The 57,671-nt window shown below is 48.8% G+C and carries 57 protein-coding genes and 5 tRNA genes (2 of these 62 cut by a window edge); 14 read left to right on the top strand and 48 right to left on the bottom strand.

Annotation, left to right across the window (positions count from 1 at the left end; translation table 11 throughout):
* Together ACO0LD_RS16340 and ACO0LD_RS16335 are read left to right on the top strand one after the other, a co-directional pair.
* Positions 1-1,154 carry the 3' portion of an OPT family oligopeptide transporter gene (locus ACO0LD_RS16340; protein WP_423008623.1) on the top strand. Its footprint begins 1,099 nt before the window's first position, so 1,154 of the gene's 2,253 nt are visible here — the last part of the coding sequence; its start codon lies off the left edge, out of view; the stop codon is at positions 1,152-1,154.
* Between the two features lie 132 nt (positions 1,155-1,286).
* On the top strand, positions 1,287-1,556 hold the full coding sequence (locus ACO0LD_RS16335; protein WP_423008621.1) for a hypothetical protein: 270 nt from the start codon (positions 1,287-1,289) through the stop codon (positions 1,554-1,556).
* Positions 1,557-1,659: 103 nt separating this feature from the next.
* Here the strand turns inward: ACO0LD_RS16335 and flgL are convergent, their stop codons facing one another.
* From flgL to flgB, 11 genes are all read right to left on the bottom strand, one after another.
* Positions 1,660-2,886 carry a flagellar hook-associated protein FlgL gene (flgL, locus tag ACO0LD_RS16330; protein WP_423008619.1) on the bottom strand — a complete coding sequence of 409 codons (1,227 nt, stop codon included), beginning with the start codon at positions 2,884-2,886 and terminating at the stop codon, positions 1,660-1,662.
* Positions 2,887-2,894: 8 nt separating this feature from the next.
* Positions 2,895-5,153, bottom strand: a complete 2,259-nt coding sequence (flgK, locus tag ACO0LD_RS16325) for a flagellar hook-associated protein FlgK (RefSeq protein ID WP_423008617.1) — start codon at positions 5,151-5,153, stop codon at positions 2,895-2,897.
* A gap of 115 nt (positions 5,154-5,268) precedes the next feature.
* Positions 5,269-6,204, bottom strand: a complete 936-nt coding sequence (gene flgJ, locus ACO0LD_RS16320; RefSeq protein ID WP_423008615.1) for a flagellar assembly peptidoglycan hydrolase FlgJ — start codon at positions 6,202-6,204, stop codon at positions 5,269-5,271.
* Between the two features lie 9 nt (positions 6,205-6,213).
* Positions 6,214-7,302, bottom strand: a complete 1,089-nt coding sequence (locus ACO0LD_RS16315) for a flagellar basal body P-ring protein FlgI (protein ID WP_423008845.1) — start codon at positions 7,300-7,302, stop codon at positions 6,214-6,216.
* Between the two features lie 72 nt (positions 7,303-7,374).
* Positions 7,375-8,040 (bottom strand): flagellar basal body L-ring protein FlgH, encoded by a 666-nt coding sequence (locus tag ACO0LD_RS16310; protein ID WP_423008613.1) that lies wholly within the window; start codon positions 8,038-8,040, stop codon positions 7,375-7,377.
* 52 nt (positions 8,041-8,092) lie between these two features.
* Positions 8,093-8,875: a flagellar basal-body rod protein FlgG gene (flgG, locus tag ACO0LD_RS16305; RefSeq protein WP_422952096.1), complete on the bottom strand. Its 783-nt coding sequence runs from the start codon at positions 8,873-8,875 to the stop codon at positions 8,093-8,095.
* 86 nt (positions 8,876-8,961) lie between these two features.
* Positions 8,962-9,702 (bottom strand): flagellar basal-body rod protein FlgF, encoded by a 741-nt coding sequence (gene flgF, locus ACO0LD_RS16300; RefSeq protein WP_423008611.1) that lies wholly within the window; start codon positions 9,700-9,702, stop codon positions 8,962-8,964.
* 63 nt (positions 9,703-9,765) lie between these two features.
* Positions 9,766-11,100 carry a flagellar hook protein FlgE gene (flgE, locus tag ACO0LD_RS16295; protein WP_423008609.1) on the bottom strand — a complete coding sequence of 445 codons (1,335 nt, stop codon included), beginning with the start codon at positions 11,098-11,100 and terminating at the stop codon, positions 9,766-9,768.
* A gap of 74 nt (positions 11,101-11,174) precedes the next feature.
* The gene (locus ACO0LD_RS16290; RefSeq protein WP_423008607.1) at positions 11,175-11,849 is read right to left on the bottom strand and encodes a flagellar hook assembly protein FlgD; all 675 of its coding nucleotides are present in this window, start codon (positions 11,847-11,849) and stop codon (positions 11,175-11,177) included.
* Positions 11,850-11,871: 22 nt separating this feature from the next.
* Positions 11,872-12,276 (bottom strand): flagellar basal body rod protein FlgC, encoded by a 405-nt coding sequence (flgC, locus tag ACO0LD_RS16285; RefSeq protein WP_162040922.1) that lies wholly within the window; start codon positions 12,274-12,276, stop codon positions 11,872-11,874.
* A gap of 15 nt (positions 12,277-12,291) precedes the next feature.
* The gene (flgB, locus tag ACO0LD_RS16280; RefSeq protein WP_423008605.1) at positions 12,292-12,696 is read right to left on the bottom strand and encodes a flagellar basal body rod protein FlgB; all 405 of its coding nucleotides are present in this window, start codon (positions 12,694-12,696) and stop codon (positions 12,292-12,294) included.
* Between the two features lie 182 nt (positions 12,697-12,878).
* Here flgB and flgA point away from each other — a divergent pair, with 182 nt between their 5' ends.
* The 3 genes from flgA to ACO0LD_RS16265 all read left to right on the top strand — a co-directional run bounded on the left by flgA (position 12,879) and on the right by ACO0LD_RS16265 (position 14,528).
* Positions 12,879-13,601: a flagellar basal body P-ring formation chaperone FlgA gene (flgA, locus tag ACO0LD_RS16275; RefSeq protein WP_423008603.1), complete on the top strand. Its 723-nt coding sequence runs from the start codon at positions 12,879-12,881 to the stop codon at positions 13,599-13,601.
* A 128-nt stretch (positions 13,602-13,729) separates the two neighbouring features.
* Positions 13,730-14,035, top strand: a complete 306-nt coding sequence (gene flgM / locus ACO0LD_RS16270; RefSeq protein ID WP_423008601.1) for a flagellar biosynthesis anti-sigma factor FlgM — start codon at positions 13,730-13,732, stop codon at positions 14,033-14,035.
* Position 14,036: 1 nt separating this feature from the next.
* Positions 14,037-14,528 carry a flagella synthesis protein FlgN gene (locus tag ACO0LD_RS16265; protein WP_423008599.1) on the top strand — a complete coding sequence of 164 codons (492 nt, stop codon included), beginning with the start codon at positions 14,037-14,039 and terminating at the stop codon, positions 14,526-14,528.
* A gap of 93 nt (positions 14,529-14,621) precedes the next feature.
* Here ACO0LD_RS16265 and motD read toward each other — a convergent pair whose 3' ends face one another.
* From motD to ACO0LD_RS16220, 9 genes are all read right to left on the bottom strand, one after another.
* Positions 14,622-15,467, bottom strand: coding sequence for a flagellar motor protein MotD (gene motD, locus ACO0LD_RS16260; RefSeq protein WP_423008597.1), 846 nt, complete (start codon positions 15,465-15,467; stop codon positions 14,622-14,624).
* A 42-nt stretch (positions 15,468-15,509) separates the two neighbouring features.
* The gene (locus ACO0LD_RS16255; protein WP_423008595.1) at positions 15,510-16,250 is read right to left on the bottom strand and encodes a flagellar motor protein; all 741 of its coding nucleotides are present in this window, start codon (positions 16,248-16,250) and stop codon (positions 15,510-15,512) included.
* Positions 16,232-16,963 (bottom strand): RNA polymerase sigma factor FliA, encoded by a 732-nt coding sequence (locus tag ACO0LD_RS16250; protein ID WP_423008593.1) that lies wholly within the window; start codon positions 16,961-16,963, stop codon positions 16,232-16,234. Before ACO0LD_RS16250 ends, ACO0LD_RS16255 begins: the two co-directional genes overlap by 19 nt.
* Before the next feature lie 7 nt (positions 16,964-16,970).
* Positions 16,971-17,801, bottom strand: a complete 831-nt coding sequence (locus ACO0LD_RS16245; RefSeq protein ID WP_423008591.1) for a MinD/ParA family ATP-binding protein — start codon at positions 17,799-17,801, stop codon at positions 16,971-16,973.
* Complete coding sequence (flhF, locus tag ACO0LD_RS16240; RefSeq protein WP_423008589.1) at positions 17,794-19,122, bottom strand: flagellar biosynthesis protein FlhF; 1,329 nt, start codon at positions 19,120-19,122, stop codon at positions 17,794-17,796. The genes ACO0LD_RS16245 and flhF overlap by 8 nt, the downstream gene beginning before the upstream one ends.
* Positions 19,119-21,206: a flagellar biosynthesis protein FlhA gene (gene flhA, locus ACO0LD_RS16235; RefSeq protein WP_423008587.1), complete on the bottom strand. Its 2,088-nt coding sequence runs from the start codon at positions 21,204-21,206 to the stop codon at positions 19,119-19,121. Before flhA ends, flhF begins: the two co-directional genes overlap by 4 nt.
* Positions 21,203-22,390: a flagellar biosynthesis protein FlhB gene (flhB, locus tag ACO0LD_RS16230; RefSeq protein WP_423008585.1), complete on the bottom strand. Its 1,188-nt coding sequence runs from the start codon at positions 22,388-22,390 to the stop codon at positions 21,203-21,205. Before flhB ends, flhA begins: the two co-directional genes overlap by 4 nt.
* Before the next feature lie 239 nt (positions 22,391-22,629).
* A complete protein-coding gene (locus ACO0LD_RS16225; protein ID WP_423008583.1) occupies positions 22,630-23,880 on the bottom strand; it encodes an MFS transporter in 1,251 nt (416 codons plus the stop codon).
* An 88-nt stretch (positions 23,881-23,968) separates the two neighbouring features.
* Positions 23,969-25,171: an FAD-dependent oxidoreductase gene (locus tag ACO0LD_RS16220; RefSeq protein WP_423008581.1), complete on the bottom strand. Its 1,203-nt coding sequence runs from the start codon at positions 25,169-25,171 to the stop codon at positions 23,969-23,971.
* A gap of 297 nt (positions 25,172-25,468) precedes the next feature.
* Between ACO0LD_RS16220 and ACO0LD_RS16215 the strand changes: the two genes are divergently transcribed.
* Positions 25,469-26,029: a TetR/AcrR family transcriptional regulator gene (locus tag ACO0LD_RS16215; RefSeq protein WP_423008579.1), complete on the top strand. Its 561-nt coding sequence runs from the start codon at positions 25,469-25,471 to the stop codon at positions 26,027-26,029.
* Positions 26,030-26,071: 42 nt separating this feature from the next.
* On the opposite strand, the gene ACO0LD_RS16210 is transcribed toward ACO0LD_RS16215, so the two are convergent.
* A complete protein-coding gene (locus ACO0LD_RS16210) occupies positions 26,072-26,680 on the bottom strand; it encodes a TetR/AcrR family transcriptional regulator (protein ID WP_423008577.1) in 609 nt (202 codons plus the stop codon).
* 317 nt (positions 26,681-26,997) lie between these two features.
* Here ACO0LD_RS16210 and ACO0LD_RS16205 point away from each other — a divergent pair, with 317 nt between their 5' ends.
* Complete coding sequence (locus ACO0LD_RS16205; RefSeq protein WP_423008575.1) at positions 26,998-27,804, top strand: substrate-binding periplasmic protein; 807 nt, start codon at positions 26,998-27,000, stop codon at positions 27,802-27,804.
* 90 nt (positions 27,805-27,894) lie between these two features.
* Here the strand turns inward: ACO0LD_RS16205 and ACO0LD_RS16200 are convergent, their stop codons facing one another.
* From ACO0LD_RS16200 to ACO0LD_RS16190, 3 genes are read right to left on the bottom strand one after another with little or no spacing between them, the layout of a single operon-like run.
* Positions 27,895-28,755, bottom strand: a complete 861-nt coding sequence (locus tag ACO0LD_RS16200; protein WP_423008573.1) for a M48 family metallopeptidase — start codon at positions 28,753-28,755, stop codon at positions 27,895-27,897.
* A 1-nt stretch (position 28,756) separates the two neighbouring features.
* On the bottom strand, positions 28,757-29,257 hold the full coding sequence (locus tag ACO0LD_RS16195; protein WP_423008571.1) for an SH3 domain-containing protein: 501 nt from the start codon (positions 29,255-29,257) through the stop codon (positions 28,757-28,759).
* Positions 29,254-31,137: a CHASE2 domain-containing protein gene (locus tag ACO0LD_RS16190; RefSeq protein WP_423008569.1), complete on the bottom strand. Its 1,884-nt coding sequence runs from the start codon at positions 31,135-31,137 to the stop codon at positions 29,254-29,256. Before ACO0LD_RS16190 ends, ACO0LD_RS16195 begins: the two co-directional genes overlap by 4 nt.
* 312 nt (positions 31,138-31,449) lie before the next feature.
* Between ACO0LD_RS16190 and ACO0LD_RS16185 the strand changes: the two genes are divergently transcribed.
* Entirely contained in the window at positions 31,450-32,175 is a 726-nt protein-coding gene (locus ACO0LD_RS16185) for a hypothetical protein (RefSeq protein WP_423008567.1), read from the top strand.
* A 53-nt stretch (positions 32,176-32,228) separates the two neighbouring features.
* Complete coding sequence (locus ACO0LD_RS16180; RefSeq protein ID WP_423008565.1) at positions 32,229-33,353, top strand: acyltransferase family protein; 1,125 nt, start codon at positions 32,229-32,231, stop codon at positions 33,351-33,353.
* Positions 33,354-33,377: 24 nt separating this feature from the next.
* Here the strand turns inward: ACO0LD_RS16180 and ACO0LD_RS16175 are convergent, their stop codons facing one another.
* The gene (locus tag ACO0LD_RS16175) at positions 33,378-34,397 is read right to left on the bottom strand and encodes an amidohydrolase family protein (RefSeq protein ID WP_423008563.1); all 1,020 of its coding nucleotides are present in this window, start codon (positions 34,395-34,397) and stop codon (positions 33,378-33,380) included.
* A 452-nt stretch (positions 34,398-34,849) separates the two neighbouring features.
* On the opposite strand from ACO0LD_RS16175, the gene ACO0LD_RS16170 reads away from it, so the two are divergent.
* Positions 34,850-35,224, top strand: a complete 375-nt coding sequence (locus ACO0LD_RS16170) for a RidA family protein (protein WP_423008561.1) — start codon at positions 34,850-34,852, stop codon at positions 35,222-35,224.
* A gap of 73 nt (positions 35,225-35,297) precedes the next feature.
* Here the strand turns inward: ACO0LD_RS16170 and ACO0LD_RS16165 are convergent, their stop codons facing one another.
* The 4 genes from ACO0LD_RS16165 to ACO0LD_RS16150 all read right to left on the bottom strand — a co-directional run bounded on the left by ACO0LD_RS16165 (position 35,298) and on the right by ACO0LD_RS16150 (position 38,407).
* On the bottom strand, positions 35,298-35,795 hold the full coding sequence (locus tag ACO0LD_RS16165) for a hypothetical protein (RefSeq protein ID WP_423008559.1): 498 nt from the start codon (positions 35,793-35,795) through the stop codon (positions 35,298-35,300).
* A 797-nt stretch (positions 35,796-36,592) separates the two neighbouring features.
* Positions 36,593-36,958, bottom strand: a complete 366-nt coding sequence (locus ACO0LD_RS16160) for an agenet domain-containing protein (RefSeq protein ID WP_423008557.1) — start codon at positions 36,956-36,958, stop codon at positions 36,593-36,595.
* A 262-nt stretch (positions 36,959-37,220) separates the two neighbouring features.
* Positions 37,221-37,454, bottom strand: coding sequence for a hypothetical protein (locus ACO0LD_RS16155; RefSeq protein WP_423008555.1), 234 nt, complete (start codon positions 37,452-37,454; stop codon positions 37,221-37,223).
* Positions 37,455-37,699: 245 nt separating this feature from the next.
* Positions 37,700-38,407: a DUF2628 domain-containing protein gene (locus ACO0LD_RS16150; protein WP_423008553.1), complete on the bottom strand. Its 708-nt coding sequence runs from the start codon at positions 38,405-38,407 to the stop codon at positions 37,700-37,702.
* A 198-nt stretch (positions 38,408-38,605) separates the two neighbouring features.
* Between ACO0LD_RS16150 and ACO0LD_RS16145 the strand changes: the two genes are divergently transcribed.
* The 4 genes from ACO0LD_RS16145 (at position 38,606) to ACO0LD_RS16130 (ending at position 41,411) form a co-directional block, all read left to right on the top strand.
* Complete coding sequence (locus ACO0LD_RS16145) at positions 38,606-38,758, top strand: hypothetical protein (protein WP_423008551.1); 153 nt, start codon at positions 38,606-38,608, stop codon at positions 38,756-38,758.
* A 372-nt stretch (positions 38,759-39,130) separates the two neighbouring features.
* Positions 39,131-39,334: a hypothetical protein gene (locus tag ACO0LD_RS16140; protein ID WP_423008549.1), complete on the top strand. Its 204-nt coding sequence runs from the start codon at positions 39,131-39,133 to the stop codon at positions 39,332-39,334.
* Positions 39,335-39,518: 184 nt separating this feature from the next.
* On the top strand, positions 39,519-40,499 hold the full coding sequence (locus ACO0LD_RS16135; protein WP_423008548.1) for a hypothetical protein: 981 nt from the start codon (positions 39,519-39,521) through the stop codon (positions 40,497-40,499).
* A 66-nt stretch (positions 40,500-40,565) separates the two neighbouring features.
* Positions 40,566-41,411, top strand: a complete 846-nt coding sequence (locus tag ACO0LD_RS16130; protein ID WP_423008546.1) for a hypothetical protein — start codon at positions 40,566-40,568, stop codon at positions 41,409-41,411.
* A 240-nt stretch (positions 41,412-41,651) separates the two neighbouring features.
* On the opposite strand, the gene ACO0LD_RS16125 is transcribed toward ACO0LD_RS16130, so the two are convergent.
* From ACO0LD_RS16125 to leuB, 19 genes are all read right to left on the bottom strand, one after another.
* Positions 41,652-41,744, bottom strand: a tRNA-Leu gene (locus ACO0LD_RS16125).
* A gap of 75 nt (positions 41,745-41,819) precedes the next feature.
* A tRNA-Cys gene (locus tag ACO0LD_RS16120) sits at positions 41,820-41,893 on the bottom strand.
* 109 nt (positions 41,894-42,002) lie between these two features.
* Positions 42,003-42,078, bottom strand: a tRNA-Gly gene (locus ACO0LD_RS16115).
* A gap of 36 nt (positions 42,079-42,114) precedes the next feature.
* A tRNA-Gly gene (locus ACO0LD_RS16110) sits at positions 42,115-42,190 on the bottom strand.
* A gap of 51 nt (positions 42,191-42,241) precedes the next feature.
* A tRNA-Gly gene (locus tag ACO0LD_RS16105) sits at positions 42,242-42,317 on the bottom strand.
* 80 nt (positions 42,318-42,397) lie between these two features.
* Positions 42,398-42,982 (bottom strand): CDP-diacylglycerol--glycerol-3-phosphate 3-phosphatidyltransferase, encoded by a 585-nt coding sequence (pgsA, locus tag ACO0LD_RS16100; protein ID WP_423008544.1) that lies wholly within the window; start codon positions 42,980-42,982, stop codon positions 42,398-42,400.
* 76 nt (positions 42,983-43,058) lie between these two features.
* Positions 43,059-44,939: an excinuclease ABC subunit UvrC gene (gene uvrC, locus ACO0LD_RS16095; RefSeq protein ID WP_423008542.1), complete on the bottom strand. Its 1,881-nt coding sequence runs from the start codon at positions 44,937-44,939 to the stop codon at positions 43,059-43,061.
* A 40-nt stretch (positions 44,940-44,979) separates the two neighbouring features.
* Positions 44,980-45,387, bottom strand: a complete 408-nt coding sequence (acpS, locus tag ACO0LD_RS16090; protein ID WP_423008540.1) for a holo-ACP synthase — start codon at positions 45,385-45,387, stop codon at positions 44,980-44,982.
* Position 45,388: 1 nt separating this feature from the next.
* On the bottom strand, positions 45,389-46,159 hold the full coding sequence (gene pdxJ / locus ACO0LD_RS16085; RefSeq protein WP_423008538.1) for a pyridoxine 5'-phosphate synthase: 771 nt from the start codon (positions 46,157-46,159) through the stop codon (positions 45,389-45,391).
* Positions 46,156-47,025, bottom strand: a complete 870-nt coding sequence (gene recO, locus ACO0LD_RS16080) for a DNA repair protein RecO (RefSeq protein WP_423008536.1) — start codon at positions 47,023-47,025, stop codon at positions 46,156-46,158. The genes pdxJ and recO overlap by 4 nt, the downstream gene beginning before the upstream one ends.
* 8 nt (positions 47,026-47,033) lie before the next feature.
* The gene (era, locus tag ACO0LD_RS16075; RefSeq protein ID WP_305258493.1) at positions 47,034-47,936 is read right to left on the bottom strand and encodes a GTPase Era; all 903 of its coding nucleotides are present in this window, start codon (positions 47,934-47,936) and stop codon (positions 47,034-47,036) included.
* Positions 47,937-47,943: 7 nt separating this feature from the next.
* Positions 47,944-48,864 (bottom strand): ribonuclease III, encoded by a 921-nt coding sequence (rnc, locus tag ACO0LD_RS16070; RefSeq protein ID WP_423008533.1) that lies wholly within the window; start codon positions 48,862-48,864, stop codon positions 47,944-47,946.
* A 9-nt stretch (positions 48,865-48,873) separates the two neighbouring features.
* Positions 48,874-49,278: a DUF4845 domain-containing protein gene (locus ACO0LD_RS16065; RefSeq protein ID WP_423008531.1), complete on the bottom strand. Its 405-nt coding sequence runs from the start codon at positions 49,276-49,278 to the stop codon at positions 48,874-48,876.
* Positions 49,279-49,305: 27 nt separating this feature from the next.
* Complete coding sequence (gene lepB / locus ACO0LD_RS16060) at positions 49,306-50,211, bottom strand: signal peptidase I (protein ID WP_423008529.1); 906 nt, start codon at positions 50,209-50,211, stop codon at positions 49,306-49,308.
* On the bottom strand, positions 50,208-52,001 hold the full coding sequence (gene lepA / locus ACO0LD_RS16055; protein ID WP_423008527.1) for a translation elongation factor 4: 1,794 nt from the start codon (positions 51,999-52,001) through the stop codon (positions 50,208-50,210). Before lepA ends, lepB begins: the two co-directional genes overlap by 4 nt.
* Positions 52,002-52,171: 170 nt before the next feature.
* Positions 52,172-52,987, bottom strand: a complete 816-nt coding sequence (gene truA, locus ACO0LD_RS16050) for a tRNA pseudouridine(38-40) synthase TruA (protein WP_423008843.1) — start codon at positions 52,985-52,987, stop codon at positions 52,172-52,174.
* Positions 52,988-53,059: 72 nt separating this feature from the next.
* Positions 53,060-55,927, bottom strand: a complete 2,868-nt coding sequence (locus ACO0LD_RS16045) for a FimV/HubP family polar landmark protein (protein ID WP_423008525.1) — start codon at positions 55,925-55,927, stop codon at positions 53,060-53,062.
* A gap of 372 nt (positions 55,928-56,299) precedes the next feature.
* Positions 56,300-57,430 carry an aspartate-semialdehyde dehydrogenase gene (asd, locus tag ACO0LD_RS16040; protein ID WP_423008523.1) on the bottom strand — a complete coding sequence of 377 codons (1,131 nt, stop codon included), beginning with the start codon at positions 57,428-57,430 and terminating at the stop codon, positions 56,300-56,302.
* 47 nt (positions 57,431-57,477) lie between these two features.
* Positions 57,478-57,671, bottom strand: partial view of a 3-isopropylmalate dehydrogenase gene (gene leuB / locus ACO0LD_RS16035; protein WP_423008521.1) — the 3' end only. The gene runs 877 nt beyond the window's last position; the window shows 194 of its 1,071 coding nt (coding positions 878-1,071); its start codon lies beyond the right edge, outside the window; it ends in the stop codon at positions 57,478-57,480.

Here is a 57,671-nt window from a genome sequence, read left to right as displayed (position 1 = left end):
TTGCGACGCCGCTGCACATGAACTTCCTGGGCGCCTTGTTAATCCTGGTATTCGGCTTCCTGTTTGCTACTGTCTCTTCCCGTTTGACTGGTGAGATTGGCTCTTCTTCCAACCCTATCTCTGGCATGACGGTAGCAACCCTGCTGTTCACTTGCCTGATCTTCCTGATCATGGGCTGGACTGGTGGTCAATACTATGTCACTGCCCTGTCTGTTGGTGCGATTGTCTGTATCGCTTCCAGCAACGCTGGTACTACGTCACAGGATTTGAAAACCGGTTACATCGTCGGTTCTACCCCACGTTTGCAGCAATATGCAATCCTGGCAGGTGCCCTGTCATCGGCCCTGATCCTTGGGCCTATTCTGTTGAAGCTGAATGACTCTGGCACTGTGTATGTACCAGCAGCGCAGGTTGCACCTGCTCTGCAGACAGATGCATCAAAACTGACCGACACTGCGCAACTGCAAGGCCCGCAAGCTGATACAGACAAAGGCACATACAAGGTCTGGCACAAGAATGACAATGTCGGCGGCCCTGCTGGTAAATACTTTGTCGACAATGCCGGCAAGGCAGTCTATCTGGTTGACCCGGGTATCAATGGTGCTTACAACAAACGCCCTGACGGTACTGAAGTCAAGAAATACGATGCGCCTAAAGCCGTGCTGATGTCTTACATCATCAAGGGTATCCTGGACCGACAACTGCCCTGGACCCTGGTCTTGTTTGGCGTGATGATTGCGCTGGTACTGGAAATGGCAGGCATACCATCGCTGGCCTTTGCGGTTGGCGTGTATTTGCCATTGTCATCCTCTGCCCCGCTGTTTGTCGGCGGCATGATACGCTGGGCGGTAGATCGCCGTAACAACAAGCTGGAGCATAATAAGCATCTCACTGAAGAAGAGAAACAGGCAGCGGGCGACCGCAGTTCTGGTGTCTTGCTGTCATCTGGCTATATCGCAGGTGGCGCGCTGGCTGGCATTGTGATTGCATTCACCGCTGGCATCCTGACTGATTTCGACAAGAAAATCGGTGACTGGGCCACGGCAAATAACCCGTTCTTTGAAGGTGTCAATGCCAATGCCTTGTCCATGATCCCATACGCGTTGATTATCATTGCGCTGTATTGGGTAGCGCGGGAAAAGAAAACTTCCTGAATGTAAAATTTGGAATCTGAAGTTTGAAATCTAAAGGCTTGATTGCTCAAACAATCAAGCCTTTTTATTTTGCCTGCTGCAGAATGACAGAGACCAAGTACAATATCCCCAATAATTAATTTGGAAATAATCATGTCTGCACCTCAAGCCGCTGTCGATTGCAAGAACCAACCTGTCGTCGTGGGCGATATCGTCCGTGTGGTCAATCTCGACAAAAGATTTATCAAGAGCTTTCCCGAAGATGAACGTATCCTCATCGAATCGATGATAGGTCAGTTTTTTAAAGTCATCGCCATGGATGAAGAAGGCGCGCCCTGTGTCGTGCGCGAATGGCATGACGAGCATGGCATCATGCAAACTCATGTGATTGCACTGGATGCAGAAGATATGGAAAAGATTTAAAGAATATGACGCATAAACAAAAAAGCAGCCGAGGCTGCTTTTTTGTTTTGCTTTTTGTTTTTTAACTTGGACTATCCAATATCATCCAATCGATCATCAGCGATCAACGAATATAGTCAAACAATGACAGCCCCGACGTTTTGACAAATGACTGCTGTGCTGCTTGCAAAGTAGTCTGCTGCTGATTGAGTTCAGTAATGGCCTTGGCATAATCAAGATCCAGCAAGGCAGACAAATCCTGCTTGAAGGCGACGCCCTTGGCATCACCTTCGCTGTCCAGATCATCGATTTCTTTCAGGCTGGTACCCAGTTGCGCACGTACTGTCAGCACATTATTCAATGACTTGTCGAGATTATTATTGCCTTGCGTGAGCGCGGCATTCAAATCTTTTTTGGCTGCAACCGTATTTGCTGGTGTATTCAGGGCGTTGATGATGTCGGTGACAGTCTCAAAAATATTCTGATTACCAGGCTGCACTGAGAATTTATCGCCAGGACCAGGCGCAACTACCGGTGGTCCACCGGCGTTGGTGACATTCAAATCTATGCCATCAAAGGTAACCGTTCCGCCGCTGACATACGGGGTCAATGGCACCACCACGTTACCCGTGGTTTTATTTGTGACAGTAAATGAAGTACCCAGATTATCAAACGCAACTTCGTAGTTATTACCCGTCAGATTTGCCGAGGTAGGTACATTGATCGACGCATTGGCCACCGCCAGCCCAACATTGGAAGGGTTGGACTGCACATTGAACTGACCGGCCGAGGTGCGGATATTTTGAAAAATATCCGTGCCGGGTCCGCTGATTGGTATCTGCCTGGAAGTATCTGCCTGGATAAATCTTTGACCCTGATCACCATTATAAGCAGCGCCACCAGCAATTTTTGTATAAGGCGCTGTGGTCGTATTGAAACCGGAAAACAGATAATTACCCGTGCCGTCCGTAGAATTTGCCAAACCAAACAACTGGTCAAGATTGCCCTGGAGTTGCTGGGCAATAAATCCACGCTCGGTATCTGTATAAGAACCATTACCTGCCTGAACAATAAGCGTCTTGATATTGTGCAGCGTATCGGTGACATTACCCAAAGAACTTTCAGCTGTGCTGAGATTGTTTTTGGCAGCCTGGCGGTTAGTGGCAAACTGCGTATTGATAGAATCTGACTGCGAAATAACCAGTGCACGCGCAGACGCGATGGGATCATCTGCCGGAGTCAATATACGGCGGCCAGCAGCAATCTGTTGCTGGGTCTTGTTCAAGCCGACCTGCAGGTCACTAATGCTGGCGCCGCCGGATTGATAAATAGTGCTGGTACTGATACGCATGATTACCTCTATCTGCCCAACGCCAATAAGGAGTCAAACAATGTACTTGCAATTTGCATCAGCTTGCCTGCTGCCTGATAGGCTTGCTGATAACGTAATAAATTTGCTGCTTCTTCATCCAGGTTCACACCGGATTCAGATTGTTGGGCCGTGATATTCTGGGCCAATAATTTTGTTTCAGAGGCATTGGTAATTTCCAGCTCATGGGCCTTGTTGCCCACCAGGCTGACGAACTGGGCATAGCCACCCTGAAAAGTCGTAGTACTACCAGCCACAGTATTTTTAGTTTGTAAATTACTCAGGATAACTGCATTGCGGTTATCGCCAGAGCCATTGGTGTTCGGAGCTACATTAAACACATCGCCATTGGCAGGATTACCCGAAACAGAAAAACTGATACCGTTATAACTAATGGTAGATCCCGAAGTATAGGGAACTGCCGTGCCTGCCGGATAGATGGTCGATACACTGCCATTGGTCACGGTGACATTGGCAGTAGCGGGAAAACCGGTGATTGTATTACCTGCAGCGTTGTATGTCAGCGTACTTGCCGCTACCGGCAAAGCCGCTGCCAGGGTAAAGGTGTCACCATTGGCGGGTGGTGTGACCCCATCCTTGATTGCAAAGCTGATACCGCTAAAACTGATGGTGGCACCACTGGTATATGGCACGGTCGCTGGAGGCGGATAAGTTGTCGTGACTGCGCCAACTTTGACTGACACGGTCGCACCCGCCGGAAAACCGGAAATCGTGTTCGCTGGTGAAGCAAATGTCAGGTTGACTGGAGCAGCCAGGGTAGAACCAAGAAAAGAATCATCAGCAGTCGCAGGCCCTATGGTGGCAGTAGCCGAGTTACTGCCAGATGACACCTGCGAATTGGCAACACCAACGCTGATCTTGCCACTACCTGTATTGGTTGTGGGAAAAGAAGTCGTTAAAGGAGCCGCTGCTGCCAGTTTGGCAGGATCTTGTATAGCCACTGCAAAAGTGGAACCACCAGCCGCTGTTGGTCTGATCAAATATTCGTCGCCGGCAGCTGGCACAGCCGCCGCAGGTGGTGGTGCCAGCTGAAAGTTAATACCATCAAATTTTAAAGGCAGGGTTGCAGAAGACTGCGTTGCGCCATCAGACAAACGGGTAATCTTATAATTACCACCTATAAACTGCAGACGATAATCACTAGTGGTTAAGGCCGTCGTATCGGTAATAGTGGCGTTAATGCTGGCCGTCGAAGTATTCAGTGCACTTGGGGTAGTCACAGGCCCGGCGACACTAAAGAAATTACCGCCAACCTGCCCATTCAAATCCAGGCCAAGTTTTTGCTGGTCATTAAATTGCGTGGCAAGACCTATCGCTATCCTGCCTATGCTGTTTTGCGCAACATCCAGAGTGCTGGCACGAAAATCGAACAAACCGCCCAGCTTGCCACCCGCAAAACTGTTTTCAGGCAATAAGACTGGCACACCGTTGGCCAGGTAAGACACTTCTGTACGGGTAGGATCAGTCAGCGACTGGCTCACTGCCAGTTGATTGACATTGCTACCGAGTACAAGTGGCTGACCATTACCAATGAAGACATTGTATTTTGCGCCTTGCGGCACCACGCTGACCTTGGTCAGCTTGCTCAATTCAGTAACGATTTGATCTCTCTGATCAAGCAAATCATTCGGGCCACTACTGCTGCTGGAAGTACCTTGTGCCTTTTCAATAGTGTCATTCAAGTTCGCCAATTGCGTTGCATAGCTATTGATCGCATTAACCGTAGTGCCAATTTGACCATTGACGTCAGCAGAAATCTGGTCGAGACGTGTCTGCAAGCCATTCAAGCGCCCGGCCAATGATTGCGCAGATGACAATGCCGCCTGGCGCGCTGCGGCACCTGCGGTACCGTTGGGGCTGGCGGCCAGATTTTGAAAAGCCTTGAAAAAATCCTGCAATGCAGGTGTTACACCTGCGGTCGGATCAGCAACCAGATTATTGATCTGGCTGATTTGAGTGAAATACACGTCAGCCTGGTTTTTGGCAGACTGGGAAGCATTCACCTGGCCACCGAGGAAAGAATTGTATTGGCGCTGTATCTGGGTAACAGACACGCCTTGCCCTATGAAAGACCCACCAAGATTTTGCGGCTCATTCGCAGCTTGCAGAATAGTTTGACGGTTATAACCGGGTGTTGATGCATTGGCAATATTATGACCGGTCGTCGTAATGCCCAACTGCGCCGCATTCAGTGCAGACAATCCAATGCCAAATATATTTGAACCCATAATTGAACCTGCTTTTTTGCTAAGTTATACACCCAGTGCTTTCAATCATGTTTTCGGTGCGATTCCGTAAAACTTTAATCTGATTGCACTTTCACTGGGGAAACTTATATTGAAATTATGTTGAAAGGGAGTTTTTGATGATCTTTGTTAGCTTATTGGCATACTCAGGATCAGTGGCATAACCAGCTTTTTGCAAACCCTGGGCAAAGCTTGATGCATCTTTGGAATTTGCAATCACGTTTTCATAACGTGGGTTTTTAGTAATTAATGATGCATAGTCCTTAAACGCATCCGCGTATGTATCATACGCCCTGAATTTCTCTACCTTGCGCTGAGCCACGCCATTTACATATTCTGTTGTAACAGCGTCAACTGTCTTGCCTTTCCAGCCTTTTGTTGCCTTCATGCCAAAGATATTGTGGCTGCTGGAGCCATCAGCAGTTTTGATCTCGCGGCGACCCCAGCCGCTTTCCAGTGCGGCCTGACCCAACATGAATTTGGCAGGAATACCCGTTTCCTGGCTGGCCTGCTCTGCATGTACGGCCAGTTTCTCCTGGAATTCACGTACATGGTTAGGTCCAGTATAGGCAGTTTTTGGCGCGTTCGCTGGCATTTGCTCAAACTTGAGGTTATCCAGGTAAGTGTTAATACCGCGCACGCTGGCAGAACTCCCCATATTGCCGAAGTTACCAGTGGAGCTTGCATTCGCAGACTTACTGCTGGTATCGCCCTCCAGCGCCTGGTTCATAGCGTTATTGGACAATTGCCTGACCAATACGTCTGCCAGACCCACACCCTTTTTTGCCATGGTTTGCGACAATTGCTGATCCAGCATGGAGGTGTACATGCGGCTTTGTTCACTATCAAAGGGGCCATCCTGTCCACCTGCCTGACGCATGGATTTCAGCATCATGTTCATGAACAATGCTTCGAATTGCTGGGCGGCACCCTTGATCGCTTCAGGCGAGTTATTCCTGGCCGACTGCTTAAGCTCATCAAGCCCTTTGCTGTCGAAAGCCGTTTTATCGGTGAAATCGGTGCGACCTATCATCACGATTCCTTAGATAATTTCCAGGTCTGCACGCAGGGCACCAGATGCCTTGATCGCCTGTAATATGGCCAGCAAGTCTTGTGGTGTAGCACCAATGGCATTCAAAGCCTTCACCACATCAGACAGGGAAACACCCGCCTTGAGTATTAACAGTTGCCCGGCATCTTTGCTGATCGTGACAGTTGAATTTGCAGTCGGCGCAGTTTGTCCAGCGGCCAGGGCATTTGGCTGGCTAACGGTATTATCTGTATTGATGACAACGGACAAATTACCATGTGCCACTGCACAGGTTTCCAGTGTCACTGCCTGGTTCATGACGATGGAACCAGTCCTGGCATTCAAAATCACTTTGGCGGCCATTTGCGCTGGCGTTACATCAATGTTTTCCAGATTACCCAGGAAAGATACACGCTGATCGGCAATGGCCGGTGCTTTTACCTGTATCACACGACCATCCATGGCTGCAGCCGTATCCGGGCCAAAGCGGCGATTGATTGCGTCAACAACTCTGCTGGCGGTAGAAAAATCAGAGCTGTTCAATTCCAGCTGTATGGTCGCACCCTGCGCCACGGAATTGGGCACAGACCTCTCTACCGTCGCACCGGAAGAGATTTTACCTACGCTTAAATGATTGATTTGCGCCTTGCTGCCATTTGCAGAAGCACCAACACCACCAACCAGCACATTACCCTGTGCCATGGCGTAAATCTGGTTATCAGCACCTTTTAGAGGAGTCATCAACAAGGTGCCCCCACGCAGGCTCTTGGCATTGCCCATCGATGACACTGTGATGTCCAGTGTTTGCCCTGGCTGCGCAAAGGGTGGCAAGGACGTGGTCACCATGACTGCGGCCACATTCTTTAATTGCAGGCTGGTACCCACAGGTATGGTGACACCCAGTTGCTGCATCATACTGATAATACTTTGTACGGTAAACGGGGTTTGTGTGGTTTGGTCACCACTGCCATCCAGGCCAACGACCAGGCCATAGCCGAGCAACTGATTTTGCCGTACGCCCTGTATGCCTGCCAGATCCTTGATACGCTCTGCACGACTTTCCGTTGTGATCATGGCAGCCATCACGGCCATGGCAAGCATGGCGGCCTTGATCATTCTGGATGTGGGAAGTGCGTTCATAAAACTATCCTGACAATTCGCTATAAACATTCACTACAAAGGAAGGAAGCTAAGGAAAAACCGCGCAAACATGGAACTCATTTCTGTCACATCAAGCTTCGACGTGGAACGATATTCAAAACGCGCATCTGCCACCTGGGTGGAAGCCACGACATTACCTGCTGCAATCGTGGTGGGGTTGATCACGCCGGAAAAACGCACGAACTCTGCCCCTTTATCAAAGGCCAGCTGCTTCTCGCCACTGACCAGCAGGTTCCCGTTAGGCATGACATCGATCACTGTCACGGCGATCGTGCCGGTAAAATTATTACTGGCAGTTTGCGCACCTTTTTCATCGTATTTGGTAGAAGACGAAGTGGCCAAACCAGCCTGCGCTGTTGTCGTCGCAGGAATACCAAACACAGTAGGCGCGGCAAAAGAAGCTGCACCTGACTTGCTGTTGGATGCAGCTGCAGCCTTGCCTGCCGAAGTTTTCTCGACGATAGAAATCGTCAAGGTGTCACCAACCATACGTGCCCTGGCATCTTCATACAAAGGGCGATAAGTAGCTTGCTGGAAAATCGCACCATTCGCCTGCTTTTGTGGCTTGGCCGATTGCGCAGGAATAGAGGTAGGCTGATGCACGATAGGCGGCGGCGTCATTGCGCAAGCCGTGAGTGCCAGCAACGGAAACAGTAAGAAAAATTTTGTGTATTTCATGATGTACTCACCAACCAGGATTCAACAATATGAATGCAGACTCTTATCATCTCTACAGTTGCGACAGACGCTGCAACATCTGATCTGATGTAGTGATTGCCTTGCTATTGATTTCATAAGCGCGCTGGGTCTGTATCATATTGACCAGTTCCTCTGCCACATTGACGTTGGACGTTTCAACAAAGCTTTGCATCAGCAAACCAGCGCCATTGGTGCCAGGTGTGTTCGTACCAGGGTTGCCGGACGCTGCTGTTTCCACATACAGGTTTTCACCCATCGCCATCAAACCGGCGGGGTTGATAAAAGTGGCCAGTTGCAGTGAACCGACTTGCACAGGCGCGATTGAACCTGGCTGTGTCACCGACACCGTACCGTCGCGTCCCACTGTAATGGATTGCGCATTGGCCGGAATGGTGATTGCAGGCTGGATCACAAAACCGCTGGAAGTGACCAACTGTCCCTGATTATCTGTCTGGAAGGAACCATCGCGGGTATAGGCAGTAGAACCATCAGGCAGCAAGACCTGGAAGAAACCCTGGCCTTGTATTGCCACATCCTTGCTATTGCCGGTCTGTTGCAAGTTACCTTGAGTAAAAATCTTTTCTGTGGCGACTGGACGTACACCAGTACCGAGTTGCAAGCCTGAAGGCAATTGCGTTTGTTGTGAACTTTGCGCACCGGGTTGGCGTATATTCTGATACAGCAAATCTTCAAACACTGCGCGTGAACGTTTGAAACCATTGGTGCTGACGTTGGCCAGGTTATTGGACACTACGTCCATTTGCGTTTGCTGCGCATCCAGGCCAGTCTTGGCTATCCATAATGAACGTATCATTGCTTTCCCCTTGTACCTTGGTTTACTTTGCCTCGCTTTATATGTACGGCAAAGCCTTCTACAAGGCTATTGTGCTACAGAAGCACTCAACTCAAAGTCAGGATCTGACTGGCTTTAGTGGCGTTATTCTCGGCATTCTGCAAAAGCTTCATTTGCATTTCAAAACTGCGCGCCAGATTAATCATGTTGACCATGGATTCGACGACATTCACATTGCTGTTTTCCAGCATGCCGCCAGCCACACCCACCAGAGGATCGGCATCGACGGCAACACCATCCTTGGTTTTGAATAAACCGTCATCTCCACGTACCATATTTTCTTCAGGAGGATTGACCAGTTTTAACCTGCCTATGACTTGCACCGCGTTTGGTTTGGTACCTGTGGGGATAGTCGATACCGTGCCGTCCTTGGCGATGGCAATTGACACTTCCGGCGGTATGGTAATAGGACCGCCATCACCCACCAGAGTCAAACCACTCTGTGTCTGCAAGATACCGTTTTCGCTGACTTTCAAACTGCCATGTCTGGTAAAAGCCTCGGAACCGTCGGCCTTTTCCACCACCAGCCAGCCCTTGCCCTGCATTGCTACATCCAGCTCACGGCCTGTGTTTTGCATGGCACCGGTAGAAAAATCCGTACCCACGGTAGCATCCACCACGAAAGCACGGGTAGGCAAACCATCGCTCTTGACTGGCACGGCACGGAAAGAATCGAGCTGCGCCCGAAAACCCGTGGTCGTGGCATTCGCCAGATTATGCGAGACAGTAGCCTGCTGCTCAAGGATATGCTTGGCACCGGTCATCGCGGTATATACCAGTCTATCCATGAGCTGCTCCAGTTTGTCCGAGATTTAAAACATGCATATCAATTCAGGTAATGGCTGCCGCTATTACCGCAGGTTGACCAGTGTTTGCAAGACCTGATCCTGGGTCTTGATGGTTTGTGCATTAGCCTGGTAGACGCGTTGGGCTGTGATCATGTTCACCAGTTCACCCGTCAAATCGGTATTTGAATCCTCGGTCGCAGACGAAGTCAAAGTACCCAATGCACCAGAATTTGGTGGCCCGACCAGCGCATTGCCAGAAGTTGCAGTTTCTATCCACTGATTATCACCAGTCGATTGCAAACCATTCGGATTGGTAAAATTAGCCAGCACCACTTGCGCCAGAACAGCTGTTTTACCATTGGTATAGCTGCCGACGATGGTGCCATCTTTTGCTGTATTAAATTTGGCCAGTTTGCCGGATGCATAACCATCCTGGGTATTTTTACTGACGCTGAAATCTGAACCAAATTGCGTAGTACCAGTGAAATCGTATTTGATATCAAGCGCCGTATTAATCGGTGTCACAGCACCAGTACTAACTGGCACTGTCAAAGTAGTCGCACGCGGATCTGTAGCAGAAAACTGTGGCGTTACCGAACTCAATTTACCAAGATTATCAAAACCAAGACGGGTAATGGAATTGGCTGTAGCACCGGCACCAGCGATCAGAACACCATCAACAGTGGCAAAGACATCCCACTCTATCGTCACTGGCAAGGTCGGTGGCGTTAAAATATTGTCGCGCTTCACAAAGAATGACTGGACGACATGCGAATTACCCAAGCTGTCAAACACAGCAATTGAAGTTGAGCTGTTATAGGTAGTTGGATCGGTCGCACTAAATGCGATAGGTGTAATCACTGGCGGGATGGTCGCCGGTAACTGCGTACCCGGCACCAGCTTGCGCGAATCCAGATTCATGACAGCATTGATCAGCGTTGACTGTGCTGGCGCAATATCTGAGGTATTGATATTGATAGGTGCTGCCGCACCCGTAGACAATACACCTGCAGCATTGGCCACATAGCCAGTCAATTGCGCACCTTGCGCATTGACGATATTGCCCAGCTTATCGAGCTGGAACTGGCCATTGCGTGTGTAGGTGATGGCACCATTGGTCGACATGCGGAAGAAGCCACCACCGTTAATTGCGATATCGAGTGGATTATTCGTCGTCGAGATATTACCCTGCGTGAATTGCTGCACGACGCCCGATACTTTAGTACCAATACCCACAGTACCTGCAGAAGAGCCATTAAGTGAATTGGCATAGACGTCGGCAAATTGCGTTTGTCCTTGCTTGAAACCCACGGTGCTGGCATTGGCAATATTATTACCAATCACATCCAGGGATTTGGAAGCAGCGTTAAGTCCACTCAGTCCTTGTTGAAAACCCATGATATTTCTCCCTTACTTAGGCTAGTTCGTTGTTACGCATTACTACAGGATTTGATACAGGATTACTCCAAGGATCAATAAATTTGTCTTACATCATTCATGCTGATATCACCAATATTCGGCAGGCTGAGCTTCAAGCCCTGAGAGCTAGAGGTAATGCTCGATACCACGCCAAATGCCAGGCTGGTCGCATCCAGTTTTTTGTCTGCCGCATTGGCGACAAATTCGAATTTATAGGCACCATTGACGGCTGTCGTACCGGCGTCGGTTTTACCATCCCAGGTCAGGGTATTCACGCCTTGCGGCAAGGCACCCAGCGTCATTTTTCTGACGACCACGTCCGAGCTGTCACGGATCACCACTTCGACATTGCTGGCGGCCTGCGGTAATTCAACGCCGTAGATACCCTTGCCATCTGTGACTATCATGGAATTACCAGGCGCAATCACACCGTGGCCTATCATGCTGGCGGCCTGCAGGTTCTGCCCACTCTGGAAACTGGCGCTCAGGGCAGTGACCGAAGCATTAAGCTTATCAATACCCGACACCGTCGACAATTGCGCCAACTGACTGGTCACCTGGGCATTGTCCATGGGGTTCAGCGGGTCCTGGTTCTTGAGCTGGGTTACCAGCAAAGTCATGAAGGTGTTTTTTGCATCTTCTGTCGAATTTGCTGAAGCTTTCGCCCCGTTCATCGTCGCCAGCAATGTTGGATCGACGGTGCTGCTTTGTACGCCAGTGGTAGCCATGATCTATTCCTTACAGAAAATCTTATTGCCCTAAAGTCAAGGTTTTCAGCAGCATGGTTTTTGCCGCATTCATGACTTCTACATTGTTTTGATATGAACGTGATGCTGAAATCATATTCACCATTTCTTCCACCACATTCACATTTGGCATGGCGACATAGCCTTTTTCATCCGCCATCGGGTGTTTCGGGTCATACATCAGTTTAGGCGGATTAGTATCTTCTACAACCTCATTTACCTTGACGGCAGTAGACGCAGTACCAGCAACCGGCACCGCGCTGAACACCACCTGCTTGGCTTTGTAAGGCGTACCGTCTGAACTGGTGACACTGTCTGCATTGGCCAGATTGCTGGTCACCACGTTCAGGCGCTGTGACTGCGCACTCATGGCTGATCCTGCAACATTGAAGACATTAAAGAGTGACATGATGATTATCCTTGATTATCCCTGTATTGCTGCCAACATATTCTTGATCTGCATATTGATGATGGTCAGGCTGGCTTCATAACGCAGGGCATTGTCGGTAAATTGATTGCGTTCCACATCCATATCCACGGTATTGCCATCCACACTACCCTGCACTGTCGGCCGGTATTGTGCGGCCATGCCTGCCACGCTACCCGGTGTATCAATATGCTGCGCTGCAGTTTTGCTCAAGGCAGTCGGCGACTGGTTCAGGTTTTGTCCCAGCGCATGGCTAAGAGCACTGGAGAAATCAATGTCCTTCGCCTTGTAATTAGGCGTGTCAGCATTGGCAATATTGGATGCCAGCAATTGCTGACGCTGCCCCCGGACTGACAAGGCAGCCTCGTGAAACTTCAAAAAATCATCTAATCTGCCAACCATCTTTCTCTCCTCTGCCGCTGCGCTTAGCACTTAAAGCACACAAGGGTTTTCTATACCTTGCATCTTATTCGCCACAGCACAAGTTTGATCAGGCAAGCAGAAAGGGAAAAACCCGTTTATTCACGCTTTCAAAAAAGCCTGTGAATCCTAAAATAGAGTTCAGAACAATCCAGGCAGGAAACATGATGAAAGCCAAATTCAGCAGACTCGTCTGCAAACAGGTTTTAGCACTGGCAATGCTAGGTCTGACATGTGCCAGCCAGGCTACGCCTGCAGCCCAGGCTCAAGACACTGCACAGCTACGCCAGATTGCACTGGACTTTTTGACACTACAGGCCTCAGGCCTGAGCAATGAAGTACTGGTGACCGTGGGTGAAGTTGATAAACGGCTCAACTTACAAGCTTGCGACAATCCCAATCCTTATTTATTACCTGGCAGCAAACCCTGGGGCAAGGTGACTCTGGCGATACGCTGTACAGCGCCGGCCCCCTGGCTGGTCTATCTGCAGGCAAATGTGCAAGTCACGGCAGATTATTACGTTGCCGCCAATGCTCTTACTCATGGGCAAGTTATCGGACTTAACGATTTAAACAAACAAAGAGGCGACATCTCAAAATTGCCAGCGGGCGTCATCACTGCTCCTGAGCAAGCTATCGGCAAAAGCATGCAGGTTTCCATGGCCTCTGGCAGTGTCATGCGCCTGGATGCCTTAAAGAGCCCAGCAGTGGTGCAACAAGGACAATCTGTGCGGGTAGTCAGTAATGGACCGGGATTCCAGGTGGCAACAGATGCTATAGCTCTCAATAACGCAGCAGATGGTCAAATTGCCAAGGCCAAAACCAGCTCTGGACAAACCATCAGCGGCGTTGCAAAGAGTGGTGGCATTATAGAAATAGTTTACTGAGAGTAAGATATTTACCCTATAGAATTAAATGTATGCAATATTTTTTCACAGTAAGGTTAAAGTTTAAAATTACACAGCCGATAAACTGGATGTAGATGTTTGTAAGTCCCACACTAGAGGGTATCGCTGTGAAAATTGATGACGCACTGAATAAGACCGCGGGGCTACCAGTCAGCCCGCAACAGGCTCGCACGGAAAAACCCGCGGAAAATGCGGTACCCGTAGCGAATTCGTCGAAAGTACAAATTTCGACCCTGTCTTCACAATTGCAAGCCTTGCAGAGTACGCAAGCCAGCAATGCTGTGTTTGAGACGAAGAAGGTGGAAGCTATCAAGCTGGCCATTTCCGAAGGACGCTTTCAGGTGAATTCGGAAAAAGTCGCTGACGGGCTTCTGGAAACAGTTAAAGATTTGCTCAACTCCAGAAAACGCTAAAATGAACGCAACAAGTTCCGGACACGCTGCCATTCAACAATGCCTGCAGGAAGAAGTGAGCGTCATGTCGTCGCTCGCCGATCTGCTGAAGCAAGAGCAATCTGCCTTGGTTGAAAGCGATATTGTCCAGCTCAATGACTTTACCCAGAGCAAGGGACAACTTGTGGTCAAAATGACAGAACTTGAAAAAAAGCGAAACAGCTTTTTGAGTGAACTTGGATTTAACGCTGATATTGATGGTATGCAAGCGTATTTGCAGCAAGCCGACGATGCCCAGGCTGTTGCCAAACAATGGGATGCGCTATTGCAATTGACGGGGCAAGCCAAAGAAGACAATCGCACAAATGGCTTGCTGATCAACCGCAGATTGTCACTGAACCAGGCAACCTTAAACTTGTTGCAACAAAATACGAATCAAGCTGGGTCCATGTACGGCCCGAATGGTCAATCGACTGTCAAAAGCACGCCAGGCAAAGGCTATATCGCCACTTAATGCCTACCGTGCCTGACCGCGTCCCACCCTTTTATCGCGCTCAGGCTACCCTCAGCCTTTCCGGGCAAACTTCATTAGTTCAATGTAATTAGTTCAAGGTATCAGGGCAGCTTCAGACAAGGAAGCTGCGGCTGGCCTCACAGCTGGTGCGGGCAATGATGTTGCCGCAGGCGCTGGCAATATAGGCACTTCCACCACTGGTTCTGGCAACACAGCCAATATGGTGACTGATACACGCCGGTTCCTGGCTCGCCCTTCCGGCGTCTCATTATCACTCACAGGCAATTTCGCCCCCTGTCCTACCGCTGTCACCCGGTTTTCATCGACACCATTCTCTGTGAGCAAACGTGCAACCGTACTGGCCCGCACGGCAGACAGTTCCCAGTTAGAGGGGAAGATGGAATTTTTAATAGGCAGATTATCGGTATGCCCTTCTACCTGTATTGCATGGGTATCGATCTTGAGGACACCCGCTATGGCTTTCAGTGCCTGTATGGAATCGATATTCAGACGGGCATCACCCGGTGCAAACAAGAGGCTGGCATTAATTTCTATGGTGATTCCGCGGCTGGTCTGAGTCACCCGCACCTTGCCTTCACGCACCAGGGGCTCCAGCACGGTCAGGATATCCTTGGCCATGGTGGTCATTTGCGCCCGCTCCTTGCGCAAACCCTCGCTGATACGGTTTTTGACCAGCGGCAAAGGATCAAGCTTGATCTTTTGCTCAGTCGGCGCATCAACAGACCTGGGATTAACCGTCATGACCTTGCCAAAGGCACCAGTCAGAGAATTTGACAAGACGCGGTACTTACCCTCGTTGAGAGAGGATATCGCGTACATGACGACAAAAAAGGCAAACAGCAAGGTAATAAAATCCGCGTAAGAAACCAGCCATCTATCATGGTTTTCTGGTTCTTCGTGGTATTTTTTTCTTGCCATAAGTATATTTTCGCAGAGTAGCGTTACCTTGTAGTCTTACCGTCAGTTGCGATGATTGGTCAGTCTTTCTTCCACCACACGCGGGCTATCGCCCAAAGCGATGCTATAAAAAATATCAGACAGCATTTCACGTCGCGTCACTTCACGGCCTATGATTTCTTTCAGTTTATGGCTGACTGGCAAGAATAGTAAGTTGGCCATACCCACGCCATAGATCGTGGCAACAAAGGCAACTGCAATACCGCCACCGAGTTTGGATGGATCACTAAGATTTTCCATCACATGTATCAGCCCCAGCACAGCACCCAGGATACCTATGGTAGGAGAATAACCACCCGCTGCTTCCCAAATTTTGGCAGCCTGGCGCTGCTCCATTTCATACAGGGAAATATCGACATCGAGTATGTCTTTCAGGCGTATCGGGTCTATGCCATCAATCACCAGACGCAGGCCCTTGCCTATGAAGGGATCGGTGGAGGCGTTCATATAACGCTCCAGACTAAGAAAGCCTTCTCGTCTGGCAACCACACTCCAAATCAGTGCATCTGCGACATTTTTTTTGCTGCTATCCGGCGGTTCAGAGACCACCCAGCGCAGCATACGCACGCCGCGCACGAAAGTATTCAGCCTGCTTTGCAATAAAACTGCGCCCAGGGTCCCGATAACCACGATAACAAAAGCAGCTGGCTGCACCAGCGAAGACAGGCGCCCGCCTTCAATCAACTGTCCGCTGACGATGCCCAACACCACCAGTATCAAACCAACTATGCTAGCCCAGTCCACGCTTTCTCCCTTAAGTATGCCCTGAGCCGGGCGACCGCCTGACTATGTAATTGTGAGACCCGCGATTCTGACACCCCCATCACGGCACCGATTTCTTTAAGATTTAATTCCTGCTCATAGTACAGACCCATGAGCAGTTTCTCTCGCTCCGGCAAGCTGTCTATCGCACCGATGACAGCATCGCGGAAGTCGTCATTAAGCAAATCCTGTAGCGGATCGCCAGAAAAATCCGAGCAATAATGATCGAGAAAATGTTCCTTGGTATCTGAATCATGAAAGTCTTCGTAGTACACAAGTTGATGCCCGCCACTGTCGGTGAGCAGGTTCTGGTACTCTTCCAGGCTGAGCTTGAGCGACTTGGCCACTTCCGTTTCCAATGGTGGTCGCCCCAGCTTTTGCTGTAGCACATTCATGGCATTTTCTATCTTGCGCATATTCTGGCGCACGCCACGCGGCAGCCAGTCACTACTGCGCAATTCATCCAGCATGGCCCCTCGTATGCGCTGTACCGCATAGGTTTCAAACTGTGCTCCATGGGTATCTTCATAGCGGTTAACGGCATCCAGCAGGCCTATCATACCGGCCTGCACGAGATCGTCTACCTCCACACTGGGAGGCAGGCGCGCCTTCAACTGGTAAGCCAGACGCTTGACCAGGGGCGCATGCTCCCTTAAAAGGAAGTTTTTATCTGATTTTCCGCTAGCGGTGTACATTTTTTGATTACATTCCGAGACCGACACCCAGCTCAGGGACTCCCTCTAAACATAATGTGGAACGCGCGGTCTTCGCCAATTGTTCAGCCAGCCGGGAGAATGCCAGCGAAGCAAGGGCTTTAGGAAAAGCATCAATCACAGAGCGTCCCAAATGTGCAGCCTTTCTTACATGTTCATCTTCCGGCACATTGCCGACGTAGTGCAGCGGCACTGCCAGATAACGGCTGGCCGCTTGCGCCATATTTGTATAAATCAATCTCGCCTCTTTTTCCGATGCACCGGATACTAAAATACCATAACCACGCCTGCCAAGGCGGTTGCTCACACGCTTGATCAGGCCATAAGCAGCCTTGATCATGTCCGGATCAGCCGAAACCTGTATCACCAGCTCGCTGTCGTCCAGCGTCGCCAGTGGGAAACTGTCATCCAGATTGATCTCGCTATCCACGATGACCAGGTCAGCACGATTCGCCGCCACATCAAACACTTTGGACAATTGTCGCGTGTTTTCTTGCGGCAGCCACGCATGGCGCGCCAACATCGTCACCGACAAGCCGGAAGCGACCAATTTCACTGCTTCCTTCATTGTACGCTGTTGTTTCGCTACATCCAATAAGGTCTGATCAAGGTTGGCATTCAACCAAGCGCCCACGCTGTTTTCTGAAGAGCGCGCATCCACCATCAACACCTGATTACCCTGACGTGCCAGTGACACCCCCAGATTAACCAGCATGCCGCTTTTTTCATCTTCCCTCAATGCTGACAAAAAAGTAAACACTCTTGGTTTTGGCCCAGCCAGCATGCGGCGCAGGCCTTCAGCCTGATCGAAACTAGCCAAGGGACACCTCCTGACCAGCACGTCCTGATGCTTGAGCAGCATTGACTGCACCAGCCATCAGCAGAGGCAATTCTTCATCGAGATAACGGAAAGCAGCCGTTTCGCGCTTGAGTTTGAAAGCACGGTCTATCAAATACAGCTTGTTGGCAATATGCAGATCCTCAGGCACGCGCTGACCACTGGCGACGTAATACACCATGAGCTTCTGGCGTATCGCAATATCAAGCGCACCACCTATGGTTGCTGCCTCATCGAGTTTGGTCAAAATGCAACCTGCCAGGCCATTGCCCTGATAAGCACGCACCACTTCGCTCAAGGTTTCACCGGTTGATGTCGCATTCAGGCACAGCAAACGCTTCACTGGAGTGTCTGTTCCAGACAACATCGCCACCTGTTCAGTCACCATTTTATCGCGCTGACTGACACCGACAGTATCGATCAAGACCGTGTGCTTGTTCTTGAGCTCGGACAAGGCTATGCGCAAATCAGCTTCATCCTTGACGGCATGTACCATCACACCCAGGATTTTGCCGTAGATGCGCAATTGTTCAAAGCCGCCGATACGATAACCGTCTGTGGTGATCAGTGCCAGTTTGGAGGGGCCATGACGCATCACGCAACGGGCTGCCAGCTTGGCCGTGGTCGTGGTTTTGCCCACACCTGTAGGACCGACCAGGGCATACACGCCACCCTTTTCCAGCATTTCATTTTCATTGTCGATCGTAGACAGATTGCGTACCAGGATGTTTTTGATCCAATCCAGGCCATTTTCGACCTTGCCAGTTTCTGGCAGTTTTTCTACCAGGTAGCGGGACAGGCTGGCGCTAAAGCCGGTAGCCAGCAATTCACGCAAAATCTCTGCTTTTTGCGGCTGGCGTTTTTGTGTCTGAGTCCAAGAAATTTCTGCCAGTTGCGATTCCAGCATACTGCGCATGGAACGTATTTCTGACATCACGTCATTGAGTTCATTGGCGCTCACCGGCGCTTCGATTTCACTGGTGAAATTGGGTACGCTGGGCGTACTGATCGCCGCCCTGAAGGATGGCCTAGCTACAGGCTCATCAGCACGTGCAATGGTACGCTGTCTGACGACAGGTTCCTCAGGCTGGAAACGTGGTGCAAAGCGCGGCACCTCAGGTACTGGCGCCTCATCGCTGGAAGTGGGTTCAATAGCGCTGATGGCTTCATCGGCCATCGCCAGAATCTCCACCTTGCCGCCCACATTACGGTTCGACAAGATCACGGCATCTGCCCCCAAAGCATCGCGCAACATGCGCAAGGCTTCGCGAGAAGTATTCGCGGTAAATTTTCTGACGTTCATGATTGACCTCCGACCAGACTGGTGACTCTAATGGTTTTTGTTTCAGGTACTTCTGCGTGTGACAAGACTTTAAGTTGCGGCAAATTGCGGCGCAGGAAGCGCGACAGCAAGGCACGTAACGGTGCGGGCACCAGCAAGACCGGTGTCAGGCCCATTTGCTCCTGATGCTGGGCGGCTGCCTCGGTCTGGCTCGCCAGGGTATCGGCCAGGCCGGGTTCTATGCCTGAGCCATCGGCGCCGCTGGTTTGCAGTGCTTGCATCAGCAGGCGTTCAAGGCGGCTATCCAGCGTCATGACCGTCATCTCATTCCCGGTCGGGAAGATTTGCTGGACGATGGCACGGCCCAGCGCGATCCTGACTTGCGCCGTCAGTTCATTGGCATCCTGGGTGTGCATGGCTTGCTCAGACAAAGTCTCTATGATGGTGCGCATGTCACGGATATGCACACCTTCGATGAGCAGGTTCTGTAATACTTTTTGCAGCACAGACAAAGGCAGGGCTTTTGGCACCAGTTCTTCCACCATTTTCGGCATGTCTTTTGCCAGATGATCCATCAGCAGTTGTACTTCCTGACGGCCCAGCAATTCAGCTGCGTGGCTGGTGATCAGGTGATTCAAATGGGTAGCGATAACAGTACCAGAATCGACCACGGTATAGCCCATGGATTGTGCCTGTTCGCGCATGGCAGCTTCTATCCAGACCGCAGGCAAGCCAAAGGCAGGATCATTCGTGACAGCACCGGGCAAGTTGCCAGTTACCATGCCAGGGTTGATCGCCAGATACTGACCACTAAGCGCTTCACCGGCACCGACTTCCACGCCTTTGAGAGTAATCCTGTAAGCCGAAGGTTTCAGCTCCAGATTGTCGCGAATATGGACAGGCGGCGACAAAAAACCGACTTCTTGAGCGAATTTTTTGCGTATGCCTTTGATACGGCGCAACAGCTCGCCACCCTGATTTTTGTCCACCAGCGGAATCAGGCGATAACCAACCTCCAGGCCCAGGGTATCGACAGGCAAAATATCTTGCCAGGTCGCTTCTTCCATTTCCTGACTGGCGCTGGCAGGAGCTTCAGCCTTTTCTTCTACGAGCGGAGCAGTCTGAGCACGCTTGTTCAGCATATAGCCACCACCAATCAGTATGGCTGCCAGCAGAATAAAGGCAATATGCGGCATGCCAGGAATAATGCCCATGCCACCGATGATGCCGCCAGTGATGATCATGACCTGGGGTTTGGCAAACAACTGCCCTATCAACTGTCCGCTGATATCCTGATCACTGGCGACACGAGAGACCACGACACCAGCCGCCGTTGAAATGATCAGCGAAGGAATTTGCGCCACCAGGCCATCACCAATTGCCAGCAAGGTATAGTTTTTCAGGGCAGTCGCAAAATCCAGGTCATGCTGCACCATGCCGACCACGAGGCCACCAACGATATTGATGACGGTGACCATGATGCCAGCGACTGCGTCACCACGTACATATTTACTGGCACCATCCATGGCACCATAAAATTCAGCCTCTTGGGCGACTTCAGTACGGCGACGACGGGCTTCCTGTTCAGCGATCAGGCCGGCATTCAAATCAGCATCAATCGCCATTTGCTTGCCTGGCATCGCATCCAGGGCGAAACGCGCACCCACCTCAGCGATACGGCCAGCACCCTTGGTGACAACAGTAAAGTTAATGATGGTCAGGATAACGAAGACCACGATACCGACTGTGTAGTTACCACCAATCAAAAAGTGGCCGAAGGCTTCAATCACTTTACCGGCTGCATCCGGCCCTGTGTGACCTTCAGTCAACACCACGCGAGTAGATGCTACGTTCAGAGACAGGCGCAACATGGTACTGACCAGCAGCACAGTTGGAAACACCATGAAATCCAGGGGTTTGATCGTGTACAAACTGGTCAGCAAAACAATAATCGCAATCGCAATATTGAAGCTGAAAAACACATCCAGAATAAACGCTGGCAAAGGCAAAATCATCATCGCCAGCATCAGGATGATGAGGAAAGGCGCAGCCAGCGCCCTGGTATTCATGCCATTCATCCAGGCAGGTAAGGTGAAACTATTCATGCCTGGACTCCTGCTTGATTAACTGTTTGATTTTGTGTTTGATTTTGTGTTTGATTATTAGGATCAAGCTCTGGCGGTACAGGCAAATCATTTGGTTCTACAGGTTTATTGCCACCGATTTTGGTGTAACTGCGCAATTGATAGACATAGGCCAGCACCTCAGCCACAGCAGCGTACAGAGCTTCAGGAATCTCGTCACCAAGCTCAGTGTGTTTATATAGAGCGCGTGCCAGCGGTGGCGCTTCCAGCAAGGGAACATTGTGTTCTTTCGCCAGTTCACGAATTTTGGCAGCAACCGCATCAGCACCCTTGGCGATCACTTTGGGGGCACCATTGCCGCCCTCGGCATATTTCAGCGCCACAGCAAAGTGAGTCGGGTTGGTGACGACGACGTCAGCTGTCGGGATTTCAGACATCATGCGGCGGCGTGCCATCTCACGCTGCTGGGCGCGAATTTTCGCCTTGATTTGTGGATTACCGTTGGCCTCTTTGGATTCCTGCACCACTTCCTGGTGTGTCATCTTCAGCTTTTCAGCGTATTGCCACATTTGATAAGGTGCATCAATCGCAGCGATCACAGCCAGCGAGCCAACGATGGCCAGAAAACAGACACCCATCATGTGGCCGACGTGGGCTGGGCCAGATTTCAGCGATTCCAGCGGCAAGGCAAAAATGGCATTCTTTTGCCCCATGATGACTATCCAGGCAACGGTGCCAACCAGAATGGTTTTGATGATGGCCTTGATCAACTCCACACCAGCGCGGGTGGATATCATATTACCCAGACCAGAAATCGGGTTCATGCGCGAAAAATTCGGGGTCAAAGCCTTTGAACTGAACAACCATCCACCTATCAGCAAAGGCGAGCCAAGCGCCACCACCATCAATAGTCCCGCAACTGGTGCAAAAGCCACCAGCACTTCCATCAGGCTGGCGGCGATTTTTGAAAACAGGAGTTCATGGTCATAGATAATCGCCCGCTCCAGTGACAAACCCGCTACCAGGGCATGATTCAACTGATGTACCAGTCCGTCACCCATACCCCATAGCGCCCCTCCTGCTGCCAGCAGGATGGTACAGGTAGACAGTTCACGTGAACGCGGAACGTCGCCCTCTTCCCGCGCCTGTTCAAGGCGCTTGGGCGAGGCCGGTTCGGTTCTTTCAAGATCGCTATCTTCGGCCATTGCCGACTCCTGTTATTTCCTCAAAGCAAGTACTGCTTTGATTACGCAAATGTACAGGTGTAATTATTGGCTATGACAGAAGCACAAGATGCGGGGAATAAAGGAAGAAATACCCCTTAGCTCTGGGGAAAGACTGGCCCTTTATGCTCAAAGGGCAGTGAATGACTGAAATCTGAACGTCCGCCTTGTGGCAGAGCATTCAGATTTTCTGTTGAAATGAGCAATTGAAATGTAAATGATCAGGCAGGAACAGCAACAACTGGCGTTGCCACCATACGGTGTATGAAATACATCATGACAGCGGTCAGCAACACAGTACAAACCAGAATGTCACCCAGCAAATCAAAATGCAATATAGCACCACCGTCAGGCTGGCTGACGATCATACCGGCAACCACAGAACCAACACCACCGGCAATTTGCTGCAACGATGAATTGATCGCCATGAATGCGCCCCGGCTGTCAGCCGCTGGCACAGCCGACATCATTGCCTGGGCCGGGATCATGCGGGAAAAAATACCAACAAAGAGCAAGACATTGACCAGGATGACCATAGGCAATGGCGTAATACCAAGACGGGTATAGATCAGCGCCATGATGATGGTCATTACCGCACCGAATAAAAATACGCGGTATTTGCCAAATTTATCACTGAGCTTGCCCACCAGAGGGCCAGTAATAATCGCACCGAATCCGGTGACCAGATAAACGATAGGCAATTCCTTCATTGAAATGCCCAGGTTATTAACTGAAAAAGCACTGCTGAATGGCATCAGCATGTAGCCGCCGATACTCAGGAAGCCAGTTGCCGCAAATGCCAGCAAATACCTTGGTGTTGCTATCGTATCCCGCAAATGATGGAAAGGGTTGCGGTCAGATTGCAATTTCAAATGGCCGTCTATCGGTTTCAGGTTCGCGATGATGATAACGCCGACCAATGCAGCCATGCCCACGATCATCAGGAAAGGCGCATGCCAGCCCCAATGAGCAGACAGATAAAGACCAATAGGCAAACCCAGGATTTGACTACCGGCAAACGCCGATTGCAACACGCCCATGACCCTGCCGCGCATGCTGAAAGGGAACAAGTCTGTCGTAATCGCCATCACTATGGAGCCAATGACGCCACCGAACAAGCCAGTCACGATACGGGCAAATAACAGGAAATAGAAATTAGGCGCGATACCACAAAGCAGGGTGCCAAGAATAAAACCAACATAAAAGAACAGTAGCAGCTTTTTGCGGTCAAAACGGTCAGCAAAACCCGCTGCTGCAAAACCGGCGATACCAGCACTGAAGGCGTAGGCCGACACCACCACGCCAAACTGTGAAGGTGTGATATTTAAAGCTGGCATCAGGATCGCACCCAGGGGTGACATGATCATGAAATCCAGAATGATAGTGAATTGTAAAAATGCCAGTATGGCGAGTACAAATTTTTGATAGCCAGTGAACTGCGCTGGCGGCTCAGCAGATATGGATTGATTCATATTTTCTTTCTTTCGAATTGAAACTCAGACTCTTTTTCATGGTCTGAGTTCATATTTTTTGTAGTCTTTATGCAGTTTTTTTCATCGCTCAGGCAGCTTCCCTGAAGCCATCTTTTTGCAAAAGCACGTCCTGATTTCCAGCAAAGAATTCCCTGAAAAACGGCACTGCTTCATAGGAATGGAAGACCTTGGTAAATCTCAGTGTCTCTGCCGCGGTCTCTGCATTGCGTGTGCGCATCTCTGCTTCATAAGCAGCGATGGCTGTACGCATATCAGCCATATCAGGGTTCAGCAATTGATTCGCCAGCACCATGGCATCCTGCATCGCCATGTTCACACCCTCGCCTGCATACGGCGGCATGACATGGGCAGCATCACCCAGCATGGTCAGGTTAGACAAGGATGGCCAGTTTTGATCAACCGGCGCACAAAATTGTGGACGCGGTATGAAAGGGAGAGTGGCATGCCTGAATAATTCTGCCCAGATATCACTCCAACCCTTGAATTCCTGCTTGAACCAGGCGAATACCTGATCACGATCAGAAAAATCGATCCCGCATTTTGCATGCCAATGCTGATCCGCTTTATGCCCAGTGTAAAAAGCCACGCTGCCGTCGCCTTTCAACACGATGAATAAAGTCTTTTCATCGTCAAGCACACAAACTTTGCCGCCATCCAGCAATTCATATAATTCTGGAATAGTGGTTTTTACATCAGCGACACTCCCCTCCAGCACAGTCACACCAGAATACTCAGGTGCAAGCGGTGTGATATAGGGACGTATTTTTGAGTTTGCGCCATCGGCAGCGATGAGCAAATCAGCAGTAAATTTGTCGCCGTTTTCAAATGCAATTTCAACTGACTCTTCTGTCCTTTGCAAAGACGAGAAACGGGCATCCCACACTACGGTGTCGTCAGCCAGTGAAGCTAGCAGCAAATTCCTCAACGGGCCACGATCTATCTCTGGCCTGTCATTGCTCTCTGAATCAAGCTCATCAATGATGACTGCCGCCTGCGCATCCACAAACAGCATTTTTTCGGCACCTGGGCGATAAGCCTGCTCAAATGCATCCATCAAACCCGCTGCACGCAAGGCTGACAAACCTGAATCTTCATTCAGATTCAGGGTCGCACCCTGCACCCTGGCAAACTGATTGATATCCCTCTCAAACACTTTCACTTTCGCACCATGCATCTGTAGCAGGCGCGCCAATGTCAACCCGCCAGGCCCTGCACCGATGATGGCAATCTGCTTGTCGAGTATCGAGCTTTGCTTATGGATTTGTGTCATTACGATTATTCCGGTTTTATCCATCTCATTGCATGCTTTTACAGCAATATAGTTTGCACACTTAGTTTGCACACTTGATGAATAGACGTTTTGAAATTGCAAATATTGCAGGGAGCCGGGGATTTTCTGCTTATCTCAACAAACTTTGATTGAAATCAGCAACCTGAATACTGCCTTGAGTCACACTATAATTTAACCAAATTAAAAAGTAAAGTCACTTAATTATTTAATTCAAATAACAAAAGCTGCTAAAATGATGACAAGACACTTATGCAAAGACACGACACGAGGCAAGTAATGGGACTCAGGGAATTAAAGAAGGCGAAAACCAGGAAAATGATTTCCGATCTGGCAACGCAGTTGTTTATGGAAAAAGGCTATAACGAAGTCACGACGGCAGAAATCGCCAGACTGGCAGAAGTGTCTGTGCCTACGCTGTTCAAATACTTCCCAACTAAAGAAACCCTGGTATTTGATGAAGAAGACGAGCGGGAAGAAAGACTGATTGCTGCCGTTACAGACAGGAAAAAAGGCGTATCCATACTGGACGCCTTACTTGAGCATTTTGGCAGCTTTATGGCTTTTGACGTGGACAAAAAGAAAGAGGTAGACGCCTTCAGGAAGTTGATTTATTCCACACCTGACTTATATGTCTACGCCAAACAAATCTGGATGCGGTATGAAAAATCATTGGCTGTCGTGTTGCAGCAAGAAACAAAAAATAAACTTGAGAAAGCCGAAGCAGAGGCCATAGCCCACTTTATTCTGGATGCGTTCCATCGTTCGAAAGATGCTGAAAATCCCAGAGCTTCCCTGCATACCCTGTTCAATATGATGAAAAATGGCTGGAAAGAGTAGCTCTCCTGAAGACGGGCGCAATCAGTAAAATATCAAAGATTTTCAGACAGGCACTTGTGCTGCCAGACTGTTTTCTATAAATGCCCTGGCGGTAGTCGCCGCATAGCCTTGTGGCATGATATCGCCCGCTGCACTGGCGAGTTGAAACGCCCCCTCCATAAAAGCCAGCAGGCCAGCCGCCAGCTCAGCGACACCATCAATGCGCTTCTTTTGGTCTTGCAGGCATGCAGTCAGTAGAGCCTGTATTAATACCAGTTCAGCCACAATGGCTTCTTGAAACACGGCACGCACCTCTGGCTGCCTGACAGCTTCAGCACCGATTACCACCCAGGCCGAGACCGCCTCAGGCATTGCGCCCTCCCCTTTGGCCAGCCGCGCGTTGATATATGCCAGCAGCTTTTCTTGCGGCGTGCTGGCAGTTGCTGCCAGTGCGTCATAGCGCGCACGTGACATGGTCGCCAGCAATTTGACCAGATAAAGCAGGATCTCACCCTTGCTCTTGAAATGGTAATGGATCAAACCCGGAGCCAGCCCAGCCTGTTTGGCGATCGCCAGGATGGTGGCTTTTTCATAGCCATGCTCTGCCATGACAGACAATAGTGCAAAAACGATCTCTTTACGGCGCTGCTCGGTATTGGATTTTCTCGACATGGTAAAAGCCTGCTCGTTATTTTGGTTATCAAACCAAATTCTACTTGGTTTCAATAACTATAAGCACCTGAATGCAAACAAAGTATTCAGGGTCCAAGAACAGACAAAATTCGGGCAATTGCAGACTACAATCAGGCCGGATTATTAGCCTGTATAGTGCAGGATTTTTGAGACAACATTCAGACACCCATCTTCGTGGCATGCGCTGATTCCATGATGTCTACACAAAAAAATAATCCGCTTATCAAAATGCAATGCCCTCATTGCGCCATTTTTTAGAAACACCAATTGGCTTTAAACTGCCGTCGAGAACACCTATGTTGCACCGCTTTAAACAGCTAGTCTGTCTTCTGTCATTGTCAGTATTCGCACTGTTGCCAGCATCTGCGGGCTCAACCAAACCCGACAGCGATAAACCCACCATCAAACTCTTCCTGCAAGAAAGCCTGGACATTCATGGCCGGCAATTGCCACTGGACCGCGACCTGGAAGCCATACTCATTTATTTTGAACGTGAATCCGGCATACGCTTTGACAAGCAGTTACTGCCATGGAACCGTGCGCAACTCATGGCGCAAAATGGCGAAGGTATTATTTTTGGCATTTCCAAATCACCAGAACGCCTGAAGCTGTATCACTTTTCCATCCCCGTCGTCAGTGAAAAAATCTGGGCGATCACCTATGGTGACCCTCGTCCCAATTTTCAATCCATGGAAGACCTGCGTGGCAAAACCGTCAGCATAGGCCGCGGCTTCAGCCACGGTATGGATTTTGAAAAGGCCAAGAATGTCGTCTTCCAGGTACAGGAAGACTCCGCCTCATCCGCCGCACGCTTTAAAAAACTCATGAACCGCCGCAGCGACATCATGCTCTGGCCCGTACGCCAGTTGCAGCATGCAAACCAGGTAGAAGCCTACCTGCGCGACCAACTCATCCCCAGCTTCAATGATCCCGAACTGACGGGCAAGACTTTCTATGTATCAGCCAGACCAGTGTTTTATGACACCACCCACTTCGCAGCAGCGAATGGCAAATTTGAAGCAGAAATGGAAAAGCTGAATGTGGTGATACGCAAGGGAACTGCGAATGGAAAATTGTCTAAATTGCTGGCGAGATTTTATTAGAACAGATACGCAATATGCTGCCCGCCACAAATAAAAACGCCGCTCAAGTTTTTACTTGATGCGGCGCTTTTTATTCAATAGCTTAATTTATTAACGGCTGAATTCCTTAAGACGTTCTTCAATTGTTTTTCCAGCGATCCAATTGCCAGATCCAAAACGCGACCTCATTGCTTTATCAAGGCTATCAATACGATCATTTGGCGAAGGATGTGTTTCAAATAGGAGACTGAAGTTACTATCCTGAGAACTCTTGGACTGCAGTGTCTGCAAGACTGCTGGCAAGCCATAAGGGTCATAACCGGCTCTGGCAGCGATTACAACTGCGATACGATCAGCCTCGTATTCATCGCTCTTATCCAAACCTTTGGAGTACACTTCTTTCGCGGCCTTCAAAGCCATTTCCTTATACTCTGCAAGATTCCCTTTAGCATAATTATTTACTATAAGATCTGCTCCAAAGCCAAGAAATCCCTTGGTTTTCAATGCTGCTAAATAGTGCTTGCGCAAGACATGCGCAATTTCGTGTGATAAGACACCGACCAGCTCACTCTCATTATGCATACGCGCCAGTAAACCCCTAGTCACAAAAATATTACCACCGGGCGTAGCAAATGCATTAAAGCCATCATCGTCTAACACACCAAAGGTCCAGGGCAAATCAGGTCTTTCGGTTTGCAAAGTCAACCAACGACCCAAATTATTTACATAACGTTGAGCACCTGCATCATTCCACAAAGGCTTCGCACCCAATAAAGTTGCAGCAAACTCTTGCCCTAAAGCGATTTCTTGTGGCTCATCAATTTCTTTGGTTTGTTCAATTAAATTCTTTGCAGCTTCGGCATGCTTTCCAATACCATTTCCTAAATTTTTTATAAAGTCAAACTGGGCAGAGGCTGACGCGCAACATGTAATTGCGATACTGGCAATCAACAATTTTTGAAAATTTCGCATCTTAGTTATCCTCCCGCTTGGTATTTCTACTCTGGTCTAAATACTCTATCCTGTTACCAGACAATTTTGATCGTTGACCAAATGATTGTGCGGTATTTCTATCTATTGCCCCTCTCTGCATTTTTTGATATTCAGAATAATTTGGCGAAGCGCGGGCAAGATCTGTTTTATCCAGACCATTAACTCCAGTGCCGACAGAACCAGTATTGGAAGTGCGTCCAAGGACTTTTAGAGTATTTACAGAATTGCTCGTGCCGTTACTTTCAAAGCGCAATGACATCATATCCACCCAACCTAGCTGCCCATTCGTAGTTTTGACTTGTTGCCATGCACCTTGGCGCTGTATCGCGTCCAATTTTGTTTGGCTGGACAGCGTTGCCAAAACCGCAGAATCAGCGCTGGCTTTTTCCAGCAATGCAGTTGATCTTATTGTTGAAGCCGAATCTGCATAGGCAACTCCAGCGTATGCCAGACTGGTTAACATTAAAATGGGGATTCTCATTGACTCTTCCTTTTTGGTTCGTATAACTCAACTTCAGCAGCCCGTCCCTTTACGGGGAAAGCACCACGCAAAATAAAATCAAAACCGGATTCCTGGCAAGCAAGCATGGTATCTTTGGTCACGAGAATACGTGATATACCTTTTGTCAAACCTTCTACACGACTTGCAAGATTCACGGCGTCACCGATTGCTGTGTAGTCAAGCTTACGTTTAGCACCGATAAAGCCTACCACAGCAGTTCCTGTATGTACACCTATGCCGACATCAAAATCAGGCAAATCCGATTCATCTCCGTACAACTCCTCTTTAAAAGCAAGTAAGTTCTCCTCCATCTCAAGCGCCGCTGCAACTGCCCGTTTGGCGTGATCAGGATCGTCCAATGGAGCCCCCCAAAAAGCCATGATACAGTCACCAATAAACTTGTCCAAGGTACCACCATGACGCCATACGACCTCAACTTGTCTTTCAAAATATCTGTTAAGCAACTTGACCACTTCATCCGGTGGCCGGCTCTCTGAGAGAGTGGTAAAGCCACGTATATCGGAGAACAACAGACTTATCTCACGCATCTGGCCAGACAAACTTTCTACAGTTTCACCATGATCGACAATTTTTCGTACCACTTCAGGATTGAGGAAGCGTCCAAACAACGATACTGTCCTGTCACGTGTGCGACGCTCACGTAAATATCCCGCTATCGCTGCGGACAAAAACCAAGTCCACGCAAAAGCAAGCGGCGTCACCACAGGTAACATCCGATACCTGAGCACCATTTGGTCCGCCAACAACACGGCCAATCCGGTCATCAGAGTCAATCCACTGCCTATAAGAATTGGATTAATGCGCCGTTGAAACACCAGTACCAACAAAATGATCAAAAATAAGCCGAACAAAAAAGGCCATGTAGCGCCAACCTGTTGCAGGTTATGCCCATTCTTTAAATTATCCAGAGCAACTGCCAGAATATCCACGCCTGGATAGTTTGGGCCCAAAGGTGTCAAATGATGATCAAACAAGCCGCCTGCGGATGACCCAATGACGATGATTTTGTTACGAAAAAGCTGGACGAGTTGTGCTTCTACTTCCGGCGTGAGGTTCGGCCTGTCTTCGGTAAGTGTCTTGAATAAATCAGCATAGGTAAACCGCTGATGCCCTTCATTTGGCCAAGATAATTGAATATCCTTACCAGCAGGCATTGGCCAATTAAAATCTTGGGCAACTCTGGCTGGTAAAGAAGGTAAATGCCAGCCAGCAACGTCAGAGTACAATCGATAGCGACGTAAAACGCCATCACCATCATCCAGACTATTCACCAGGCCCAAACGCCAAGCTTTACGCTCAATCGCCAGCGGTAATTGCAACGCAATCCGTGCACCAGACTTACCTTGATGCTGCAATGCAAAACTATTTGCGATTTCAGATATCGGTACCGCATTATTTGAGCTTGTATCTTGCAATTGCAGGACTTGCATATAAGCGTGAGGAAAATCTCTGATCTGATCCGACAACATGGCATCACTTTTCGGAGCCCCCAGATCAGGTACATTGAAATTGATGTCGAACACCAATGCACGTGGTGCGAACCCAACCAGCGCCGCCGTCATAAAAGCATGAACTTCACGCTTCCAAGCCCACAGGCCAGCGATCTTTTGCATGCCGAGCAAACTTGCATCATCAATATCTACCACCACAATATCCGGGTCAGCTTTGTAGCTAGCCGCATGATGGCGCAGATAAACATCTCCCAAGCGCGACTCTGTCGTCGCCAGCAAACGCAGGCCAAACAATTCCCCGGCCATTGCCACCAGCAGCAATAGCGTCAACGCTGCATACCAGCGTATCGTTGCGCTTTGGATAAAAGGGAAAAGGATTTTCAGCATGCCTTATTGGCTTATAGAACTGACATAGGGATAAATGGATTCCGGCTTGAGCGCATCACATCAATTTAGTGCTTCAGGAGTTTACACTTGTTTATTGTGCAAAAACCAGATTTGCAGGCAACAGCATTTAAGTTCCTTGAAATCTGTAGATTTGCAGCCATAGAAATCAAGACAGATACTACAAATGATATGCACACAGTCGCTGATCAACGTGCATAAAAAGAATATTATTTAATTTGCCAGTTCTGATATGATGCCGCCGCTCCGAGCTTTTTCAACCTGTTCCTGGCCTTACATCTTCAGAGATTTGACATGACATTATCGCGCCATTATTTACAGTTTTTCCTCACTATTGTCATAGGCTGCGCATCCATGCTGACGCAAGCCCGGCAACTTGTACCGGGCGAATATGTCAGCGAAGGCGCTTATAGCAAACTGAACATCACAACTGACAAAACAGGCAAGCTCAGCTTCAGCATTCATTCGCAAGCTGAAGGTAGCTGCGATATGAAAGGTGAGATCGTCGGCGGCAAAGCCACATTGCGTAAAACCAGTATGAAACAAAATTGCGTTTTACGCTTTACTCAAAAGAAAAATGAGATTGCCGTAGATGGCAGCATCGATATTTGCGAACAACATTATTGCTCACTGGCGAACATTACAGACCAATACTTCCAGCCACCCACTTGCAGCACAGCTGAGCGTAGCCAGGCACGCAAAGAATTCAAAACCCTGTACGACAAAAAAGACTACGCAGCAGCATTGGCAAAACTGGAACCCGTACTCAACAATTGCGGCAAAATTCTGGACCGTCTGGAACTTGGCTGGCTACGCAATGACGTGGCACTCGCTCAATATAAATTGCAAATGCCTGAACGCTGTATGGCGACACTGCAGCCATTGGTAGAAGATACCACCGTCAGCGACACCATCCTGGCAAATTATTGCGATTCATGCACTGATGAATTCAATGCAAAATATCATTCCATGATCAAGGCGACCCGCACCAATCTGCGGCTCTGCAAGCCTGCCAAATAAAAGACCATCATCAAGACCTGGCTTGACCCCATAGACCGCATCAACTACCTAACATGCAACCCAAAAGAATCAACGGCCTCGACACCCTGCGCGCCATCGCCATATTGCTGGTACTCATGTCGCACTACTGCGGCTTTGTCAGCAGGCACCAGACCTTTGGTTTCGCTGGCGACATAGGCTGGGCAGGCGTGGATTTATTTTTTGTGCTGAGCGGCTACCTGATCGGCAACCAGATCATGTCTGCCGCAGCGAATGGGCAAGCACTCTCGCTAAAGAATTTTTTCGCCAGACGCCTGCTGCGCACCCTGCCCAACTACTACGTCGTGCTGGCGGCGTATTTTATTTTTCCCGTCGCATTGGCTGGACGTAGCACCTCACCACTATGGCAGTTCCTGACATTCACCCAGAACATAGGGCTGGAATACGGGCAAACCTTCACCCATTCCTGGTCGCTGTGCATAGAAGAACAGTTTTACCTGATACTGCCGATAGTCAGCCTCACCCTGATCAGACTCAAGAGCCCGTTGTGGCTAGCCTGGGGCCTGCTCATTGCAGCGATAGCTGGCGGCATGCTGTTTCGCGGCATGGCATTTCTGGACGGTCATCCTGCATTTGATGCAGAGGTCTACTACTCCAGCTTTGGTCGCTTTGACGAACTACTCCCCGGCGTTGCCATCGCCATGCTCAAGAATTTTCATACAGGCTTATACGACAGACTCATGCGTCACGGCCAGGCACTGCTCATCACAGGCCTGCTGGCCACTGGCGGCGTTCTGTTTTGCATCAACAGCGACGACTACAACAAGCTGATGATCGTCAACTCACTAGGCTTTTCACTCGTCGCCATCAGCTTCGCCATCCTCACCCTGGCTGCCCTCAGCCCGAACAGCTACCTGCATCGCCTGCGCTTGCCTGGTGCAGCACAACTGGCACTGTGGTCGTATGCTGTCTATCTGGTGCACAAACCTGTGTTCATGCTGATAGGAGTGGAATTGGGCAAGCGGCATATAGACGCAAATGCGCCGCTGACCATTGTTCTGGTGACTGCAGCGGGGGTATTTGGTGGGTGGTTGCTGTATCGCTTGGTAGAGACACCGTGTATGCAGATACGGGCGCGTTGGTTTCCAAGCAAAGCCAAACAAGCACAGAATAACCACCTCGTTGAACGCCCCGTTTAGTTTGATCTGAATATAAAAATCTCATTACGGCTCTCCCATTTTTTGATGGCGAGCCATCTCTTCCGGGCTCAATCTTAAAAACCGTGCCGCATTGTTGTACAAAATATCCCTTTTTTGGTCAGTGCTCAGGAAAGGAGCATTTTCAATCACCTTGACCGAACGCTCTATCACGCCAGGCCATACCATTTGGTCAGACCCGAACATGACGCGTTTACCGAAACCTGCATTGACTATCGCTTGCAAGTAAGCATAGAAAGCTGCGGGCGGCTGGGTAAACACGATGACACCAACATCAACATAGACTTGCGGATGCGCGTAAAGAACCGCCAGCATGTCATCCAGTTTAGGGTAGCCAGCGTGCATGATGTAGACGCGCAGTTTTGGATGTCGCACCAGAACTTCTTCTATCGTCAAGGCACTATGTAGTCGCGCACGATAGTTGACGCTGCCGAGATAGATAACACCTGGTGGACCAGTGCCGATATGAATACCAACCGGAATATCCAACTCTTCCGCCAGAGTCCAATACGGCTCCATGCGTGGATCGTCGGGCGCTATACCTGCATATTGGTTGGTGATCTCGCCCAGCACTGCAAGCCGCCCCTCCTTGTTAAGAGCGCGCATGTCTTCCGGTGAAACTTTAGATACTCCAAGCTGAAACTCAAGCCCGGGAATAAATCTGCCGGGCGCAGCCTTGCGCCATGTCGCCACACGCTTTGCAGAGCCGCTCAAAACACCAACGATGTTCAGTTTTTCCATCGCTGCAATAGTCTCGTCCATCAGCGCCTTATCATTCAAAGGTGACCAGACCGGATCTTTGCATGGCGGTTTTTTGAACATCTCCATGAACACGTCTGCATAAGGCGATTTAACAGGATCCCACGCAGGGAAATTGGCGATAGGTGTGCACATACCTAAGGGCGGCGGCCCTTGATCGGCTGCGCCCATTGCATGCAGATGTACGTCAATGATAGGCAGACGCACTTGTGCAAACAACGAAAGAGGAGAAAACAACATCACAAGAAAAATGAGACGCAAATTCATACCACCCCCTGCAATAGTGAAATAAATAACAACTTTTAAACTGCGATTATAATGGTTTGCAATTGACCGACACTGGATAATTGTACTAAAAGGCTGATATTAATTATTAAATAATATGCACTCATCCTTTATTCCTGCAAAAGTAGAAAATCATCATAGAATCGACGGGTTTTTGTTCATTGAAGTTATGCGGAGTACAACATACATACTTGAGTGGTCATGCGATAAGCGATGCTACAATAGCAACACCAAAGCGAAAGCACAAAGATAAACTAAACCTGATTTCGAGGCCGATAATTTGCGCTACAAATTACAGTTCGCATCAGCATTAGACCAAGCCCTACAGTACCTCACGTGAAAGGAGTACGACTTTGGAAAGACGCAGCTTCTGCATCAGTGCCGCATCGTTTGTCGTTGCCATACAATCCACTTCATCCTACGGAGCATCCAACATGAATAGGCGCGCCATCAATCCAGGCAAAACTGGCTGGGCTCAGGGTCACGAGATAAGCAATCCGTCACGCATTCTCTTCATTAGCGGCCAAGTGCCAGAGGCCAGCGATGGCTCCGTCCCAAAAGACTTCAAAGATCAATGCCGTATGGTCTGGGCTAATATCGAAAAGCAGCTTCTGGCAGCGGACATGACACTCAATCACATCGCAAAGATGACGATCTTCCTGTCCGACCGGCGTTATATCCAGGATGCCTACGAAGTGCGGGCTGAGGTGCTTGGCAAGAACACAGTACCGCCAGCGATGACTATCATCATCACTGGCATCTACGATGAAGCATGGCTGTTGGAAATTGAAGCAATTGCAGTGGCATAAGCCAAGCATATTTGCTTCAAGCCACTACCATCATTCCAGCTTGGAAGGCACGACAGCCATTTGCAAGTCATGCTTAGAACTGAGCATGCCAAATTTCGAGTCCGCCTTCGTTGAAAGTATGCCACTGTAATTTTGGCAGCACAGAAATTGCTACTTTGATTTGTTCACCTATGGGACCGGAGACAGGAGCAACATCAAATGCATCTCCAGACATATGGCGGGAAAAATTGCGCAAATCCGCCTCCTTCCAAGAATTCATGACTTTTACAAGGCCAGCAGTAATTTGGTCTGCACGAATTGCTTCGGGATGATCATCAACCCATTTTTGCAGAGCTGCTCGCTGCGGCGTGTCCTTATACGTCAGTTGAATCCATTTTCTTTTTGCCGCGACATTTGTTGCCATCGCAGAAGCCTGCTTTGCAGCGCTCCTACGTCCACTTGTGAACCTGATATCGTTGGGAAACTGTGCAAGTAGTGACTCAGCGGCTTGCTTTGCATTTTCACTCAAATTTAGTCCAGCAATATTGTCAATTACTGCATTGCCACTAGTCTTTGATGCTTTTGCGCCCATTATTTCTCTCCTTTTTTTGATGCCAGCAATGAAGACAAACCCGAAGCACTCTATCTGTTAGGTGCGGTATGCGAAATCATTGAGCGTCTTCTTTCATGGCCTATACCTGAATAAGCATGAATCAAAGTTTATTTAAGTCACGCGAATAATATTGCAAATATAACTAGCCTTTATGGCATTTTAATCAAATCTTATAACTCTTGCCTGATATTTCAATTTTTACTTTAAAAATCGTATTCAAATTACCACTACTGCAATTTTGCACACGGTGCAAAATCGACACAGCATTCTTGGCAGACTGGAGCAAATACCCGGTGCCAGCCAACTGGCGCTGAAGTCATATGCGGTCTATCTGGTACATAAACCTGTGTTCATGCTGAACAATTGGGCAAACGGCACATAGATGCGAATGCGCCGCTGACTATTGACCTGTTCCCCGCTGAAGGGATATTCGGAGGCAGGTTGTTGTACCGCTTGGTGGAAACGCCATTTATGCAAATACGTGCAAAGTGGTTTCCAACAAAAGTGCAGTTGACTACGAAGCAAGGGCTGAGGTCCTTGGCAAGAATGCGGTACCACCAGCGATGACAATTATCATTGCGGGCATTTACAGGCTCATTTACGAAGGAGCCTGGCTGCTGGAGATTGAAGCGATCGCAGTTACATAGACTAAAGCACAAGTCTTAGCACGCTTAAACGCCTGATTATCTGAGGTCATGCAAATACGGACAAAATGGTTTCCGGGCCCAAGTCAGCAGGCTCAAGTAAATTGAATCATGTTATCGGCAATGGTAAAACTAGCGTACCTGTATGCGTGACAGAGGAACAATCTCATTGTCATCACTTGTGTAGCCATCATAGCCTATGAGATAGTTGGTACCTTCCCTCTTTATAACACGGCCTGGATACCAGTCGCCCTTCCACAATATCTTGATTTTGAGCCTCTCTGGCCCCACCCATTCATCATCGTCGGCGGTATAACCGACATAAGTAATCTTGCACTTATCAGACGAAGCCTCGGTAATCGTTGCCTTGTACCAATCACCTTTCCACAACACCTGTGTCGCTCGCCCCACCGTACAGAGCTCTGCAAATGCCGAAGATGAAAAACACAGGGCTAGTATTGCCAGCGAAGACAGTAATGCAGATTTCTTGACGTTCATCACATGCTCCTAAAAGTGGGGAGTTCGGCACAACGAAAGGCTTGTTAAATCCCTATCGCGCAAATCATTTTAGGATCCGGAAAACGGATATGCAAACCGAGAATTACACAAATTAGAGCGGGAAGGCCTACGTCAGATAGATAGACTGATCGATATTCGTCGAGTCTTGCTATTCGTAAAAATGACCGACTTTTGAGGCCTAAGAAACTTGCTTTCGCCTTCCCTAGAGCCGGATAGCCACACACTCTCACCGCGATATCGGTTAAACAGATGTGGCTAAAATAGATTCAATACTGCTGATGTCAAGGTAGGCATCTTGAAATGATTTCCCACTCGGATTAACTATCCGAATTTTCACTATTTTGGAAATATCACTTATCTCCTTGACATAGCCGAAATGGGATATTCCGCTTTTCATGTGAATCGTTACCGCATTTTTTTTGTCATCGGTCGAGGATTTAAAATTTAATGCCAGAACTTCATACATAGATTCCATGTCAGTCTCCTTTTTCGCTGCGACTCAGATTCACTCGTCACATAGTGTAATGTTAATTTCATAAAACACAATGAAATCGCAAAAAAGTAAATGATTCAAATAAATTCCATCAGAAGCCCCCTCAAACCAAACCATGCAGTCGGCCTGCGATAGGTTTGAAGGATGATACTCAAGATCGTCCTGAATTGCCCACACGCAGCATTTGTGACACTCTATTTATTTCAATCCGTTCGGCATTTCTTTAACTACGGGCGCAAACTCATCACTTTAATGATTACAACGCAGACGTTAAGTAATATGACGGGCATTAAAGCCGGAGCTCCAGCACTGCGAATAAGTGACAGGTGCATTTCAGAATCCAGATTAAAAGCACGAATTCTTGATATCTCTGCATTTGCGCGTTTGTAAATGGCTATATTTGCCCAGAATCCAATTGCGATACGCATTAGTAAACTAGCACAGAGAAGCATTGCCATGCCTGCCCTGTCATTGATCCAATGGTCATTATTCAAGGATGAAGCTGCGACCAGGAATACAAATAAAGGTCCGAACTCAACAAGTAACGAGATAATTCCATTGACATACATTTTATTTACAAAGAACCACTGAAGCCCAAACAGCGATGCATATACATTGTAGCCACAGTCCTTCGACTCCTGTTTTTGATATTGAAGCCAGTATCCAGGAAGACGACTTTTCTCGCCGCAAAATGCAATCCACTCTGCCATGAGATCTGGAGCTTTTGCTGAAACTTGATTGGTTTTTTCAATGGGTGATGTCCGGTTTGATCCGTCAAGGTAATCTTGAACGGGATCATTACGGATATGCACAAAGGCAGGAACTTCAAGAGTATCTGGTTTTTCGGGCTTCTCTGCCAATGTGCGTATTGGTGCTTTCGGAAACCCCTTGGGTAATTCAAGATACACATCACCAACTTTGACTCGCTCGGACATAAAAAGGCTGACTTATACGTTATGTTAAAAACGCTTACTGTAATGCATTCGCATAAAAAAGTCAGAGAAACTGCAGGCTGACGATCAACCTCAGCGCGCGTATCGGCAACTCACTGGGATCTCACACATTGCCATCCTGGTGACGCTGAGTCCCACCAGCTATCTGCGCCTCGCCTGCCGGGTGCCGCGCAACTAGTGTTGTGGTCGCATGCTTTCTATCTGGTGCATAAGCCTGTATTCATGCTGATTGATGAGCAGTTAGCCAAGCGACACATAGATGCGACCTTGCCGTTGACTATTGTTCTGGTGACTGCAGCGGGGTCTTTGGTGGGTGGTGGTTGTATCGCTTAGTGGAGACGCCATTTATGCGGATACGGGCAAGGTGGTTTCTTATAAGGGATACGGCCACCAACAGTCCAGCTCATTAAAACGCCGTGCTTATCTTAATGGTGCAGTTGGTGAAATGAAATATAAAAGCGAAGACGCCATTCAAGTACCGCTTCACTTGTCATAACAGCAAAATTTGCCAAAAATATTCAGTAAAGTTTAACTGCGGATTTGACAAAAAAATTCAGCAAAACACAATTACACTCAGGAAAATAAGTTAAATTATAATAAATAACTCTTTATCATGACAATTCCATGTCATTATTATCTACATAATTTGATAATTTAATCTCAGTTATAGGCCAATTAAAGGCCAGTAGAAACAAGGAGTTATTCATGAATAATGCCGTTCAGGCCATCCCGAAGCAAATTCCTCTCGATTTAGGCATTGAAGTCCAAAAAGACATTAATGGAATCGAAATGGGTGTTTTAGAAAACGGCATACCGTATCTAACTCAACGCGGCCTACTTCCTGGCGGCAAAGATGAAGCTTTGAAAATCGGTACACTATATCAAGATAAACAGTTACCCTCGCCGTGACCGAGAGCTCAAATTTGAATTGCGCATTCATTTGATGATCTTCAGCCGTTCATTGTTTCACAGAGTCAAATTCGAAAACGCTTTGAGCGTGCCGCATATATTCTTGAAAACTTGACGATAATATATAAATGGAAATCGCGAAAGCCCGTAATGACAAGAATGATTTTCTAATCAAATTTACTTTATGACTGCTGCGCAAATTAACTGGGATATAGAGATAGAGTTGTCTGGCTTTATGCAAGACGTGGTCAAGTTGAATTCACTAGTCATGAAGTTCAACAAGGCATTTGATATAGAAAAATTTGACGATGATTTTTCAGCAAACACCTTAGAGCTTACAGCCCTTTCAAATATTTTAGGCGGCAACTATAGACGCGCTCTTCAAATTAGCGATAAATCTCATCCGGTGTTTCAGCATTTGGAAAAGGCAATAAAGAGATTGTCTTTTTTAGCAGAAGTGTCTGATGAGCTAAGTAAGGATGCGACTTTCAAACTTGAGTGGATAAAGCAGAAATCTGAGGCATTAAGAATTGAAGGTGCACAAAACCTGGAAATTCCCTTTCTGTATGCGACAACAACGGAGATTGGATCGCGTCACGGAATTGCGTCATTTCTGAATTTGCTCGGACCACAGTTGATGCGCATCAAAAATGAACGGAAATGGCACCTCATTGATCGTGTTGTGACGCAGCTTGCACGCTTTTCTTATGAGCAAGAGCTTCAAAATGCTATGGCCGACAATATCCCGCCAACTCTTCCCCCCGTTGACAACGGCACTAATCAGTCAGAAGATGAAGATATGGAAAAGAGAATTGATCAATTAGAAAATGACATGTCCATCGTTAAAGCGGATGTAGCAGTTATTCGATCAAATTATGGAACGAAACTTGATATTTCTGAATTGAAATTAGATTTAAAGAGTGACATTAATAATTTTGCAACTCAGTTAAAAGCTGACATTTCCGAAGCAAAAAACGAAATAAAGGCTGTTGAAACCAGTGTAACACGATGGTTTATCGCCACAGTTGTTGGTTTACTATTCGGCTTCGGCGGCATTTTGGTCGCAATTACCAATATTGTTAAGCCTTCAATACCTGTACAACAGACAAATATAGAAACATCCTCTCAAAATAATTTAACAAAAATATTACCAAAAAAACAATGAAAATCAGATAAACATAATTTTTCTTTACACGAACTCTCAAAGCTTAAATTTAAGCAAAGGTTATTTATGTCGACCCTCTATGCTTGGGCAAAGCCAGCATTCTTTAGTGAATCCCCTATGGATCACACTTGGGTTACGGATTTTGACAATCGGGTACATAAATATAACAATATTGTTGAGGTTGTTGCCAATGGTAAAAACTATTGGTATAGCTGGGGTGACTATCATATACTTGGATTGACACCCTCGTTGCCTGACGGATTGGTTTGTGCAGAACAAGGTGCGCTTTCTTTAGCCACATGTCTTTGTAAGCCCAACATCGCGTCAAAAGCTGAGCTTCGGGCAAGGGGTACAATTTATAACTATGGAATTGATGGAGTCTGTCATCAACTAACAAATCAAATACTGGCTGCGACAACAAGTAAATTGATTGTTTCCAAAGTACGTGGATATATTACATCTTCTTTTTTATTCGGGGACTATGGCCTTGAGGAAGATAAGTTTTGGAATAGTAAATATTCTGGCTGCAGTACAAATCCTAATAGTTATAGAACGGATTTGACAGGGCACATGGGTTTCATTAGCACTAAGGAGGTTCAAATGGACCGACGTATTGACACATTCGAGTTACGCGCACGCGCCGTATTGGCTGGTAAGGCTAACGAACGAAAATTATCTAAGCTGCTTGAGTTACGTCGTACGCAGCGCAGCCACCTGACAACGCTCTCCGAAAATATTGATTCCAAAAAAGTTCAATCCTTAAATGCAGACGAATTAAATGCAAAGCATAATGAATTTTTAGCGCAAGCATTAGAAATTCTCGGGCCTAACACTTTCCAAACATTATTCGACATTGCACCTGGCACAGTAGTCAGACTAGTGGATGAATCTCAATTGGCTACTGCTAGTTAACATCCTAACTACCTTCCCAATTAATATTTTCTAACCCGCGTCTTAGCGGGTTTTTTTTATTGCTGACTAGTCACATCACTTAGCCCCCGTCCAATCTTTCAATTATCAAGATATATTACATTATATGAAGGGCCAAGGAAAAAACCACACTTAAAGTAGGCATGATATTCCACCAAAAAAAGCAGAGCCTTGATTTCATTGGCTTTACAGGGTTTTATGAGGATATGCGATGTAAGTACGTGGTGCCCGAGGCCGGAATCGAACCGGCACGCCCGCTATTAACGAAGCGGCGGATTTTAAGTCCGATGTGTCTACCAGTTTCACCACTCGGGCCCACTACTACAACCTGCTTAGCGAAACGCTAAGTCGGGTTCTGGAAAAAAAGCGCTCTAAAGCGCTTTTTGTATTTGGAGGCGGGGGTCGGGATCGAACCGGCGTCTACGGCTTTGCAGGCCGCTGCATAACCACTTTGCTACCCCGCCAGGGGTGCTATCTCTGCGTCTTGTCTTGAGTGATGTTATCACGCTTGATGATCGCTGAAATGCGGTGCAACTTGAACAAAAAAGGGAAGCCTTGCTTCCCTTCAGAATCTGGAGCGGGAGAAGAGTCTCGAACTCTCGACCTCAACCTTGGCAAGGTTGCGCTCTACCAACTGAGCTACTCCCGCAGATGTACTGCTGATACTTCAGGTACTACGCCATTTTGGAGCGGGAGAAGAGTCTCGAACTCTCGACCTCAACCTTGGCAAGGTTGCGCTCTACCAACTGAGCTACTCCCGCATTTTTATTACTGACTTGCTTTACTGCTTTTCGCTGCCGTTCCAAAAACTTTGGAGCGGGAGAAGAGTCTCGAACTCTCGACCTCAACCTTGGCAAGGTTGCGCTCTACCAACTGAGCTACTCCCGCATTGCGAAGACCAGAATTATATATCATCCAGCCATTGTGTCAACTACCCATTCGAAGATCATTCCGCGATTACTCCACGCTTATCCCATTTTATCAGTAGTTTCCTTGATCAAAGGCCATGCTTTGCGCAGGTAATAGAACATGGACCAGACTGTCAGGATGGCAGCAATCAACAACAACCATGAGCCCAGCAGCTTGGTGTCTATCATGCCAAACAGCATGTCGTAATACAACAGCATGGGGATGGCGATCATTTGCGCAGCGGTCTTGATCTTGCCCAAAGAGCTGACAGCCACTGATTTGGAAGCACCGATCAGCGCCATCCATTCGCGCAAGGCAGAGATGGTGATTTCACGACCAATGATAACGAAGGCGATGACGGCGTTGACGCGATCAAGCTGCACCAGCACCAGCAAGGCACCGGCGACCATGAGTTTGTCGGCCACAGGGTCGAGGAAGGCACCGAATGAGGATGTCTGGTTCCACCTGCGTGCCAGGAAACCATCAAACCAGTCGGTGACTGCGGCGACGATAAAAATCGTGGTAGATGCCAGTCCTTTTTCAAAGGGACTTAACCAGAGGTCGGGCAGATAAAAAACACCAACTACCAGCGGTATCAGCGCAACACGTAACCAGGTCAGCAGGATAGGAAAATTGAAAGGCATGTTGTTGTGGTTTTTATTCGGTTTATGCATCAGGCAGGCTGGCTACAATGCCAGCGTTTGACGCAATTATATTTCCCTATCGCAGCCGCTTGTAAATTTCTTCTGCCAATTGGCGAGAAATGCCTTCGACACTGGCCAAATCGGCGACGCTGGCATCGCTGACGCCTTTTAAACCACCAAAACGCACCAGCAAGCGCTGGCGGCGCTTGGGGCCTATGCCCTCTATCTCTTCCAGCTGCGAGGTCTGTCTGGCCTTGTCGCGCTTGGCACGCATGCCTGTGATGGCAAAGCGGTGGGCTTCATCGCGGATGTGGGCGATCAGCATGAGGGCGGCAGACTCCTTGCCCAACTCCTTCGCTGCACGGCCATCGACAAACACCAGGGTTTCGAGACCGACCTTGCGCCCCTCGCCTTTGGCGACACCGACGATGAGGCTGATATCGAGGCCTAATTCGACAAAGACTTGCCTGGCAATTTCGACCTGGCCTTTGCCACCGTCGATGAGGACGATGTCTGGCATGCGGCGCTCATTAGTCTGATCGCCGCTTGCATCACCACTGGCGACTTTTTCATATCGGCGAAACAATACCTGGCGCATCGCGGCATAATCATCGCCCCCGGTAATATCCTTGATGTTGAAGCGGCGGTATTCGCCGTTTTGCATGGCGTGATGATGGAACACCACGCAAGATGCCTGGGTGGCTTCGCCCTGAGTGTGGCTGATGTCAAAACATTCGACCCGCAACTCTTCGAGATTTTCCACTTCCAGCTCCAGCACGGTTGCCAGGGCGCGGGTACGGGCCTGTTGTGAGCCCTGCTCAGAGAGCATGCGCGCCAACGCCAGCCTGGCACCTTTGACCGCCATGTCCAGCCAGGCGCGGCGCTGCTCTTGCGGCTGGAAGGATAGATGAATGCGATGGCCGCATTGCTCGGCCAATGCAAGCATGAGGTCGGGCGCATCCAGTTCCACATTCATGACCAGCGTGGACGGGATGAATTGATCGACATAATGTTGCGCCAAAAATGCAGAGATGACCTCTACTTCGATTTCATTTTCTGCGACGCTGAGGGCATCATCGACATGAGTGGGAAAATAAGCCCGATCACCCAGATGCCGCCCACCCCTGACCATGGCCAGGTTGACGCAGGCGCGACCACCCTCCACTACCACGGCGAGGATGTCGATATCGACATCGCCTGCGGTTTCCATGCTTTGCTGATGCAAGACTTTGGACAGGGCCTGCATTTGATTGCGCACTGCTGCAGCCTGCTCGAATTTGAGCTCCATGGAAAAATCGAGCATCTTTTTTTCCAGGGTCTGCATGACTTCAAGCTGGCGACCACGCAAAAAGTCAGCCGCATTATTGACGTCTTGCTGGTAATCTTCTGGCGCAATAATCTTGACGCAAGGTGCGCTGCATCGACCGATCTGGTGCAAGAGACATGGGCGGGTGCGGTTGGCGAACACGCTGTCTTCGCAACTGCGCAGCAAAAAGACTTTCTGCAAAATCTGCATCGATTCCTTGACTGCCCACCCTGACGGAAATGGCCCGAAGTACTGATGTTTTTTATCGATCGCGCCACGGTAATACATCATGCGTGGCGTCTTTTCTGTGGTGATTTTCAGATAAGGGTAAGACTTGTCATCACGAAACAGAATGTTATAGCGCGGCTTTAATGCCTTGATGAGGTTGTTTTCAAGGATCAGTGCTTCGGCTTCACTGCGGGTGACTGTGGTTTCAAGCTTGGCGATTTTCTCTACCATCATCGCGATACGCGGGCTGGAGAGGTTTTTGAGAAAATAGCTGGAGACGCGTTTTTTTAAATCACGCGCTTTGCCGACGTACAGCACCTGGTCATTGCTATCAAAATAGCGGTACACACCCGGCAGGTTGGGTAATTTGGCAACCAGATCGAGCACCTGCTGGCGTGCTTCTGAGATATTTGGTTCAGTCATGATGCAATCAATCTGCGGCGCTGGTAGTAGGTAGAAGTCGCTACTTTAGCAGGGATTGTTCAACTTCAACGATGACAAAGGCAATAGCGTAATCAGTTTCGTCACTGACCGAGATACGCGCCTGCAGACCGCGCTCCTGCATCCATTGCAGCATATTGCCATTAGCCTGCACGACAGGCTGGCCTTGGTCGTTATTAAGCGTTTGCATGGCATGCCAGTTCATGGGGTCACGCATACCCATGCCTACGGCTTTGGAAAAAGCTTCTTTTGCGGCAAAGCGGGTAGCCAGATAACGCAGGCCGCGTGCCTCCACCAAGGTTTTGCGTTCGTGGTAAATGGCCAATTCTTCTGCCCCCAGGATTTTTTCAGCAAAGCGTTCACCGTTGCGCGCCAATGCATCTTGCATGCGCGAGATTTGTACGATGTCGGTGCCTATTCCGTAGATCATGTCAGGCTGCTCTGTGTAAAGTCGCCAAGCGTGCTTTGACCATCAAGGCCTTCATGTCGCTGATGGCTTTTTGCCAGCCTACGAACAGGGCCTGGGCGACGATGGCGTGGCCTATGTTCAATTCTGAAATTTCTGGAATAGCGGCAATCGCAGCCGCATTGTTCAAATGCAGGCCATGACCGGCATTCACTTTCAAACCATGGCGTATGCCTGCGATGGCAGCTTGCGCTATACGTGCCAGCTCTTGCGCCTGCAATTGCAGATCAAGCGCTTCAGCATAGCGACCAGTGTGAATTTCTATGGCGCTTGCACCAGCTTCCGAACTAGCTTGTATCTGCTGCTCATCTGCATCGATGAATAATGACACACGTATGCCTGCCGCCTGCAATTGCCTGACTGCGGCTTGCACTTTGGCAAAGTCACGGGCGACATCAAGGCCACCTTCAGTCGTGACTTCTTCACGGCGCTCTGGCACCAGGCAAACATCTTGCGGCAGGATGCGGCAAGCCAGATCCAGCATTTCATTATTGACTGCGGTTTCCAGGTTCATGCGCGTCAGCAGGCGTGGTCGCAGTTGCTCTACGTCTGCATCGCGGATATGGCGACGATCTTCACGCAGATGCAGGGTAATGCAATCTGCGCCCGCCTCTTCTGCCAGCAAAGCTGCCTGCAAAGGATCAGGGTACGTCGTCCCGCGCGCATTGCGCAGGGTGGCGACGTGGTCGATATTCACGCCCAGTTCTATCAACTGGCTTTGTTGATGGATATTCATAGATTTTGCAAATCGATCAGTATTTGCCGGGTATTCAGCGCTGCGCCATGCAAATGATGAGCAAGCAAAAAGCGCATCAGCAGTTTGCTTTGCAACTGCGTGCTTTGTTCAGTATAGTCGCCGCGCTGCATGGCCAGCAAAGTCTTACCACTGACTCTGGGCACACTGTCAGCTGGCATTGCGGGCCTGGGTCCACGTTCTGGGTCGAGTACATAGAATTGCTCTGCTTGCACACGTTCGCGCTGTTGAGTACAGCGTGTCAGGTCGCCCAGCAAGCCGGATTCACGCAGCAATGCCAGTTCAAACCGACGCAAGACGATGGTGGCAGGTTCATCATGGGCAAGCTGGTTCAGCGTGGAGACATACAGGTCAAACAAATCCGGGTGCGCTTCATCACGCATGAGGAACTTGACCAGTAATTCATTGAGGTAGAAGCCGCACAACAAGGCTGATTTTTCCAGCGGCAGCATGCCACCCACCCAGTCTGCTGTCGTCAGGGTGCGAATTTCGCCCTTGCCTGTCCAGCCCAGTTGCAAGGGCTGGAAGGTTTGCAAGACACTACGTAATTGCGAATGTGGGCGCTTTGCACCCTTGGCAACCAGGGCGATACGGCCATGATCACGTGTCAATACATCAATGATGAGACTGGTTTCTTTGTAGGGCCAGGAATGCAGGACAAAGCCTGGTTGCTCCAGTATGCGCAAGTCTTTGGCAGGGGATTTGCTGATAGTGCGTGGGGTCGCTGAGCTTGCTTTAGATACCCGTGATCGGGCAGCAGTTTTTTTGACGGCAGGTGGCGCGGGTGGAACAGCAGTCGCATCTGCAACGGCGCTGTCTTCCTGCACGGCGACTGCCTGCTCATCCATGGATGATTTTACTCGTAACCGTAGGCACGCAAACCGGCTTCATTGTCTGCCCAGCCAGATTTGACCTTGATCCAGATTTCCAGATATACGGGGCCACCAAACAGTTTTTCCATGTCCTGGCGTGACTGGGTGGAGATGTCTTTCAGACGCGCACCCTTGTTGCCGATGACCATGGATTTATGACCGTCACGGTCCACAAGGATGGCAACGAAAACGCGACGCAGATTACCTTCTTGCTCAAACTTTTCTATCAACACGGTGCTGGTGTAAGGCAGTTCATCACCCACAAAGCGGAACAGTTTTTCGCGGACGATTTCTGCTGCCAGGAATTTCTCGCTACGGTCAGTGATATCGTCTTCACCAAACATCGGCGGGTTCAGCGGCAGGTATTTGCGGATTTCACCTTCCAGGTTTTCCAACTGGAAGCGCAAGGTTGCCGATACTGGCACGATCGCAGCGAAAGGATGGAGTACTGCCACTTTCTGAGCAAACGGCATCATCACAGCTTTGTCTTTAACGCGGTCTGATTTGTTGATGACGAGGATACAAGGTACATCTTTAGGCAGCAGATTAATAACCTGCTGATCTGCCGGGCCAAAGGTACCCGCTTCTATGATGTACAAAATCACGTCTGCCGCTGTCAGCGTCGTTGTGACAGTACGGTTCAGCGTGCGGTTCAGCGCATTTGAATGGCGGGTCTGGAAACCCGGCGTATCGATATATACGAACTGGGTGTTGTCTTTGGTTTGTATGCCAGTAATGCGATGACGCGTGGTTTGTGCCTTGCGTGAGGTAATGCTGACCTTGGCACCGATCAAGGCGTTCATCAGGGTCGATTTACCGACGTTAGGTCGCCCGACGATGGCGATGTAACCACAGCGGAAATCAGGATTGTCTATTAATTCAGTCATGCGGTCGTCAGGCAGTCTTAGGGTGAGTCTCTGGGTGAATATCATGGGTCAGCAGTTCGTCTGCTGCAGCCGTGCTGGTTGTGCTTGATATGGCTTTTGGCTTGTCGGCTTTGGGTGTCTCAGTATCGAGCAAGCTTTTTTGCTTGGCTGACTGCGGCTTGGTTTCTGCCACTGCTTCACCTTGCACTGTCGCTATGCCAGCCAGCTTTAACTGCGAAGCACGTGGCTTGGCCTTCTTGGCTGCAGGTGAACGTACCAGCATCGCCAGTGCAGTCTCCAGCGCTAGCTTGGCCGCTGCCTGTTCGCCGGCACGGCGACTACCACCAGTACCAAAGACCTGGATTTCGAGCTTGGGTACCAGGCATTCAATTTCGAATTCCTGATTATGTGCAGCACCATGGGTTGCCACCACATTGTATTGCGGCAAAGCGATCTTTTTACTTTGCAAAAATTCTTGCAACAAAGTCTTGGCATCCTTGCCCAGGGTAGTAGGATCAACGCTGGCCAACACTGGCGCATACAGTGCACGGATAACTTCTCTTGCAGCATCAAAACCGGCATCAAGGAAAATCGCACCGAACAAAGCTTCCAATGTATCTGCCAGGATAGATGGGCGACGGAATCCACCGGATTTCAATTCTCCCTCGCCCAGACGCAGGAACTGTGACAACTCTATTCTTTGGGCGATTTCATACAGCGACTGTTGCTTGACCAGATTGGCACGGACACGCGACAAATCACCTTCATCAATATTGGCGAAACTATCAAACAACAAAGAAGCGACGACACAATTCAAGACTGAATCGCCGAGAAATTCCAGACGTTCATTATGCAAAACACTATGACTACGATGCGTCAAAGCCTGCTGCAACAAAGCGGGGTTGCTAAACTGGTGCCCCAGCCTTTTCTGCAATAGTTGTTGATTCATACGAGTAACTTAATCTGCCCTGGCAGGTTTTGTAACGACGACACCATTCTTTGCAGTAGTGCCCGAATACTCCATCAATATGCTGGCTGGGCCAACTAAAGGGATTTTTTTGGAATAAGAGAAATTCAGATCAAAACCACCATCGTTATTTTTCACAATGACCAGATCCTTGGCAGTAACAGCATCAAAATAACCGACCTCCCTTTGCTTATCAAAGGAAATCTGTATCTCTCTTGGAGTCGCTCCATTCTTGGCATTATTCATCGCCTTGGTGATGGAATTATATTCGATCATGGTAGGCACCACTTTCATTGCAATCATAGCAAGAACAATGATTACGGCAATCGCCATGATCAATCCGATCAAGGTAATGCCTTGTTGCTTTTTGAATGTGGAGTATTGAATTTTTGACATAGATTTTTCCCTGATTAAGACTGAAATTTAATGAAAACTACCAATGCGTTCGATATCACCAAAATTCATCCAGATGAAAAATGCTTTTCCGACAATATTTTCATCTGGCACAAAACCCCAGTAGCGGCTGTCGAGACTATTATCCCTGTTATCGCCCATCATGAAGTAACGGCCTTGCGGCACATTACAGGTAAAGCCATCATTATCATAAGAGCACAAGTCCCGGCCCTTGAAGTCATGCGGATTATCAACATAAGCAGGTCTTTGCTCATTCACCAAAATACGGTGACTGACGCCGGTCAAGTCTTCCTTGTATTGCTTTAAGTAATCAAGATTATCACGGAAGTCAGGCATGTTCGTATATGAAACTTCTTTACCATTCACTGATAAACGTTTGTTTTTATACACAATTTTATCACCAGGCACACCCACCACACGTTTAATATAGTCCACGCTAGGATCTTCAGGGTATTTAAATACCATGACATCGCCTCTTTGCGGATCATTGATGGGGATGACTTTTTTATTAATCACTGGCAAACGTATGCCGTAGGTAAATTTATTCACCAGTATCAAATCACCAACATACAATGTTGGCAACATTGAGCTTGAAGGAATTTTAAATGGCTCGAACAAGAAAGAGCGCAAGAAAAATACCAATGCAATCACTGGAAAGAAACTGCCGGAATATTCTATCCAGACTGGCTGCCTAAGCAAGCCAGCTTCCATGTCATGGCGCGTGCTTTCTTCCAGGCGGATACCTTCAGCAGTGAGCTTGGCTCTGCGTGCGTCGTATTCAGCAAGCGCCTTGTCGGCGTTTTTACGGCGTTGTTTGGCAAATATAAAGACATCAAGAAACCAGATAACACCAGTAACCACGGTCAAGACAAACAGGATCAGGGCAAAATTGCCTAAAATTGATTGAAAACTCATTTTTCATCCACTTGTAAAATCGCCAAAAACGCTTCTTGCGGGATCTCTACTGAACCCACCTGCTTCATGCGCTTCTTACCTGCTTTTTGTTTTTCCAGCAATTTGCGCTTACGGCTGATATCGCCGCCATAACATTTGGCCAATACGTTTTTACGCAAGGCTTTGACGTTTTCGCGCGAGATGATGTTGGAGCCGATAGCAGCCTGGATAGCCACGTCAAACATCTGGCGTGGGATCAGTTCACGCATTTTGGCGGCTACTGCACGGCCACGGAAATGGCTGTTCGCTCTATGGACGATAATCGCCAGTGCATCAACCTTTTCGCTATTGATCAACATGTCAACCTTGACCACGTCTGCGGCTCGGTTTTCCTTGAACTCATAGTCCATGGACGCATAACCACGCGAGGTGGATTTCAGGCGATCGAAGAAATCCAGTACGATTTCAGCCATCGGCATTTCATAAGTCAGCTTGACCTGGCGACCGTGATAATTCATGTCCAGCTGTACGCCGCGCTTCTGGGTACACAGGGTGATCACAGAACCTACATACTCTTGCGGCATGTAGAGGTTCACGGTAACGATAGGCTCACGAATTTCTTCTATCTTGGAAGGCTCTGGCATCTTGGATGGATTATCCACCATCATGATGCTGCCGTCAGCCATCAACACTTCATACACCACCGTTGGTGCAGTAGTGATGAGGTCCATGTCGAATTCACGTTCCAGACGCTCCTGGACGATTTCCATGTGCAGCAAGCCAAGGAAGCCACAGCGGAAGCCAAAACCCAGCGCTTGTGACACTTCAGGCTCATACATCAGGGCTGCGTCATTGAGTTTGAGCTTTTCCAGGGAATCACGCAGGGCATCGTATTGATTGGCTTCAACCGGGAACAAACCGGCAAAAACTTGCGGCTGCACCTCTTTAAAACCAGGCAAAGGCTCGGCAGCAGGCTTGTTGGCAACGGTAATCGTGTCGCCAACTTTGGCCGACTTCAATTCTTTAATACCGGCAATCACAAAACCTACCTGACCAGCTGACAACTCTGTACGGCTCAGTGATTTTGGCGTAAATACACCTACACTTTCAACCAGATGCTGCGCTTCTGTCGCCATGAACAAGATCTTGTCTTTAGGACGCAAGGTACCGTTCTTAACACGCACCAACATGACAACACCGACATAATTATCAAACCACGAGTCGACAATCAGGGCTTGCAAAGGCGCAGTTGCATCACCTTGGGGTGGTGGTACTTTAATGATCAGCGATTCAAGTACGTCTTCAACACCCAGGCCAGTTTTTGCGGAGCAATGGACGGCATCTGAAGCATCTATGCCGATGACTTCTTCGATTTCCTGGCAGGCATTGTCAGGGTCAGCAGATGGCAAATCAATCTTGTTCAAGACGGGCACTACCTCAACACCCAGTTCAATGGCGGTATAGCAGTTCGCTACTGTCTGCGCTTCCACACCTTGTGACGCATCAACAACCAGCAAGGCACCTTCGCAGGCAGACAGGGAACGGCTGACTTCATAACTGAAGTCGACGTGACCCGGCGTATCGATCAGGTTAAGATTATAGATCTGACCATCGCGTGCCTTGTAATGCAAGGCTGCTGTCTGGGCCTTGATGGTGATACCACGTTCACGCTCAATATCCATGGAATCAAGCACTTGTGCTTCCATCTCACGGTCGGAAAGGCCGCCACAAAGCTGGATAATACGATCTGCCAGTGTGGATTTGCCATGGTCAATATGGGCAATAATCGAAAAATTGCGGATGTTATTCATTGAAATTACGAAAGAAACAAAGGTGAAGCGAATACCAGCTATAAAAAAAGCGCTCTGAGCTGGGCAAGTTTCCCCAGGCGAGCGCCTTCAGTTTGGGTTTTGCAAAACGCCATTTTACCGGATTTCACCCCGGAAAGCCGAGAAATCGTCGAGATGATGTCAGTCAGTCACTACAAAAAAGACAAGAAAGCCAGTGTTTCCACCAATTCTCTTTGTGGCAGGCGCCATTTGTCTTCATAGTCAATTCGCGCAAGATACAAACCATCAGGCATGAAGGTCGGTGCGGCAATTTCACGATTCATGCTGGACAGGACTTCGCCCATCCATTCCGGCTCTCTTTTGCCTGTGCCGACAAAGATCAGTGAACCAACGATGTTTCTGACCATGTGGTGCAGGAAGGCGCTGGCGCGCAAGGTGAAGATAATCATTTCACCCTGACGCCGTATCTGTATGTCATACATGTGCTTGACCGGGGTTTTTGCCTGGCAGCCAGAAGCGCGAAAGGCGGAGAAATCATGCTCCCCCAGCAAATGAACAGCGGCAGCACGCATGCGCTCTACATCAAGTGGGCGAAAGGTCCACCCTGCCCGCCCACTCCACATGGGCGAACGGATCGCAGCATTATGCAAAATATAATGATAAGTGCGGGCGCGGGCACTAAAGCGCGCATGAAAATTATCTTCCGAGTCTGGGTCCATGGGCAACTCCTTCGCCCACTGCACAGCCACGGAGGCAGGTAAAAAGGCATTAACTCCATTCACCCAGGAATAGGATTCGCGCACCAGTTCAGTGTCAAAATGTACGACCTGCTCTATCCCATGCACACCAGCGTCAGTACGACCTGCGCAGGTAGTTTTGATGTCGCTTTTGGTAAATTGTTGCAGCGCCCGCTCCAACGCGTCTTGCACGGTATTACCGGAAGGCTGAGTTTGCCAGCCTTGCCAGGAATTACCGTCGTACTGCACACCTAAAACTAATCGTTTCAACACAATGCAATTTCCAAAAAAACAAAACGGGCGCCAGCATGTGCTGCGCCCGTCATGACTACCGCAAGAACATCAAGCCATCTGGGCTATCATGGACTTGGCTCTTTCTACCTGATCAGAAGTACCACCTTTGAGTACTTCATCAAGTAATTCGCGGGCACCTTCTTTATCACCGATTTCATGATAAGCAACTGCCAGATCAAGCTTGGTTGCCATTTCAGCATTGTGTGCTGGAGCTTCCTCAATTGCTGGTGCTGCTGGCGCAGTTGGTGCTGGTGCCGGCTCGAGGTCAAGATCAATGCCAGACAAATCGAATTCAAAAGCTGACATCGCATCTTCTTCAGCTTTTTTAGGGGCTGTCAATTCTGGCAATGGCGATTCTGCAGTTTCACCAGCCAAAGATGCTGCCAACAGATTTTCATCCAATTTGTCGTCTGGTGGCAAGATATCCAAAGACAGAGGATCTGACGCCGGCTTGTCTGATGCAAAATCGATATGACCCAAATCGAGCTCAAATTTCTCAACATCAGGATCAAGCGCTTTTACAGGAGCAGCTTCCGCAATCACAGGTGCATGAACTGGTTCAGGATCTTTAGTGCCAAAATCAAAATCTATCGTACCGAAATCAACCTCTGGCGCGGCGACTGGCTCAACAGCAGGAGCAGCGTGAGCTACAGGCTCAGGAATTTTTGGCACTTCAGGTTCTGGGATGGCGGAAATATCCAGATCAAAATCCAGCGCATGCTCATCCATGGCAGCTTCTTCTGCAATGGCATTGGCTTTTGCGGCACCGCCATCGCGCTGGGCTGTATCGATAATGCTGATCGCTTCAAGCATGTCCTGAGACAGTGAATTAGCCAGCAAAGCCTCCGGATCAAGATCTTCCAGTGGTTGAGTACCAGAACCCAAACCAGATGCAGCTGCCATATCTGCCTTGGCTTTACCACCGGCATATAAAGGATTGCCTGGTTCCAGCACGATACCCATGGAAGCTGCTTGCGCCCAGTCGTCACCCTCACCGCTGGTCATGCCATACAACTCGCTGGCCAGACGCTCAAAGGTTTTCGCATCTTTACGACCAAAGTAAATTTCCAGCAATTTAACCCTGACTGCATGACGGTCTGGCTGGGTACGCAATGCCTCTTTCAGAATTTCTTCTGCCTGAGAATCACGTCCATAAGCGATATACACATCTGCTTCAGCGACAGGATCAACTTCATTGGCATCCAACTGGCTGGCAGATGGTGCAAAATTGGAGTTGAAAACGCTGTTATTGGTATCTACACTCTGACCACCAGTAGAGCCGAACATGGAGTTGGCCTTCATGCTGGAGCCCGTCAGGATACTGTCTTCAAACTGCTGCAATTTTTTCTTGCGCTGGCTAGTCCAGATACCCACGCCACCCAAGATGGCAAGCAAAGCTATACCACCTGGCAACAGATAGTCAGAGATGCTGTCCAGGAAACTTGGTTCTGGTGGAGGTGGTGGCGGCGGCGCCACAATCTTGCGTTTGACTGGCGGTTTGGGCGTAGCAACGGATGCTGCAGACGCAGCAACGGCTGGCGTGCTGGCAGTGGCAGGCGCACTGGCTTGCACAGAAGCAGCAGCCGAAGCTGGTGCTGGCACTGAGACCGGCGCTGAAGCAGGCACAGCAACTGGTGCAGCTACACTGGCAACAGCTGGCGCAGGCGCTGATGCAGGGACACTTGCCTTGACTTCAGGTTTTGCCTTGGTCAGCTCAGCCTGCTTGGCAGCCATTTCTTTGTTTTTGATTTCTATCTTCTGGGCTTCCAGCAAACCCTTCAGATCACTGACGTTTTTCTCAAGCTCTTTGACGCGTGAATTGGCTTCCTGCGCCGCTCTTTCTTTGGCCAGCTTGTCTTCTTCGCCGCCCTTGCCTGATGTGCGTGCAGAAGCAGGACCAACTTTGGACAACTTCAGTTTATCAGGAGAATCAGTAGTGGCATTCGGTACTTCTTTTACCTTGGCCGTGATTTTGCCGCCGCCACTTTGTTTGGTGGATGGCGCTTTTTCTGCAGGCGCATCCGCGACCTGACCAGCCAGTTTATTGCGATAAGAATTGAAGTCAGCTGCATGAGCCACGACCACAGAGTGTGCCTCATTCGTGGTGCCTACACTGGACCGTGCGGAATCGGCATCTGGCACGGTCAAAATCTGCCCGGATTTCAGGCGATTCATGTTATTGCCAGCAAAGGCTTGCGGATTGGCGCGATAAATACTAACCAGCATCTGGTCGAGTGAAACACCCTCAGCACGGTAACTACCAGCAATCTTGCTTAAAGTATCGCCAGCCCTGACCTGATATTCGCCGGCAGATTTGATTTCTTTGCCGGCCTCAGCGTTTTTTGGTGCTGGCGACCTATCGTTTCTTAAATTGGGATTTGTTACAACCGCATTTGGGCGCGTATTTTTAGCTGCATTAGATGCAGATGTGTTTTGTGGCTGGTTAGCAACAACCACCGGATTACTGACTTGCGCAGATTGACTATTTCGCAATTCAGCAGGATCCAGCAAGAAGGTGTATTCTCTTAGCAGCTTGCCATTTGCAGAGTTCAACTCCAGCAACATATCAACGAAAGGTTCGTTCATGGCTTGAGCTGAGCTGATGCGGATTACATAATTCGCTCCACGCTGCTCCACTGCAAAACGCAGTGACAATAATGCGACATTAAAGTCTATGTTCGCTTGCTTAAAAGCCTCCTGGGATGCCAGTTTGGGCACCAGGGAATCGACTTCTTCCTTGGAAGGAGAAGTCAATTCTACCTCTGCGCGCAAGGGTTGCCCCAGAGAGGAGAGCACAGTCAGCTTGCCGAGACCGGTAGCATGCGCGCTCGACAACATGAACAAGGAAGACGCTACAGCTACACTTAACGCCTTGCGTCCCACGGTAATCACAGACGATTTTTTTTGATTATGCATTTTGTCAGACATATTGGGAATTTTTGGCGAACAAAGTCCGCTGGGTGACGCTTTACACATTGCCTAGCGACGCGTCCTAATGTTTCACATTAACATTACAAACATTGCCACGCAAGCTTAACGCGATTTATCACAGTGGTAAATACATTAAGAACCCCGAAGTGCAAGGATATCGCATAAATGTTGTTGCCAAATGACAAGTGAAAAAATAATCGCCAAAATCCTAATTATTTATTATTAAAATTAAAACTAAATGCTCGTCAATAAATTCAACGTAGCTTTTTGAAGTTTCAAAAACGACAAGGGGGCGTTAAACGCCCCCCTATATTCTACAACAAGTTTTAACAATTACTTTAAAACATCAAGTTTCGATTAAGTTTCAATCAAAATACGCAACATACGGCGCAGCGGCTCTGCTGCTCCCCACAATAACTGATCACCAACTGTGAAGGCGCCAACATATTCCGGGCCCATGGCCAACTTGCGAATGCGGCCGACTGGAATTGTCATAGTACCTGTGACAGCCACTGGTGTCAGATCACGAATACTGGCTTCGCGGGTATTCGGTACAACTTTAACCCATTCATTGTCAGCAGCAATCATGGCTTCAATATCCGCCAATGGCACATCTTTTTTCAACTTGAATGTCAAAGCCTGGCTGTGGCAACGCATGGCACCAATACGCACGCAGAAACCGTCAACTGGTATAGCTGCTGTACCAAAACCTGCGCCCTGACCAAGTATCTTGTTGGTTTCTGCCATGCCTTTCCATTCTTCTTTGGACATGCCATCACCCAGATCCTTGTCGATCCAGGGGATCAGCGATCCACCCAGTGGCACGCCAAAGTTGGCTGTTTCGTCAGCGGTCAGGGATCGTTGTTTGGCAATCACTTTGCGGTCGATTTCCAGAATCGCACTTTTCGGGTCATCCAGCAAGGAGCGAACTTCTGCATTCAAAGTACCATATTGCGTCAGCAATTCACGCATATGCTGGGCACCGCCGCCAGAAGCTGCCTGGTAAGTTTGCGTGCTCATCCATTCCACCAGACCAGCCTTGTACAAAGCTCCAACGCCCATCAGCATACAGCTGACTGTACAATTACCGCCTATCCAGTCTTTTTGTCCATTGACCAGAGCTTGCTTGATCACAGGCAGATTCACCGGATCGAGAACGATGACAGCATTTTCATTCATGCGCAGACTGGAGGCAGCATCAATCCAGTGACCATTCCAGCCACTTGCGCGCAGTTTTGGGTAAATCTCATTGGTGTAGTCACCACCCTGGCAGGTAATAATAATCTCGCACTTCTTGAGTGCATCAATATTATTTGCGTCTTGCAAGGTCTTTTCATTCTTTGCCATTGCAGGGGCTGTGCCACCTGTATTGGACGTTGAAAAGAACACGGGTTCAATATGATCGAAATCACCTTCTTCCTGCATGCGTTGCATCAGGACAGAACCCACCATACCGCGCCAACCTACCAGACCCACCAGTTTCATCATTTTTCCCTAAAATTTTGCAGGACGTCCCTGCCCTTCATCAACAAAAATTAACTTAATGCCTGGAGCACGGCCTGCCCCATCTCCGCAGTACCAACCTTGGTCGTGCCTGCCTCATATATATCCGAGGTACGCAAACCTTGCGCCAATACTTTTTTAACGGCATTTTCAATACGGTCAGCCTGTTCCGCTTTATTCAGGGAATAACGCAGCATCATGGCTGCGGACAGGATGGTTGCCAGAG

The sequence above is a fragment of the Undibacterium sp. Ji83W genome, from assembly GCF_049340385.1.
In the GTDB taxonomy this organism is placed as follows: domain Bacteria; phylum Pseudomonadota; class Gammaproteobacteria; order Burkholderiales; family Burkholderiaceae_D; genus Undibacterium.
The sequence above is the reverse complement of the archived record's forward strand: the minus strand, read 5'-3'. Positions and strand labels throughout refer to the sequence as shown.

Bases quoted from the DNA above. Each gene is read 5' to 3' on its own strand.
- ACO0LD_RS16160 (WP_423008557.1), bottom strand. From the start codon at position 36,958: ATGAACGTCAAGAAATCTGCATTACTGTCTTCGCTGGCAATACTAGCC.
- ACO0LD_RS16180 (WP_423008565.1), top strand. From the start codon at position 32,229: ATGCAACCCAAAAGAATCAACGGCCTCGACACCCTGCGCGCCATCGCC.
- ACO0LD_RS16190 (WP_423008569.1), bottom strand. From the start codon at position 31,137: ATGCTGAAAATCCTTTTCCCTTTTATCCAAAGCGCAACGATACGCTGG.
- acpS (WP_423008540.1), bottom strand. From the start codon at position 45,387: ATGATCTACGGAATAGGCACCGACATCGTACAAATCTCGCGCATGCAA.
- ACO0LD_RS16290 (WP_423008607.1), bottom strand. From the start codon at position 11,849: ATGGCTACCACTGGCGTACAAAGCAGCACCGTCGATCCAACATTGCTG.
- uvrC (WP_423008542.1), bottom strand. From the start codon at position 44,939: ATGACTGAACCAAATATCTCAGAAGCACGCCAGCAGGTGCTCGATCTG.
- motD (WP_423008597.1), bottom strand. From the start codon at position 15,467: ATGGCAAGAAAAAAATACCACGAAGAACCAGAAAACCATGATAGATGG.
- ACO0LD_RS16185 (WP_423008567.1), top strand. From the start codon at position 31,450: ATGACATTATCGCGCCATTATTTACAGTTTTTCCTCACTATTGTCATA.
- flgJ (WP_423008615.1), bottom strand. From the start codon at position 6,204: ATGATAGGTCGCACCGATTTCACCGATAAAACGGCTTTCGACAGCAAA.
- pgsA (WP_423008544.1), bottom strand. From the start codon at position 42,982: ATGCCTTTCAATTTTCCTATCCTGCTGACCTGGTTACGTGTTGCGCTG.
- ACO0LD_RS16315 (WP_423008845.1), bottom strand. From the start codon at position 7,302: ATGCTTGCCATGGCCGTGATGGCTGCCATGATCACAACGGAAAGTCGT.
- flhF (WP_423008589.1), bottom strand. From the start codon at position 19,122: ATGAACGTCAGAAAATTTACCGCGAATACTTCTCGCGAAGCCTTGCGC.
- flgE (WP_423008609.1), bottom strand. From the start codon at position 11,100: ATGGGTTTTCAACAAGGACTGAGTGGACTTAACGCTGCTTCCAAATCC.
- ACO0LD_RS16135 (WP_423008548.1), top strand. From the start codon at position 39,519: ATGACTGCTGCGCAAATTAACTGGGATATAGAGATAGAGTTGTCTGGC.
- asd (WP_423008523.1), bottom strand. From the start codon at position 57,430: ATGATGAAACTGGTGGGTCTGGTAGGTTGGCGCGGTATGGTGGGTTCT.
- ACO0LD_RS16045 (WP_423008525.1), bottom strand. From the start codon at position 55,927: ATGCATAATCAAAAAAAATCGTCTGTGATTACCGTGGGACGCAAGGCG.
- flgB (WP_423008605.1), bottom strand. From the start codon at position 12,696: ATGGTTGGCAGATTAGATGATTTTTTGAAGTTTCACGAGGCTGCCTTG.
- flgL (WP_423008619.1), bottom strand. From the start codon at position 2,886: ATGCGTATCAGTACCAGCACTATTTATCAATCCGGCGGCGCCAGCATT.
- flgA (WP_423008603.1), top strand. From the start codon at position 12,879: ATGATGAAAGCCAAATTCAGCAGACTCGTCTGCAAACAGGTTTTAGCA.
- lepB (WP_423008529.1), bottom strand. From the start codon at position 50,211: ATGAGTTTTCAATCAATTTTAGGCAATTTTGCCCTGATCCTGTTTGTC.
- ACO0LD_RS16225 (WP_423008583.1), bottom strand. From the start codon at position 23,880: ATGAATCAATCCATATCTGCTGAGCCGCCAGCGCAGTTCACTGGCTAT.
- flgG (WP_422952096.1), bottom strand. From the start codon at position 8,875: ATGATACGTTCATTATGGATAGCCAAGACTGGCCTGGATGCGCAGCAA.
- ACO0LD_RS16220 (WP_423008581.1), bottom strand. From the start codon at position 25,171: ATGACACAAATCCATAAGCAAAGCTCGATACTCGACAAGCAGATTGCC.
- lepA (WP_423008527.1), bottom strand. From the start codon at position 52,001: ATGAATAACATCCGCAATTTTTCGATTATTGCCCATATTGACCATGGC.
- flgK (WP_423008617.1), bottom strand. From the start codon at position 5,153: ATGGGTTCAAATATATTTGGCATTGGATTGTCTGCACTGAATGCGGCG.
- flgC (WP_162040922.1), bottom strand. From the start codon at position 12,276: ATGTCACTCTTTAATGTCTTCAATGTTGCAGGATCAGCCATGAGTGCG.
- flgF (WP_423008611.1), bottom strand. From the start codon at position 9,702: ATGGATAGACTGGTATATACCGCGATGACCGGTGCCAAGCATATCCTT.
- ACO0LD_RS16200 (WP_423008573.1), bottom strand. From the start codon at position 28,755: ATGCGAAATTTTCAAAAATTGTTGATTGCCAGTATCGCAATTACATGT.
- ACO0LD_RS16065 (WP_423008531.1), bottom strand. From the start codon at position 49,278: ATGTCAAAAATTCAATACTCCACATTCAAAAAGCAACAAGGCATTACC.
- ACO0LD_RS16170 (WP_423008561.1), top strand. From the start codon at position 34,850: ATGAATAGGCGCGCCATCAATCCAGGCAAAACTGGCTGGGCTCAGGGT.
- ACO0LD_RS16140 (WP_423008549.1), top strand. From the start codon at position 39,131: ATGAATAATGCCGTTCAGGCCATCCCGAAGCAAATTCCTCTCGATTTA.
- ACO0LD_RS16130 (WP_423008546.1), top strand. From the start codon at position 40,566: ATGTCGACCCTCTATGCTTGGGCAAAGCCAGCATTCTTTAGTGAATCC.
- ACO0LD_RS16335 (WP_423008621.1), top strand. From the start codon at position 1,287: ATGTCTGCACCTCAAGCCGCTGTCGATTGCAAGAACCAACCTGTCGTC.
- ACO0LD_RS16205 (WP_423008575.1), top strand. From the start codon at position 26,998: ATGTTGCACCGCTTTAAACAGCTAGTCTGTCTTCTGTCATTGTCAGTA.
- recO (WP_423008536.1), bottom strand. From the start codon at position 47,025: ATGGATGAGCAGGCAGTCGCCGTGCAGGAAGACAGCGCCGTTGCAGAT.
- flhB (WP_423008585.1), bottom strand. From the start codon at position 22,390: ATGGCCGAAGATAGCGATCTTGAAAGAACCGAACCGGCCTCGCCCAAG.
- rnc (WP_423008533.1), bottom strand. From the start codon at position 48,864: ATGAATCAACAACTATTGCAGAAAAGGCTGGGGCACCAGTTTAGCAAC.
- flhA (WP_423008587.1), bottom strand. From the start codon at position 21,206: ATGAATAGTTTCACCTTACCTGCCTGGATGAATGGCATGAATACCAGG.
- pdxJ (WP_423008538.1), bottom strand. From the start codon at position 46,159: ATGAATATCCATCAACAAAGCCAGTTGATAGAACTGGGCGTGAATATC.
- ACO0LD_RS16310 (WP_423008613.1), bottom strand. From the start codon at position 8,040: ATGAAATACACAAAATTTTTCTTACTGTTTCCGTTGCTGGCACTCACG.
- ACO0LD_RS16195 (WP_423008571.1), bottom strand. From the start codon at position 29,257: ATGAGAATCCCCATTTTAATGTTAACCAGTCTGGCATACGCTGGAGTT.
- ACO0LD_RS16250 (WP_423008593.1), bottom strand. From the start codon at position 16,963: ATGTACACCGCTAGCGGAAAATCAGATAAAAACTTCCTTTTAAGGGAG.
- ACO0LD_RS16150 (WP_423008553.1), bottom strand. From the start codon at position 38,407: ATGTCCGAGCGAGTCAAAGTTGGTGATGTGTATCTTGAATTACCCAAG.
- ACO0LD_RS16215 (WP_423008579.1), top strand. From the start codon at position 25,469: ATGGGACTCAGGGAATTAAAGAAGGCGAAAACCAGGAAAATGATTTCC.
- ACO0LD_RS16175 (WP_423008563.1), bottom strand. From the start codon at position 34,397: ATGAATTTGCGTCTCATTTTTCTTGTGATGTTGTTTTCTCCTCTTTCG.
- ACO0LD_RS16155 (WP_423008555.1), bottom strand. From the start codon at position 37,454: ATGGAATCTATGTATGAAGTTCTGGCATTAAATTTTAAATCCTCGACC.
- ACO0LD_RS16210 (WP_423008577.1), bottom strand. From the start codon at position 26,680: ATGTCGAGAAAATCCAATACCGAGCAGCGCCGTAAAGAGATCGTTTTT.
- ACO0LD_RS16265 (WP_423008599.1), top strand. From the start codon at position 14,037: ATGAACGCAACAAGTTCCGGACACGCTGCCATTCAACAATGCCTGCAG.
- era (WP_305258493.1), bottom strand. From the start codon at position 47,936: ATGACTGAATTAATAGACAATCCTGATTTCCGCTGTGGTTACATCGCC.
- ACO0LD_RS16165 (WP_423008559.1), bottom strand. From the start codon at position 35,795: ATGGGCGCAAAAGCATCAAAGACTAGTGGCAATGCAGTAATTGACAAT.